This is a genomic window from Ferrimonas aestuarii (assembly GCF_005116665.1).
Lineage (GTDB): Bacteria > Pseudomonadota > Gammaproteobacteria > Enterobacterales > Shewanellaceae > Ferrimonas > Ferrimonas aestuarii.
This window is the reverse complement of record NZ_SWCJ01000023.1, coordinates 1-57,671: the sequence shown is the minus strand read 5'-3', so window position 1 is coordinate 57,671 and position 57,671 is coordinate 1. Positions and strand designations below refer to the sequence as shown.

Annotated in this window: 44 protein-coding genes and 1 tRNA gene (1 of these 45 running past the window's edge); 25 read left to right on the top strand and 20 right to left on the bottom strand. The window is 51.3% G+C overall.

The window, feature by feature from the left end; translation table 11 throughout:
* Positions 1-688, top strand: the 3' portion of a protein-coding gene (locus FCL42_RS19745; protein ID WP_136865153.1) for a LysR substrate-binding domain-containing protein. Its footprint begins 212 nt before the window's first position; the window shows 688 of its 900 coding nt (coding positions 213-900); its start codon lies beyond the left edge, outside the window; the stop codon is at positions 686-688.
* Here the strand turns inward: FCL42_RS19745 and FCL42_RS19740 are convergent.
* Complete coding sequence (locus tag FCL42_RS19740) at positions 685-1,962, bottom strand: Xaa-Pro dipeptidase (protein WP_205729305.1); 1,278 nt, start codon at positions 1,960-1,962, stop codon at positions 685-687. The two genes, FCL42_RS19745 and FCL42_RS19740, sit on opposite strands and share 4 nt — an antisense overlap.
* A 168-nt stretch (positions 1,963-2,130) precedes the next feature.
* Here FCL42_RS19740 and FCL42_RS19735 point away from each other — a divergent pair, with 168 nt between their 5' ends.
* A complete protein-coding gene (locus FCL42_RS19735; RefSeq protein ID WP_136865152.1) occupies positions 2,131-2,463 on the top strand; it encodes a PBPRA1643 family SWIM/SEC-C metal-binding motif protein in 333 nt (110 codons plus the stop codon).
* Between the two features lie 41 nt (positions 2,464-2,504).
* Here the strand turns inward: FCL42_RS19735 and FCL42_RS19730 are convergent, their stop codons facing one another.
* Positions 2,505-3,911 carry an MFS transporter gene (locus FCL42_RS19730; RefSeq protein ID WP_136865151.1) on the bottom strand — a complete coding sequence of 469 codons (1,407 nt, stop codon included), beginning with the start codon at positions 3,909-3,911 and terminating at the stop codon, positions 2,505-2,507.
* A 167-nt stretch (positions 3,912-4,078) separates the two neighbouring features.
* A complete protein-coding gene (locus FCL42_RS19725; protein ID WP_136865150.1) occupies positions 4,079-4,951 on the bottom strand; it encodes a LysR family transcriptional regulator in 873 nt (290 codons plus the stop codon).
* Positions 4,952-5,074: 123 nt separating this feature from the next.
* Here FCL42_RS19725 and FCL42_RS19720 point away from each other — a divergent pair, with 123 nt between their 5' ends.
* Together FCL42_RS19720 and FCL42_RS19715 are read left to right on the top strand one after the other, a co-directional pair.
* Positions 5,075-5,440 carry a YybH family protein gene (locus FCL42_RS19720; RefSeq protein ID WP_136865149.1) on the top strand — a complete coding sequence of 122 codons (366 nt, stop codon included), beginning with the start codon at positions 5,075-5,077 and terminating at the stop codon, positions 5,438-5,440.
* A 355-nt stretch (positions 5,441-5,795) separates the two neighbouring features.
* Entirely contained in the window at positions 5,796-7,268 is a 1,473-nt protein-coding gene (locus FCL42_RS19715; RefSeq protein ID WP_136865148.1) for a peptide MFS transporter, read from the top strand.
* A gap of 241 nt (positions 7,269-7,509) precedes the next feature.
* Here FCL42_RS19715 and FCL42_RS19710 read toward each other — a convergent pair whose 3' ends face one another.
* Positions 7,510-8,013, bottom strand: coding sequence for a GNAT family N-acetyltransferase (locus tag FCL42_RS19710; RefSeq protein WP_136865147.1), 504 nt, complete (start codon positions 8,011-8,013; stop codon positions 7,510-7,512).
* Entirely contained in the window at positions 8,013-9,212 is a 1,200-nt protein-coding gene (locus tag FCL42_RS19705) for a MerR family transcriptional regulator (protein WP_136865146.1), read from the bottom strand. Before FCL42_RS19705 ends, FCL42_RS19710 begins: the two co-directional genes overlap by 1 nt.
* A gap of 275 nt (positions 9,213-9,487) precedes the next feature.
* Here FCL42_RS19705 and FCL42_RS19700 point away from each other — a divergent pair, with 275 nt between their 5' ends.
* Positions 9,488-11,095: an EAL domain-containing protein gene (locus tag FCL42_RS19700; protein ID WP_136865145.1), complete on the top strand. Its 1,608-nt coding sequence runs from the start codon at positions 9,488-9,490 to the stop codon at positions 11,093-11,095.
* A gap of 75 nt (positions 11,096-11,170) precedes the next feature.
* On the opposite strand, the gene FCL42_RS19695 is transcribed toward FCL42_RS19700, so the two are convergent.
* Complete coding sequence (locus FCL42_RS19695) at positions 11,171-13,312, bottom strand: TonB-dependent siderophore receptor (protein WP_136865144.1); 2,142 nt, start codon at positions 13,310-13,312, stop codon at positions 11,171-11,173.
* A 98-nt stretch (positions 13,313-13,410) separates the two neighbouring features.
* On the opposite strand from FCL42_RS19695, the gene FCL42_RS19690 reads away from it, so the two are divergent.
* The 8 genes from FCL42_RS19690 to fhuF are packed head-to-tail and all read left to right on the top strand — an operon-like array spanning position 13,411 to position 24,184.
* Positions 13,411-14,943, top strand: a complete 1,533-nt coding sequence (locus FCL42_RS19690) for a pyridoxal phosphate-dependent decarboxylase family protein (RefSeq protein ID WP_136865143.1) — start codon at positions 13,411-13,413, stop codon at positions 14,941-14,943.
* Between the two features lie 8 nt (positions 14,944-14,951).
* Entirely contained in the window at positions 14,952-16,238 is a 1,287-nt protein-coding gene (locus FCL42_RS19685; protein WP_136865142.1) for a lysine N(6)-hydroxylase/L-ornithine N(5)-oxygenase family protein, read from the top strand.
* Positions 16,235-17,434 carry an MFS transporter gene (locus FCL42_RS19680; protein ID WP_169308467.1) on the top strand — a complete coding sequence of 400 codons (1,200 nt, stop codon included), beginning with the start codon at positions 16,235-16,237 and terminating at the stop codon, positions 17,432-17,434. Before FCL42_RS19685 ends, FCL42_RS19680 begins: the two co-directional genes overlap by 4 nt.
* Positions 17,421-19,835 (top strand): GNAT family N-acetyltransferase, encoded by a 2,415-nt coding sequence (locus tag FCL42_RS19675; RefSeq protein WP_136865140.1) that lies wholly within the window; start codon positions 17,421-17,423, stop codon positions 19,833-19,835. The genes FCL42_RS19680 and FCL42_RS19675 overlap by 14 nt, the downstream gene beginning before the upstream one ends.
* Positions 19,835-20,668 (top strand): ABC transporter ATP-binding protein, encoded by an 834-nt coding sequence (locus FCL42_RS19670; protein ID WP_136865139.1) that lies wholly within the window; start codon positions 19,835-19,837, stop codon positions 20,666-20,668. Before FCL42_RS19675 ends, FCL42_RS19670 begins: the two co-directional genes overlap by 1 nt.
* On the top strand, positions 20,665-21,528 hold the full coding sequence (locus tag FCL42_RS19665; RefSeq protein WP_136865138.1) for an ABC transporter substrate-binding protein: 864 nt from the start codon (positions 20,665-20,667) through the stop codon (positions 21,526-21,528). Before FCL42_RS19670 ends, FCL42_RS19665 begins: the two co-directional genes overlap by 4 nt.
* Positions 21,525-23,477 carry a Fe(3+)-hydroxamate ABC transporter permease FhuB gene (fhuB, locus tag FCL42_RS19660; protein WP_136865137.1) on the top strand — a complete coding sequence of 651 codons (1,953 nt, stop codon included), beginning with the start codon at positions 21,525-21,527 and terminating at the stop codon, positions 23,475-23,477. Before FCL42_RS19665 ends, fhuB begins: the two co-directional genes overlap by 4 nt.
* Positions 23,453-24,184 (top strand): siderophore-iron reductase FhuF, encoded by a 732-nt coding sequence (fhuF, locus tag FCL42_RS19655; protein WP_169308466.1) that lies wholly within the window; start codon positions 23,453-23,455, stop codon positions 24,182-24,184. The genes fhuB and fhuF overlap by 25 nt, the downstream gene beginning before the upstream one ends.
* Before the next feature lie 57 nt (positions 24,185-24,241).
* On the opposite strand, the gene FCL42_RS19650 is transcribed toward fhuF, so the two are convergent.
* Positions 24,242-25,411 carry an iron-containing alcohol dehydrogenase gene (locus tag FCL42_RS19650; protein ID WP_136865135.1) on the bottom strand — a complete coding sequence of 390 codons (1,170 nt, stop codon included), beginning with the start codon at positions 25,409-25,411 and terminating at the stop codon, positions 24,242-24,244.
* A 123-nt stretch (positions 25,412-25,534) separates the two neighbouring features.
* Between FCL42_RS19650 and FCL42_RS19645 the strand changes: the two genes are divergently transcribed.
* The 4 genes from FCL42_RS19645 (at position 25,535) to FCL42_RS19630 (ending at position 29,895) form a co-directional block, all read left to right on the top strand.
* A complete protein-coding gene (locus FCL42_RS19645; RefSeq protein WP_169308465.1) occupies positions 25,535-26,446 on the top strand; it encodes a LysR family transcriptional regulator in 912 nt (303 codons plus the stop codon).
* 86 nt (positions 26,447-26,532) lie between these two features.
* Positions 26,533-27,687: a GGDEF domain-containing protein gene (locus FCL42_RS19640; protein ID WP_136865133.1), complete on the top strand. Its 1,155-nt coding sequence runs from the start codon at positions 26,533-26,535 to the stop codon at positions 27,685-27,687.
* Between the two features lie 182 nt (positions 27,688-27,869).
* The gene (locus tag FCL42_RS19635; RefSeq protein ID WP_136865132.1) at positions 27,870-28,388 is read left to right on the top strand and encodes a PH domain-containing protein; all 519 of its coding nucleotides are present in this window, start codon (positions 27,870-27,872) and stop codon (positions 28,386-28,388) included.
* Complete coding sequence (locus FCL42_RS19630; RefSeq protein ID WP_136865131.1) at positions 28,381-29,895, top strand: PH domain-containing protein; 1,515 nt, start codon at positions 28,381-28,383, stop codon at positions 29,893-29,895. The genes FCL42_RS19635 and FCL42_RS19630 overlap by 8 nt, the downstream gene beginning before the upstream one ends.
* A gap of 9 nt (positions 29,896-29,904) precedes the next feature.
* On the opposite strand, the gene FCL42_RS19625 is transcribed toward FCL42_RS19630, so the two are convergent.
* Positions 29,905-30,276 (bottom strand): hypothetical protein, encoded by a 372-nt coding sequence (locus FCL42_RS19625; protein WP_136865130.1) that lies wholly within the window; start codon positions 30,274-30,276, stop codon positions 29,905-29,907.
* A gap of 314 nt (positions 30,277-30,590) precedes the next feature.
* On the opposite strand from FCL42_RS19625, the gene FCL42_RS19620 reads away from it, so the two are divergent.
* On the top strand, positions 30,591-30,815 hold the full coding sequence (locus tag FCL42_RS19620) for a hypothetical protein (protein WP_136865129.1): 225 nt from the start codon (positions 30,591-30,593) through the stop codon (positions 30,813-30,815).
* Here the strand turns inward: FCL42_RS19620 and FCL42_RS19615 are convergent.
* Together FCL42_RS19615 and FCL42_RS19610 are read right to left on the bottom strand one after the other, a co-directional pair.
* A complete protein-coding gene (locus FCL42_RS19615) occupies positions 30,812-31,483 on the bottom strand; it encodes an SDR family NAD(P)-dependent oxidoreductase (RefSeq protein WP_136865128.1) in 672 nt (223 codons plus the stop codon). The two genes, FCL42_RS19620 and FCL42_RS19615, sit on opposite strands and share 4 nt — an antisense overlap.
* Before the next feature lie 72 nt (positions 31,484-31,555).
* Positions 31,556-32,185 carry a YchE family NAAT transporter gene (locus tag FCL42_RS19610; protein ID WP_136865127.1) on the bottom strand — a complete coding sequence of 210 codons (630 nt, stop codon included), beginning with the start codon at positions 32,183-32,185 and terminating at the stop codon, positions 31,556-31,558.
* Positions 32,186-32,485: 300 nt separating this feature from the next.
* On the opposite strand from FCL42_RS19610, the gene adhE reads away from it, so the two are divergent.
* Complete coding sequence (gene adhE / locus FCL42_RS19605; RefSeq protein ID WP_136865126.1) at positions 32,486-35,092, top strand: bifunctional acetaldehyde-CoA/alcohol dehydrogenase; 2,607 nt, start codon at positions 32,486-32,488, stop codon at positions 35,090-35,092.
* A gap of 147 nt (positions 35,093-35,239) precedes the next feature.
* Positions 35,240-36,154, top strand: a complete 915-nt coding sequence (locus FCL42_RS19600) for a DMT family transporter (RefSeq protein ID WP_136865125.1) — start codon at positions 35,240-35,242, stop codon at positions 36,152-36,154.
* Positions 36,155-36,167: 13 nt separating this feature from the next.
* On the opposite strand, the gene FCL42_RS19595 is transcribed toward FCL42_RS19600, so the two are convergent.
* The 4 genes from FCL42_RS19595 to FCL42_RS19580 all read right to left on the bottom strand — a co-directional run bounded on the left by FCL42_RS19595 (position 36,168) and on the right by FCL42_RS19580 (position 39,417).
* Complete coding sequence (locus tag FCL42_RS19595) at positions 36,168-36,860, bottom strand: SDR family NAD(P)-dependent oxidoreductase (RefSeq protein WP_136865124.1); 693 nt, start codon at positions 36,858-36,860, stop codon at positions 36,168-36,170.
* Between the two features lie 39 nt (positions 36,861-36,899).
* Entirely contained in the window at positions 36,900-37,796 is an 897-nt protein-coding gene (locus FCL42_RS19590) for a hypothetical protein (RefSeq protein ID WP_136865123.1), read from the bottom strand.
* 63 nt (positions 37,797-37,859) lie between these two features.
* Positions 37,860-38,447, bottom strand: coding sequence for a nuclear transport factor 2 family protein (locus FCL42_RS19585; protein ID WP_229359917.1), 588 nt, complete (start codon positions 38,445-38,447; stop codon positions 37,860-37,862).
* Between the two features lie 106 nt (positions 38,448-38,553).
* The gene (locus FCL42_RS19580) at positions 38,554-39,417 is read right to left on the bottom strand and encodes an alpha/beta hydrolase (RefSeq protein ID WP_229359916.1); all 864 of its coding nucleotides are present in this window, start codon (positions 39,415-39,417) and stop codon (positions 38,554-38,556) included.
* A gap of 183 nt (positions 39,418-39,600) precedes the next feature.
* On the opposite strand from FCL42_RS19580, the gene FCL42_RS19575 reads away from it, so the two are divergent.
* Positions 39,601-40,512, top strand: coding sequence for a helix-turn-helix domain-containing protein (locus FCL42_RS19575; protein ID WP_136865122.1), 912 nt, complete (start codon positions 39,601-39,603; stop codon positions 40,510-40,512).
* 114 nt (positions 40,513-40,626) lie between these two features.
* On the opposite strand, the gene deoC is transcribed toward FCL42_RS19575, so the two are convergent.
* The gene (deoC, locus tag FCL42_RS19570) at positions 40,627-41,403 is read right to left on the bottom strand and encodes a deoxyribose-phosphate aldolase (RefSeq protein ID WP_136865121.1); all 777 of its coding nucleotides are present in this window, start codon (positions 41,401-41,403) and stop codon (positions 40,627-40,629) included.
* Positions 41,404-41,847: 444 nt separating this feature from the next.
* On the opposite strand from deoC, the gene FCL42_RS19565 reads away from it, so the two are divergent.
* From FCL42_RS19565 to creD, 4 genes are all read left to right on the top strand, one after another.
* Entirely contained in the window at positions 41,848-44,997 is a 3,150-nt protein-coding gene (locus FCL42_RS19565; protein ID WP_205729304.1) for an HD domain-containing phosphohydrolase, read from the top strand.
* A gap of 165 nt (positions 44,998-45,162) precedes the next feature.
* Entirely contained in the window at positions 45,163-45,855 is a 693-nt protein-coding gene (locus tag FCL42_RS19560; protein ID WP_136865120.1) for a response regulator, read from the top strand.
* A complete protein-coding gene (gene creC, locus FCL42_RS19555; protein WP_136865119.1) occupies positions 45,852-47,297 on the top strand; it encodes a two-component system sensor histidine kinase CreC in 1,446 nt (481 codons plus the stop codon). Before FCL42_RS19560 ends, creC begins: the two co-directional genes overlap by 4 nt.
* Positions 47,298-47,371: 74 nt before the next feature.
* Positions 47,372-48,727, top strand: coding sequence for a cell envelope integrity protein CreD (gene creD / locus FCL42_RS19550; protein ID WP_136865118.1), 1,356 nt, complete (start codon positions 47,372-47,374; stop codon positions 48,725-48,727).
* Positions 48,728-48,764: 37 nt separating this feature from the next.
* On the opposite strand, the gene FCL42_RS19545 is transcribed toward creD, so the two are convergent.
* The 5 genes from FCL42_RS19545 to fusA form a co-directional block, all read right to left on the bottom strand.
* A complete protein-coding gene (locus FCL42_RS19545) occupies positions 48,765-51,239 on the bottom strand; it encodes a sensor domain-containing protein (protein WP_136865117.1) in 2,475 nt (824 codons plus the stop codon).
* Between the two features lie 787 nt (positions 51,240-52,026).
* Positions 52,027-52,117: transfer RNA gene (locus FCL42_RS19540), tRNA-Ser, on the bottom strand.
* A gap of 78 nt (positions 52,118-52,195) precedes the next feature.
* Positions 52,196-53,854, bottom strand: coding sequence for an acyl-CoA dehydrogenase family protein (locus FCL42_RS19535; protein WP_205729303.1), 1,659 nt, complete (start codon positions 53,852-53,854; stop codon positions 52,196-52,198).
* A 78-nt stretch (positions 53,855-53,932) separates the two neighbouring features.
* Positions 53,933-54,610 (bottom strand): nitroreductase family protein, encoded by a 678-nt coding sequence (locus tag FCL42_RS19530; RefSeq protein WP_136865116.1) that lies wholly within the window; start codon positions 54,608-54,610, stop codon positions 53,933-53,935.
* A 308-nt stretch (positions 54,611-54,918) separates the two neighbouring features.
* A complete protein-coding gene (fusA, locus tag FCL42_RS19525) occupies positions 54,919-57,006 on the bottom strand; it encodes an elongation factor G (RefSeq protein WP_136865115.1) in 2,088 nt (695 codons plus the stop codon).
* Between the last annotated feature and the right edge of the window lie 665 nt (positions 57,007-57,671).

Genomic DNA, 57,671 nt, shown 5'->3' with positions numbered 1-57,671 from the left:
GATTCTGCCGCGAATCATCGAGGCAGAGCAGGCACTGACTCAACTGCAATCCCCTCAAGGTGGACGGTTACACCTGACCATCGATTGCCACTCCTGTTACCAGTGGCTGCTGCCCCGCTTGGCACAGTATCAGCAGCAGTGGCCTTTGGTTGATGTGGATCTGGTGTCACCATCTGGCTTTGATGCCATTCAATCTTTGGTTCGGGGCGATCTTGATCTGGTGCTCACCTCAGAGGTGCAAGCTCGGGGCGATGTGCAGTACCTTAGGTTGTTTGAGTTTGAGGTCAAAATGGCCTTGCCTCCCCAAAGTGAATTTGCCAGTCAGTCACAGATAAGCGCGTCACAACTGCAGAACCAGACGCTACTGCACTATCCGGTACCAAAATCACGCTTGGATCTGATCAGCCACTGGCCCAAGGCCGCTCCGCAGCGCTGGAAACCGGTCAATAGCACCTCAGAGATGCTGCAGATGATCGCCGCCGGCATTGGCATTGCCGCTCTGCCCGAATGGGTACTCGGTGGGTATGAACAACAAAGGCTGCTGTTTAGCCGTTCTCTGGCGCCAAAGCTAAAACGGCAGCTGTACGCTGCCGTTCGCCCGGACTCCGTCAGGCTCAATTACATTCAGGCGCTATGTGAACAGATCACGCAACAAGCCACCCAAAGGTTAACGCCACCATCGCCTTAATCGGGCGCCTTATGGATCTGGCCATCCTTGATCACGACACTCACCCGTTCCATTAGGCTAATGTCCTCCAAAGGGTTGCCCTTAACGGCGATGATGTCAGCCAACTTTCCCACCTCAATGGAACCTAACTGCTGTTGCTGTTTCAAAACGGTCGCCGCCTTAATGGTCGCGGCCTGAAGTGCCTGCATCTCACTCATGCCAAATTTCACCATGCGGGAAAATTGACGACCATTTTGTCCATGAGGATAGATGGCGGCATCGGAGCCAAACACAACATTGACACCAGCTTCCACGGCGCGGCGAAAACTCTCCCGCTGGCGACCACCCACACTGCGCTCTTTGGCGAGATTCTCCTCCAACATCCCCGCTTTTTTGCCTTCTGATAGGATGTGCTCGGTGTTATAGATGTCCATGGACAGTGTCGTGCCATACTCTTTGGCTAACGCGATGGCTTCATCGTCCAAAAAGCTGGCATGCTCAATGGTGTCTACGCCTGCGCGAATGGCAGCTTTGATGCCGTCGGTGCCATGAGCATGAGCCGCAACGGTGACGCCCGCCAATTTGGCTTCTGCCACAATGGCGTTCATCTCCTCTTGAGCAAACTGCTGAGCCCCCACTTTGGTGCCTTTTGACATCACGCCACCGGTGGCACAGAACTTAATCAGATCCGCACCATACTTTAGGTTGCGCCGTACCTTCTCCCTTAGCTTCCAAGGGCCATCCGCCACCCCTTCCGATTTCACCTGATACTCATAGGGTAAAAAGTTATTGTCACAATGGCCGCCGGTGATCCCAAGGGCGGGTCCAGACACAAATAGCCGAGGCCCGGGCACCTCTCCCGCGTTGATCGCCTCCTTCAAGGCAACATCGGCAAATCCCGGTGCCCCTAGATTTCGAATCGAGGTAAAGCCTGCATCCAAGGTCTTTTTGGCATTTGCAACGCCGGTGATGGCCGCACCAGGTACGGTGACAGTTAGACGGCGGTAGCCAAATTTGTTGGAGTCGCCGGTGATGTGCACGTGCATATCAAACAGCCCAGGTAACAGGGTGTGTCCCTCAAGATTAAGCTCCTTGGCTCCAGGCGGTACCTTAATGTCACGACCAACCGCGATGATCTGATTCCCCTCTAGCAAAACCTGAGGCGATTCCACCAACCGCCCCTGCTCAACGTCAACCAAGGCATCGGCTTTAATCAGTAGCGTCTGCGCCCATACCGTTGGCATGGCCACCATGCCAAGGAGTGCAGTCGCCAGTATTGTTTTTGCCCTTCTCATTATTATCCCTATATACAAAAAACGGTCCTTGGTCGAAGGTAAATCAGTCAATGACAAAAATCACGGCAGTGAGCAAAAACGCAGTAATTCACTGGCTTGGTTGCACCTGTTCGAAGGAGTCGCTACTCTAGCGCCCCTTTAGCCAGTAACTCCCCTAAAAGGTGCCCCATGTCGAAGTTTTATTACAAAGGCCGAATCGAGAAAAAACCAAAATATGAGAGCTTTGGTTACAACACCAAACGGGAAGTGAAACTTGGCTCTGAAGAGAAGCCATTGACGCTGCGCGTTGCCAGCGAAGCCCGCCAAGTCGAAATTGAAGCGCTACTGAAACAGCATCAGCTGTTTGCCAACATTGAGGTGGATGCCAGCCAACCTGAAGCGATCGATGAACTTGATGCCATGCTCAATAAGCCGCAAACCACCACCTTTGACAAAACGCCAGGACGAAACGATCCCTGCTCCTGTGGCAGCGGCAAGAAATACAAGAAATGCTGCGGCTAATTCGCAGATAAAAAAGCGCCGCAATTGCGGCGCTTTTTGATTTAGGCGTTGTCTGTCGCCAGTTGCGGCTGACGCGCATCCAAACGCTTAATCACTTTACCGTAGATGATCAGCGATACCGCTGACACCGATGCAATACCGGCAAAGAAGTACCAGATGTAGTGGGCGTTGCTGGCGGCAGCAGCCCAAGCTTCATGGGTTTCGAACAAACGCGGATCTGGACAGTAGGCACTGAGCAGATAACCGGAGAGACCAAAGCCCAGCAGCGAACTGATAAAGGAGTGTAAGTGGGAGAAGCCTAGATAAAGCCCCTCTTCGCCCTTGGGGGCTTGCAGGCTAAAGTACTCAAGAAAACGAGGTGAAATAAAGCTTTCCGCCAACCCTTGGAACACAATACCCACAATCATCATAAAGGCGATGGGGTGCATCTGCATAAAGCCAAGGTCAACGGTGCCCTCAAGTAGGTTACCGCCCGCCATCATCAATGCCGATACCGGCATAATAAACATGCCCACGGTCATGGAGGTGAGCGCGCTACGATGACGCATCAAAGCGGTCACGGCACCAACGGTCAGCACCACGACAAATGGGTTAACGTTGGCATACCAAGAAGGTGAAGCACTCTCGCCGGCCATGCGCAGTACGTACTTAGGCATGGTGGCGTACAACTGATGCTGCACCATCCAGAAGCCGGTAATGATCAAGGTCAAGGTGATCAATCGGCCATTGGCGAGTACCCGAGTCAGGCCTTCCCACACCTGGGCGAAGGTGCGCTGCTCGTCGCTGCGATCCGAGGTTTTAAAGAAGAAGAAAATGGCGATAAACGCCAGGCCAGTCATGGTCGCGGCGAAGTAATTCAGGTTAATCAGCCCCAGATCACCCATGGATTCACGTAGGGGTTTCACCACAGTTTTACCGGAGAAAGCGCCGATGTTCACCATCATATAGAAGATGGAAAATCCCTTAGCCCGGGTTTCGGCACTGGTGGATTTGGCCACCGTAGCGGTGATCACCGCTTTGATGAACGAGCCACCAATCATGATGATGACCATCACCGGTACGATGGCCCAGCGAATGTCCGCCTCCATCAGTCCAGTGAACACCACTTCGCGGCCGTAGCTCACCAGCCCTTGCGCTTCCAGCGCCAGTGGCAGAAACGCCAAGCTGGCATAACCAATGGTAAGCAAGCCAAACGCCAGCATCAGGGAGTGCCTGAAACCTATCTTATCGGCGATGGCACCGCTAAAGGTTGGCAGCAGATACAAACCTGCGGAAAACGAACCGGAGATCCACGCCGCTTCGACGTCAGAAAAGCCAAGAATTCGAGAAAGATAAAGAGTAATTACAATAAATACGCCGTAATACGCGGCACGTTCAAGCAGTTCAACGCCGTTGGCAATCCAAAAGTTCTTTGGAAAACTCACCTTAGGCTGAGCGGTGGTGGTCATGATGGGGTCGTCCAATGTTGTGTTAGAGCGATGCCGCTACGTTGGCGGCGATGTGACACCTTACCTCATGTTGTTACCAACTCCGCCCTTCTCCTTAATATTGGCTTCACAAATTTTGACCTTTGTCCCACTGAGTCGCAGCGCTTCGATTTGGCATCACGGATTTATCAGCAACCTACGGGCGCCGCAACCGGAGTCTTCAGAGCTTGCTCGATGGCTTCAATGGCCATGGAAACCGATTTGGGCACCGCACTGTGATAGGGATGCAGCGCATACACACTAAGCGAGTTGCCAATGGCGGGACTTACTGGCTCAACCCCTTGATGTGACGCCATCAGCAGATCCGGAATTAGGCCAATTCCCAAACCAAGCTCTATCAGACTTAAGGTTTGATGCACGGTGTTGGTTCGATGAGCGGCGGTAAAATGCTGCGTCTGACACTTTCCTCCATCGTCCCTGTACTCATGCTCAATGTGCGCCCCTTGCCAGTGATTGGCGATGTAAGGAGCGCTGGCCAGTTCGATGTCTGCCCCACTTGGCTGGCACAGCCACTCACGAAATCCACCGATGCGTTTTTGTCGGTAGTTGCTGTCCGGCGACTGCCCGACCCGAATGGCCACATCGATGCCGCTGGCCATCAGATCCAACTGAGTGTCTTCACAGACTAGATTCAGAGACAACTGTGGAAAGTCAGCAAACGCCTTTACCAGCGCTGGCGTAACAACGGCGTTCATCAGGGCATGGGGCGCCGTCAACGTCAGTTTACCCGATGGAATGCGCTGATCTGCGCGCACTTCATCCCACGCCTGCTCCGCCACTTGATTCATCTTGCGGCAGTGCTGATAGAAACGCTCACCCGCCACCGTCAACGATTGTCTGCGAGTCGTACGCTTAAGCAAGGTAACCTCAAGTTGGCGCTCAAGCTGCTTTAAATGGTGACTGAGAACCGATTTTGACAGTTCTGCGCGGTCGGCAGCCTTGGTGATGGATCCCGCCTCCACGATGGTCATGAACAGCTGCATCTGTCTGAGTTTATTCATCCCCGCCTCAATTGTTCGATCTTGTGAAACAGTAAGTTTTTATTATCCCGTTTTTCTAAGTAAAAATCAGCCCTACACTTACCGCCATTGACATTGAGCAACACCAAACTAGGAAATGCCATTATGACCACACTCGACGCATGCAAAGCGGGAATCACCGCCTGGCAACAGGCCTTCAATAATCAAGACGCTGCAGGCTGCGCTGCCCAATACGCTGAGGGCACAACCATGATCGCCCGCCCGATGGGCAGCTTTACCGGCCGTGAACAGATTCAGGCATTTTGGCAGCAGATCATCGATCAGGGTTTTAAAGATGTGGATTACCAAAATGTACAATGGACTCCAGAAGGCGACGATGGTTACCTACTGACCTCCTCCTGGACCATGAACAACGCCTTCGGCGTCGTGCACAAAGAGCATTGGAAACTGCAGGCGGATGGCAGCGCCAAGCTCGTATTTGACGAGTTTGAAATTCAAGGCGAACGCTAATCGTCTCACTCACGGCTGCGGCACAGCGAATACCGCGCTGCTTGAAATATATCGACATTTCAAGCAGCGCGACCTTGATTCAAAACAACGGAGAGCTTCTGAACTGCACAAAACCGTCGCGCAATTGCGATAAGTCAAGCTTCCACTGGCGTAACTAATTCTGCCGTTCTTTACCAACCTGTAACGTCTTGTTGCCATTTTTACTGGGCTCAAGTTCGCAGCCTAGGTCATTTTTGCGATCTCAAGCTTAGAGCATCCTCTCTAGGCAGTGATACCATTCGCGCGCCCAAAGAGCCGTACCCCATAAAACGGCCAGCGCAATGGAATTGAACAATAAAAATTTAGAGACGTGACTATGTGGAACAGACTCAATAAGTCGATGATGTTTTGCCAAATGATGTTTGGCCTCTCCTTCTACGGAGTGATGATCATCCTGACCCGCTTTTTTCTTGAAACACTGCAATACTCGGAAGCCGACACCCTGATGGTGGTTGGCGCATTCTCCGCCGTAGGCCCACTATTTGGCATCGCCGGTGGCTTTATTATTGACCGTTTTCTGGGTGCCTATCGCTCCCTAACGCTCTCCTTTATCAGCTTTGGCACTGGTTACGCTTTACTGGTATTGGGCGCATCGATGCACAACGTGCCCATGTCTTTGGCGGGTATTGCAGTCGCCAGTTACGCCCGAGGCTTAATGTTCCCAGCGTACCAGCCTCTGTTCAAGCGTACCTTTGAAAGCCAAGAATCCTTCGAAAACGGCTATCCGGTAAACTACTCCATCAACAACATGGGCGCTTTTGTTAGCCAATATCTGTTCCCACCTCTGGTGGCGTACATCGGCTTTAATGGCGGCTTTTTGATCTCCTGCGTCATGGCAACGTTGGCCTTTGTACTGCTATTGATCACCCGAAAAGGCCTGTTGGGTGTGAGCCCAAAACTGGACAACGAGCCGGTTTCGAAAAAGAACTGGATTCAGTTCATCGCAGTTTCCATCGCCATGATTGCGCTGGTGTTCTACATGTTCTCTGACATGGAGATGGGCAAAAACATCGTATACGCCATCGGCATCGCCGCATTAGGCTATTTTGCCTACCTGATGACCAAGGCCGAAGCACAAGAGGCCAAGAACATGGGCGCCATCCTGATTATGGTGGCCCTGACCATCGCCTTCTTCGTGTACTACGGCCAGATGATGACCTCCATGAACTTGGTGGCCATCAACACCATGAAGGGTGATCTGTTTGGCTTTATTCCAATGATGCCGGAAGCGGCCATGGCGATGAATCCACTGTGGTGTATGGTTGGCGGGCCACTGATCACCTTGGTGTTTACCTCTCTGGAGAAAAAAGACATCCACTTCTCCACCGCAACCAAGGTGGGGTTTGCGTTCATCATGACCGCCATCGCCTTCGGCATTTTGACCGCCGCGGTGATGTTTATCGGTGACGATGTGGTGGTTCGCCCAGAGGTGTTCCTCGCCATCCACTTCTTCCAAGCGTTGGCGGAAGTGATTGTAGGCAGCTTAGTGGTGGCCTTTATTTTGTCTGCGGCGCCCAAGCACATTGAAGCGTTCTCAGTGAGCCTGTTCTCCGTGGCCACCGCCCTTGCTGGCGTTGTGGGTGCGGTATTCTCAACCGGCATCGCGCTAGAGCCAGGCCAACAGTTGACCCAATCGTTGGCCCAAAGCCTGTACGGTAACTATTTCGGCGCCTTCACCATTGCCGCCATCGCATTGGTGGCGGTGGCCTTTGCGGCATCAAAGCTCATCACTAAGATGATGAGTGGCCAAGTAGAAGCCACTGGCGAGCTGCAACAAGCAGAAAGCTAACGGCTATCCCTAGAATAAAAAATCGGCTCCAAGTGAACTTGGAGCCGATTTTTTATGCCTTAACAGTCATCGCGAGTACCAATTCAATTAAGAAGGTGAACAACTTAGTGCGCCGAGTAAATTGTCGCAATCTAAACGCTCAATGCCATTGCTCGTGGTTCTAACAACACATTGAGCATCGAAAAGTGAGGCAATTTAAACAATCGAAAATGGCTGGTTCTTTAGTTAAGCGGGTATAAAACTAGCCAAAGGCTTTTGAATACACCACTTCACCCCTCGCCTCGCTGGCTGTGAACGACTTGGCCAGCAAGAACTGCTTCGGTAGCTCCAGATAGCTCAGATGATGCTGATCATTGAACCCAAAACGGTTGTAATAGGCTGGGTCGCCAATCAAGACAACCCCAGCGATGCCTTGCTGCTCAAGCTGCTCCAACGCTTGATTCATCAACGCTTTGCCTATGCCAAGCCCCTGATGTTGCGGCAACACCGAAATGGGGCCTAATCCCACCCAGTTGCCCTGACTTTGCGCAATGCTAATGGGTGAGATGGCAACGTGGCCCACAATCTCTCCCTCAAGCTCCATCACCAATGACAACATCAGATCGCCACCGCTACGCAGTCGCTCTACAATATGATGCTCAGTCGGCAGTGCTCCTGGTTCATGGTGAGGGTGGTTTAAAAATGCCTGATAGGTAAGCTCGGCAATCGCTTGCTCGTCACCTTGGCGTTCATGTCGAATCTGCATCAGATTTTTCCTTGCTTTGGCGCCTTTTTCAGCACCATGATCATATAAGTAAATTGACCGTCGAAACGGTCTAGGACAGTCAGTTCGTGTCGCTGATCTACCAGCGCCTGTGAACCGTCGAGCTCGACAGCCAACGCCTCAACACGCTGAGCCACCGGCTGGGTAAACGCCTGCCAGGCGGCCTTGCCCAACAGCCGATGGCCAATGAGCTCATACCCATGCTGGTGACACTGAGCCAGTCGAGCCGATTTTGACTGCATATCCGGATAGCCTTGCTGCCAAAAGTCTCGAATGTCGGGCTCAACCTCATCTCTGGATTTCAGCCACACCAGATCGCTTATCACCAAATACCCCTGCGGTTTTAGTAGGGATTGCCACTGCTGCAGTGCCTGTTCAAACCCCATGATGTAAGCGCTATTTTCACACCAGATAAGGTCAAAACTGCCCGCATCAAAGGGCAACTTGGTCATGCTGGCGTTGACGACGCTCACTTGCGCCTGCAGTCCCTCGGTTTCAATTCGTTTTCTGAAGCTGGCAATGCTGGACTCAAAGGTATCAACGCCTATCACTTGAGCTTGGGTCTGTTTTGCCAGCAGCAGCGCCGACGCCCCAGGGCCACAGCCGATATCCAGAATAGATTGAGGCGCAATGCCAACTTGATTCAGCGCCCACAGGCTGTCGGCATCGGTGCCGGGGCCATGGCGCTCCAAGCCAATGAAAATTCGTTCAAAATCGTTCATATATTGTTGATGTGTCGCCACGTCTTTTGATAACCACTTAAGCCTTAAGGACTCCGCCTCATCAAACCCCTCCACCTCGAGCCAACGGCTGTGGGCCATTGGAGCCAACTGTTCGGCCCGCTGGTGGAAAGCTCGAATGCCTTCGGTGGACTGACCCAATAACCCTTTAAGGAGCTGACACGCATTGCGTTTGCGAGTGATCTCCTGCTCAAGAGCCGTTAGCCGCTGATGCAGTAGGGTTCGGTCAACGCCTTGGGTCAACATCTGCTGACACTCTTTTAGGCTCAGCCCTGCTTCATGAAGCTCTTGCAGCAGCAACAGTTGCTGCAGATCGTTATCATCGTAATACCGATAACCGTTTTCACGACGACGCCCCTCTAGCAAGCCCTGCTTTTCGTAATACAGCAAGGTGGAGCGCGCTAAACCACACCGTTTCGCTAACTCAGAAATTCGATACATACACCAGACTCTTCTAACTCAATAGAGGCAAGCTTAAAGTGTAAAGCTATAGACAGGTCAACGCATCATTGTGAAAAATTGACAGCGGTTCGCTTATAAATCAAACAAAGCAAGAACGAGTAATAAGGCTTTAAAGGGGCAAGGTTGGAATTACTGATGTTTTTACGAATTAATTCCGAAAATCACATTCAGCAACATTGACGCTACACAGGCAATCCTTATTATTCCTTTATAACGCTCGAACGTAAAAACAACCCGGATTTTAAGGGGAATTTATGGCTAAGCTGTATGTATCGCAAAAGCAATTTGGCGTTGGCGCTGCGATCGCATCCTTATTCATAATTGTGCCACTGTTGGCGCTGCTATTGACTCAATCTGCCCATCGGTTTCAAGACGCACTGCTGGATCGCAACGATACAGTAGGCACTGGCATCGCGAGGGATTTTCATCAATTCCTCAAACCGTTAAGTGAATCCCTCTCCCAGCCAGCATGCAATCCAGATAATTTACGTAAACTTCGGCAAACGGATTTCAGATCCAAATACTTAAGCTACTATGCTGAGGTTCGAGACGGTCATATTCTCTGTACTTCCTACGAGGGAAAACTGGCGAACCCAGTGGCACTGCCAGCTGAATACGTTCAATTTGATGCGGAAACGGCGATCCTGAATGACCTAAATACTGAGGTTATTCAAACCCAAGGCACTGCGGCAATTCGTGCCGGCAATTTAATTGCCGTTTTTGACTACCCAGAATTAAGCAACACCATTTCAAAATCTTGGCTTGATTATGCCAGTTATAGCCTAATTAATAACCAATTCACTAGCGTCAAACCCTTTTACACGCACCCGTTAAATGACATCAACATTAGCGGTAACAGCGAGCGCTGGTTTGAAGGCGGTTATTACATCGCTTCCCGCTGCTCTATTCAAAATAGCTGCGACTTAGTGAGCATCGATATTCTTAGCTACGTAAAATCGCAGCAGCTCACCTTAACGGTTCTGCTGATGCTAACGGCGATGGTGATGTGGGCGTTTTATCGTGCTGGCTGTAACCTTCACAGCAGCATCTTCAGTTTGCCCAACCAGCTTCGTGCCGGCCTCAAAAACAACGAGCTTACCCTACACTATCAGCCAATCGTCTCTACCACCTCCAGTGAAGTGATAGGCTGTGAAGTACTGTGCCGCTGGCATGCCGCAGACGGCCACTCCGTATCACCAGATACCTTTATTCCCATGGTGGAAGACAATGGTTTATGCGAAGCACTAACGGAATCGGTGACCCGAACCGCGATTAAAGAGCTTAAACTTCATGGCCTACTGGGTAAGGTTCGTGTCGCCATCAATACCTTCCCCGAAGACATTGAAAGCGGGTTCATGAAGCGAAACCTTAATCGACATGTTCCTGAGCGTTACTTGCCTTGGTTTACCGTGGAGATCACCGAAAAAAGTGTGGGCAACTTAGATAACTTGGCTAAAAATGTCGACCAACTTCGCGCTCTTGGGGTGCAAGTCTCAGTGGATGACTTTGGCACCGGCTTTTCCAATCTGGAAACGCTACAGGCGATCAAAGTGGATCAGATCAAAATTGACCGAAGCTTTATTATTGGCGTCGAGAAACCCTCTCTAAAACGCAGCATCGTGGATAACATCTGCCAACTGGCGAAATCTCTAAACGTGCGACTAGTGGCAGAAGGCATTGAAACCGCACAGCAACTCGAGTTCGTAAAAACGAGAAACATCGCTCTAACCCAGGGTTATTTCCATTCTAAACCATTAGCTATTCCCGACTTTGCTCAGTTTGTTGCCCAGCAAAACCGCAACAACGCCGACGCGACATCGCCTCAATCAAAACGCATTCTTCAACAGGCGTCTCAAGCTTAATCTCCATACCACGATGCCATAAACAAACAGCCTGGCTACATGGCCAGGCTGCGGATACCTTAGTACGAAGCAATGTTAGAAGTGATAAGAGATCGAAGCTTCAACATTACGTTCCGCTCCCATCCAACAATTGTTGCTGTCAAAGCAGGCTCCCACATAACGCTTATCAAACAAATTGCTCGCCGACACGTTTACCGTCCACTGTTCGCTTATGTCATACGATGCCGCCATGTCCCAAAGAGTGTAAGAGGGAACCCTATCAGTATTCATCGCATCTAACTGAGTTTCACCAACGTAACGAACACCGGTACTCAATTGCACTTCAGGCATTGGGTAGTAATCCAGCCAAGCCGATGCCGTTTGATCTGCAACCCAAATAGGAGTCTTACCTTCCAATGCGGTATTGAGTGGATTGTCGGTCACTTCAGCATCCAGATAGCTGTAGTTAAAGGTGAAATCCAGATTCTCTAACACCTGCTGATCCCAAGCCAATTCAATGCCTCGGGACTGCACTTCGCCATTTTGAGTGTATTTGCCAAAGTCCGGTGTATTAACCACTACGTTCTTTTTGGTTATATCGAATGCAGCCAAGGTCAAGGTGGTCGCCGCTGAGTTGCTTTGGTATTTAAGGCCAACTTCCCACTGGCTTGCGGTTGTTGGTTCGAAGGCATTACCAGTATTGCTGTCGACACCAGAAACTGGCTCGAAGGATTCTGAATAACTCACATAGGGCGCAACACCATTATTAAAGGTATAGATGGCTGCCACTCGAGCACTGAGTTCATCCTGATCGATCTCTGTGACACTGCCATACTCAGTACCCGCATAGTTATTTTGTGCAGTATCCGTACTCTCGTACTTGTCCCAGCGAGCACCAGCAACAATCGTCAGCGACTCGAAGCGAATCTCATCCTGCAAGTAGATGCCTAACTGGGTCTGCTCAATATCATTTTTCTGTTGGTAAAAATCCACCGGCAAACTGGCAGCATCAATTAATCGGTAGTTGGGGCTGGCAAGATCTAACCCAGGAGTTGCTTGCCCCAGTGTATCGCCATACGTCACTTTGGAATCAAGGCTGCTGTATTCAACCCCAAACAGCAGTTTATGCTCGCTTTGACCAACGCTAACCAGCCACGAGATTTGGTTATCAATCACATAGCCATCAATGGCTTCATCGGTAAAGTAAGCACTGCGGATCAAAGTTTGTTGATCCGCTGCCAAACCATAGTTATACATATTTCGCTGATAAGCGTCCCCGTCGGTGTAACGGAAGTTTTGCAAAAATTCGACGCTATCACTGAACTGGTGATTTAACTTGGAGCCCAGCATCAACACCTGTCGGTCAAATTGATTCCAGTTCGCATCTCCGGCATAAGCATCACTGTCTAACTTGCCATAGGGTGCGCTGTAAACCGTACCCACCGAAGTCAGGGGCGTCGAGGGTACCATCGACGGATCGTCCTGATAGTAAGCACTTAATTCAAGATTGGTCTGCGAACCTAACTCCCAAGTAATGGATGGGGCAATAAAACGACGCTCCTCTTTAGTCGTTTGCTGCTGACCATCGCGATCCCGATACAAGGCGATCACTCGACCATTTACCGAATCACTCAGGGCACCGGTTGAGTCCAATGCCACCTCATACAAGCTGTTGCTGCCAGCTCTGCCACGCACTTCGGTCATCGCATCAGACTGAGGCTTTTTCGCCACCTGATTCACCATGCCTCCCGGAGGCGCTGCGCCGTAAAGTACAGACGTGGGGCCCTTTAGAATCTCGATGCTCTCGGTCGCATACGCATCCACTTGAGGCGCTAAATTCCATAACCCGTTGTATTGCAAAGGTAGGCCATCATAAAAATTACGATAGGTCTCAAATCCACGTACGGTATATTGGTCAAAAATATTAACGCTGCTGCGGTTTTCAGCTGTCACTCCAGGTACGTAGCGCAAAGCTTCATTAACCGTGTCCACCTGCCTACGATCCAATAATTCGCGATCATAAACCTCAAAACTCATCGGAGCTTCTAGCGGTCGTAAAGACGATTTGGTGCCTGTGGTTCGATAGGCAGCTCCGTGAACCTCGATAACTTCGATGTTGCTGTCATCACCACGGCCATCCTCCTGAGCATGCGCAGATGTCGGCACTGCAATCTGGTAGATCGCTGGCAACATGGCCATCCAAAGTCTTGACTGTTGACGCGACTGATATCCATTCATTCTCTATCCCTCATCCATTGATTTCTTTAGTGAATTTTATTTAACATAAGTGCGAATGATAACGGAACTCATTCGCAGTCTCAATGAAGAGGTAACAAATGGACAAATTAAGTGCTGCGATCTCTAGCACGAATGAAACGGACTTCTCTCCTACTCTCAAAGAGTCGCTATTTACGGCCAATAGCCAACATCAATACCAAGCGTTAATGGCGCAAGCCGTTGAACAAATTAGCCAACACATTCGAAGTACCGACCGCGCCTTTACCGGCATCTCGGTGGAAGCCCTAAGCCAGCAATTTCTTCAAATCGATCTCGACACCCCGCTAGGCCAGTGGCGGCCAGCCTTAGATGAACTCAACCGCCTCTATCTCAATGACGCCGTTCACTTTCATCACTCCGATTATCTGGCTCATCTCAATTGCCCAGTCACCTTACCCAGCCTTGTTGGTGAGGCCATCGCCTCGGCCCTCAATACCGCGGTAGAGACTTGGGATCAAAGTGCGGGCGCCACCCTAATTGAGCAAGCCCTAATCGACTGGACTTGCAACAAAATCGGTTGGAAAACACTCGCCGATGGAGTGTTCACCTCAGGAGGAAGTCAATCCAATTTAATGGCAATGCTTCTTGCTCGCCACCGAATCTGCCAGCAACAGTGGCAATGGGACCCTCATCAACAGGGGCTGCCGCCAGAAGCCAATAAACTGAGAATCTACACCTCCGAACTCAGCCACTTTAGTGTGCAAAAAGCCGCGTCAATGCTGGGGTTAGGGTTTGATGCGGTGGTGACGGTGAAAGCCGATCGATTTCAAAAAATGGATCTGCACGATCTGACCTTCAAACTGGAGCAAGCAAGCCAGCAGGGACTGATCCCCATGGCCATTGTGGCCACGGCTGGCACAACTGACTTTGGTAGCATCGATCCTCTGCATGGTATTGCCGCCCTTTGCGAAAGCCTCAATATCTGGATGCATGTTGATGCAGCCTACGGTGGAGGGTTACTGGTATCAGAGAAGTTCTCTCATAAACTCAATGGCATCGACCGTGCAGATTCGGTCACCGTGGATTATCACAAATCGTTCTTTCAACCAGTGGCCTGCAGCGGCTTCATGGTTAAAGACGCCAGCCAACTCGGTTGCCTGACCTATCACGCCGAGTATCTAAATCCATTACGACAGCAACAAGCAGGCATCCCAGATCTTATCAATAAGAGTCTGCAAACCACCCGCCGATTCGATGCGTTGAAACTGTGGCTAACCTTAAGAGTGCTCGGTGCAAAAGCCATCGGCCAAGGATTTGATCAGTTACTTCACCTAACTCGACAAGTCTATTGGTTGTTGCTGTCTCATCCCGAGCTGGAAGTAGTACATCAGCCTCAAATCAGCACCTTAGTGTTTCGCTTCCTACCCAATGTCGGCAATACGGCCGACGAGATTGATGCCCTAAACCTAGCCATACAGGCACAACTGTCTAAACAGGGGGAGGCGGTCATCGCCGCCACACGCTATCAGGGTCGGCAATATTTAAAATTCACTCTGCTAAACCCTGCCAGCGACATCAAAGCCATCCATAACGTGGTTCACAAGATTTGCCACTACGGCCACACATTGCAGCGCCAGCCACAAACCCTGTAGGAAGCACCATGAAAGTTTATGATTTTATTGCCATTGGTCTAGGACCGTTCAATTTAAGCCTTGCGGCAATGACCCAACCGCTGGAGAACGCCGACGCGCTATTTTTAGAACAGCGAAGCGAATTTAACTGGCACCCAGGAATGATGCTGGAAGGAACCCACCTTCAGACGCCCTTTATGTCGGATCTGGTGACCTTGGCGGACCCAACCTCACCCTATAGTTTTTTGAACTACCTCAAACAGCAGGGCAAATTATATCGCTTCTACATTCGCGAGAATTTTTTCATTCTTCGCCGCGAATACAACCTCTATTGCCAGTGGGTGTGCCGTCAGCTAAGCAACCTAAAGTTTGATACCCGCGTCATCCAAGTAGAATTTGACAATAAACAGCAACACTATTGCATCGACACGATTAACCCGGTTAATGGAGAAACCGATCAGTTCTTAGCTAAAAAGCTGGTACTGGGCACAGGGCCTATCCCGCATATACCCGAGGGTTGCGATGCTCTAGGCGACCATGCAATCCATTCCAGTGACTACCTGAATTGGAAATCACAGCTGTTAACCCAACCCAGAATCAGCGTTATTGGCGGCGGTCAAAGTGCCGCAGAGATCGTTTACGACCTACTCGAAGAGCAACGCCAGGGAGACTTTCATCTGGATTGGATCAGCCGCTCTCCCCGCTATTTCCCTCTCGAATATAGTAAGTTAACTCTGGAGATGACCTCTCCTGAGTACGTGGATTATTTCCACCAACTGCCTGAACAAACTCGAGAGCATTTGCTCGCTCAGCAGCAAAATCTCTATAAAGGCATCAATGCCGATCTCATCAATGACATCTTCGATCGTCTGTACGAGATGGATCTGCATCAAGCGCCCAAAGTAACACTGATGACCAGCACGTCGGTGGATAAGATTGAACGCCAAGATAACGGCTACCAACTGCAACTGCGACATCAAGAGCAGCAAAGTCACGGAAGTCTTTCCACCCGAGCTTTAATCTTTGCGACTGGCTATCGCGGCGCCCTACCGGGATTTTTGAGCGGCATCGCCGATCAAATCAACTGGGATGGGCAAGAGCGCCTTGCCGTTAGTCGCCACTATGCCATCGATGACCAACAACGATTGTTTGTGCAAAATGCTGAGCTTCATACCCACGGGTTTGTCACGCCAGATCTGGGGATGGCCTGTTATCGAAACAGCGTACTTCTGCAGCAACTGTTGGGATGGCAGCCCTACCCCATAGAACGAAAAATCGCTTTTCAACAGTTTGGACTAAATGGAGTCAATTCGTGACTCCAAACCAAACAGCCAAATGGGCTCTGATAACGGTGACCGCATTTGCGGTCATCAGTGACACCATGCTGTTGCCGTTTTACCCCCATTACTTTGAGACGGTATTTGGCGTCAGTGATCCTCGAGTGACGAGCCGTTATCTTGCGGTCAGCTGCCTGATTGTGATTCTCACTCTGCCGCTATGGGCACGAATTGCTCGGCAGTTTGGTACCTTGCCAGTGCTAATGATCTCGCAACTGGCAGCACTGTTCGCCAGCCTGACCTGCGCCAGTGCAGAGACGTTGAATACGCTGTTGCTACTCGGGTGGCTGATGGTGCTGTTTAAAGCCAGTTATCTGCTGGTGTACCCCTACTTATTGACTTTAGAGAGCAGCTCAAAACAAGCTCACACTGTGGGTTTACTGTCTGTGGTGGTGCACCTAGGTGCCATTGTCGGCGCCCTATTCGGCGGCAGCATATTGCAGTTATCGGACCCCACCCATGCCTTTGTGTGGATGGCCGTTGGTGATGGCTTGCAAACACTGGTATGTGGCTGGTTGATCTGGCGTGTTCGTCCCACCCCGGAGCCAACACCGGCAACCTCGGTCTCAGCGAATCCAGTATGGTCGTTAGCCAAAGGGCAATTGGCACTGGTCATGTGGCTATTTTATTTCAGTGCCTATCTGATTCGCCCATTCTTCGTTGAGTATTGGCATCAGCTGTCTCCAGATTCCAGTGAGGTGGGAGCGGCGGCCATTTTCGCCATCCCTGCCGCCATCGCCATTGCCGCGTTACTGCTTGAGCGGTCACCACAACAGCCTCCTTGGCTTGTGGCTCTGGGAAGGATCCCAGCGGCCCTGTTGATCGGAGCACTGGGGTTTATGCTGCAAGCACAACCTGAGGGCCATTGGGTAATCGCAGGCCGTTTGCTTTATGGCTGGGCCCTGTTCCATGCCACCGTAAAACTGGACTTGAAGATTTTCGCCCTCAGCCGCGCGGAAGACTATGGTCGAGACTTTAGCCTATTGCACCTGTTCCAAAGCCTTGGTGTTCTTGTGGGTGCCTATGCCGCTGGCGAACTGCTGTTATCACTGGGTCATCAAGCAACCTTTCTCATTGCCGGCGCCGGCTTCCTGCTCACCATGCTCCTATTCAAACGCTGGTTTATTACCCCACTCCCTACCAACTTAAAGGAGTCTCACTGTGACCACCGCTAAGCTCCGCACCAAAGCAACGGCTGCACCGAGCCTCAATCCCGATAAATTCTCATTAACCTTATCCAGTGGCCAGCAGCTTAGCCTTCGTCATTTCTCCATTGTCGATGACAGCCCATGGCTAACCAGCTGGGTCAATCAAGACTACGCACACTTTTGGGGGATGCAAGGATGTGACCAGCAACAAGTGATCGAAGAATATACTCAACTCTCTGGACACAGCCAATTATTGGTCGCTGAAATTGACAGCACCCCAAAAGCCCTTTTTGAACTCTATAACCCTAATAGGGACGCCGTTGGGCAACACTATCCTGTGCAACCGGGCGACATCGGCATGCACATTCTGTTAGGCCCGCCGCAGCCCGCAATATCCGGTTTTGGAAAGCAGGTCTTCCATGGTCTGATCCAGTTTATTTTTTGCCATTCCCACATCGAGCGCATTGTTGTTGAGCCTGACGCCAACAACAGCGCCATTCACCGACTCAACGCTCAAGCTGGCTTCCGTTACCAACGCGTACTGAAGCTAGCGCACAAACACGCCTATCTGGCGTTTTTAACCCGCCAAAGACATCAATCATTGGCTTTAAAACACACTCCAAGGACTCGGAACTCAATGAATCACTCCACCGATTTTCTTACCACCGCCAATTGGCAGCACGCCAACCGCCACCTGATCGCCAAAGCCATCAGTGAGGGCTGCCACGAGCGCCTATTCCAACCAACAACTCTTGGCGATGACCGCTACCAGATAGATTTTGATGCCGGCCATTATCGCTTTAGCGCAGAGCGATTGGCCTTGGAACATTGGTTGATTGAACCAGACAGCATCGAAAAACGAAGCCAAGATGGCACTCAAGCTTTAGATGCCATCGCCTTTATCGGCGAGTTTCAACACGTTTTAGGTATCAATGACCGTCAACTGCCGCTCTATTTGGAAGAGATCGCCAGCACCTTAAGAGCGAGCGCCTATAAGCTCTCCCATGGTGAACGCGAGGTCGACACCCTGATAAATGCCGATTTTCAAGCACTGGAAGCGGCCATGAGTGAAGGCCACCCCGCCTTCATCGCCAATAACGGTCGTATCGGTTTTGGTCAACAAGACTTCAACGATTTTGCTCCAGAAGCAGGTAGCCAGTTTCAGGTAATTTGGCTGGCCGCCCGGCGGGAACATTGCGTTATTAGCACCAGCAAAACCCTGTCAGAAGCCCAACTGCTGCAACAAGAGTTGGGGCAAACACAGCTTGGGCTATTCGAGCAGATGCTCGCCGAACGCCAGCTCAACGCCAGCGACTATTGTTTTATTCCGGTACACCCATGGCAATGGCACAACAAAATAGCCATGGGCTTCGCCGCCGATCTAGCCAGCAACGATCTGGTGTACTTAGGGATTGGTGAAGACCATTATCAACCTCAACAATCGATCCGAACGCTGTTTAACCGTAACCATCCTAACCGTCACTACGTGAAAACAGCACTCTCGATCCTGAACATGGGCTTTATTCGTGGCCTGTCTGCCGATTACATGGACGCGACGCCTGCCATCAATGACTGGATTGCTGCCCTAATTGAGCACGACCCAGTATTGCATGCCAACGGCTTTAGCGTCCTCAAAGAGATCGCCGCCGTAGGCTATCGACGTCCACAGCTTCAAAAATGGCTTCCTAAGGGAGACGCTCAGCACAAAATGCTATCGGCGCTGTGGCGAGAAAGTCCCATCCCTAAACTCGAAGACACAGAGCGTCTGATGACCATGGCCGGCCTGCTGCATTGTGGCAACGATGGCCGCTCCTTGGTAGTCGCGATGATTCAGGCATCTGGATTACCTCCTAAACAGTGGTTAGAGCGTTACCTTCACGCCTATCTCACGCCACTGCTGCACTGCTTCTACGCCCACGATTTGGTGTTCATGCCCCATGGTGAAAACCTGATTTTGGTGCTAGAAAACCACACTCCTAAATACTGCTTTATGAAAGACATTGCCGAGGAGTGCGCGGTACTAAACAAAGACGCCGTACTCGCGCCAAGCATTGCCCGCATTGCCGTTGATGTGCCTGATGAGCTCAAGGCGCTGTCGATTCAAACCGACATCTTCGACGGCTTTTTCCGTTACCTATCGGCGCTTCTTCATCGCCAACTGGACTTCCACGAAACTGAGTTCTGGAGTAGCGTTGCCGATTGCATCCTGAGCTACCAAGCCAGTCAGCCTCAATTGAGTGAGCAGTTTCGTCGTTACGATCTCTTCAGCGATCATTTTGAACACTCCTGCCTTAACCGCTTGCAGCTGGCCAACAACCAACAGATGGTCGACCTAGCCGATCCCGCGGGCAGCCTCCAGTTTCAAGGCCAACTGGTCAATCCCATCGCCGCCTTTGGCCCCAAGGGCGAAGGCAATGAGGCTAATTGATGGCTAAGCGTCACCTTTTCACTGTGGTCAGCCCTGTGGCTGACCCCGCTAAAGCTCCGGTTAACACTCTGTTTGAGCTCAATGACATGGGAGTTAGCATCGATCGCAGATCCCTGGTGCATCCGCTAACACTGTCTCTACTGCCCGGTAAGGTCTACGGCCTTATTGGCCATAATGGCTCTGGTAAATCAACACTCATGAAGGTGTTGGGGCGCCAGATGGAAGCAACGACGGGACAATGCCTTTTTGATGGCCGCCCTCTTGAACAGTGGCAAACCCGCGCATTTGCCCGCCGCGTTGCTCTGTTGCCTCAGCACCTTCCTAGTGTTGAAGGCATGCTAGGTCACGAACTGCTGGCGATGAGTCGATATGCCTGGCAAGGGCTACTTGGACGACAAAGTCACAACGATCAGGATGCCATAGAGCAGGCAATAACAATGACCAATACTCAAACGCTGATGCATGCCGATATGGCGTCCCTCTCCGGAGGTGAGCGACAGCGATTGTGGCTGGCGATGCTGGTCGCTCAGCAAACCGAAGTGATGCTGCTCGATGAACCCACATCAGCACTGGATCCGGGCCACCAGCTTGAGGTTTTGGCCCTGATACGGCGACTTGCAGAACAACAGCGCAAATGCATCGTTATCATTATCCACGACATCAATATGGCGGCTCGATTTTGTCACCACTTATTGGCCCTAAAAGGCGGAAAGCTGGTGGCTGAAGGAACGCCAGAACAACTGATGCAGCCAGAGATCTTACAGCAGATCTATGACGTGCCGATGGAGGTAATTAAGCGCCAAGGGCAGCCGCCTGTAGGAATACTGCGATGAAATCACGATTACTGCCCTTAATACTATTGTGGTTCTGCGCTGCCAGTTGGGGATCTCCCACCCTGCCAAAACGAGTCGTATCTCTGGATTACGCCACCACCACTACGCTCATCGCTATGGGGCTCCCCCCTATCGCCATCGCCGACATCGATGGTTATCGGCGCTGGGTTGAACACCCCCGACTTCCAGAACACATGGTCGATCTTGGCGGTGCCAACGAGCCTAATCTGGAGTTACTGGCCGAACTGAAACCGGATCTCATCTTGATTACCCCCTACCAGGGGCATCTCACTGAGCTTCTTAGCCAGATTGCACCAGTGCACAGTCTCTCCATCTATCAATCAACCGGTGATGCCATCACCAAGGCGGAGCGGATGACGCGTGAGCTAGGGCAAATATTGGGGCTTAATCGCGAAGCTGAAGCCCTGATAGCGGATACCCTCAGCCACTTTGAACAACAACGAAAGCGACTTGAAACCACGATTTCGCCGCCACTGTATATGGTGCGTTTGCACGATGACCGTCACCTGTGGATCTATGGTGACAACAGCCTCGGCGAGGCCACTCTTCAACGCCTGGGAATCATCAATGCGTGGCAACAGCCTACCAACACTTGGGGCTTTAGCGCCCAGAGCATTGATGCCCTAAATGCCAATACCAGCGCCAGCGTATTATTTCTCGAACCGCTGCCCGACGGTGGCATCAACAACGTTAGCCTGACGCCTTTGTGGCAACACCAAACCTGGTATCAGCAAAAACGCTTCCACAAGGTACCCGTCGTGCTGATGTTTGGGGCCTTACCATCCGCACAACGTATGGCCACGCTAGTCGTAAATGCGTTGACCGAGGAGGCCAAATGAACCATGCCTCTCGACTCATGACCGCGCTATTATTGGCCATCGCCCTGATGACAGCCGCGTCAATACAGCACAACCTAGCAGGGCTTTCTCTAGACTCCCTGTGGGAGGTCAGCCCCACAAACTGGCAGACACTACTGCTGCAATACAGCTGGGCGCCTCGGCAGGCGGTGGCGCTGATTGCGGGAGCGCTACTCGGGCTCAGCGGATGCCTCATGCAGCAGTGCCTTCGCAATCCGCTGGCTTCGCCATCCACCCTTGGTGTCTCCGCCGGAGCCCAGCTGAGTCTGACTCTAGCCACTCTATACGCACCAAGCCTATTGGTAATTGGCCGCAACAGCATCGCCATCATAGGCGCATTGGCTGCAGCGGCGCTGGCTCTGGCACTCGCCTCGAGACGGCAGTTTTCACCATTAGCAGTGGTGCTCGCAGGATTGTTGCTTAGCCTTTACTGTGGCGCAGCCAGCTCTGCGCTGCTGTTAATGCGGCACGATCAACTCGCCAGTGTCTTCATCTGGGGGGGAGGCTCTTTGGTTCAAAATGGCTGGCAATCCGCCCAAACGCTAGCCCTGACTCTAGCCGCAGCGACCCTAGGAGCAACCGTACTAATTCGCCCATTGTCCCTGCTCAGTCTTGGTGAGCAAGCCGCCAGCGCGCTTGGGGTAAGGTTGGGAACCCTACGCATCGCCACCTTAACATTAGCCGCAATCCTCAGCGCGATTGTGGTCGCCGAGGTTGGTGTTATCGGCTTTATCGGACTTGCAGCCCCCGCACTAGCAAGGCTTTGCGGCTGCAATCGATTCGGGCATCAGTTACTGTGGTCACCACTACTAGGCGCGCTGACGCTTTGGGGCGTCGATCTCTGCCTGCAGCTTGTTGGGCCTATTTCTGGAAGCCAAATCCCAACGGGTGCGGTTACTGGCCTATTTGGTGCGCCACTGTTGATGCTGCTATTAGCTCGATTGCCCAAGCTATCCCCACAACTGGAAACCAACCACCATCAAAGTTGGCACCACCCTCATCCGCAAGCGTTAGTCTTCGGGGCGATGGCCTTTACGATCTTGGCAACCCTTGCCGCACTCTACTCAGGCTTTGGACTGCAAGGCTGGTCACTGGACAATGGAGAATTATTGCCTTGGCGCTGGCCTAGGGTGACTGCAGCAGGCTGCGCAGGTCTATTATTAGCCGCATCCGGCGTCATCATGCAAAGACTGTTGGCAAATCCAATGGCCAGCCCAGAGCTGCTCGGTGTGAGCTCGGGGGCGGCGATTGGCATCGCCGTAGTGATGATCGGATTGGGCACCGCCAGCCTCGCCGCTCAGCTTATGGGAGCCACGTTCGGTGCCTTAATCGCTTTGGGAATGATCATTGCCTTGAGCCATCGAGTTCAGTATCAAGCCAGCCACCTTATCTTAGCCGGCATCGCCCTAACCGCATTGATGGAAGGCCTGGCGGTCTTAATGACCGCCAGTGGGGATCCTAGAGCGGTGGCCCTGATGAGTTGGTTAAGCGGCTCAACCTATCGCGTCTCTCCCTCTCTGGCACTGAGTTGCGCCCTAGCCGCAGCCCTATTGCTGATGTTGGTTTTGATCGCACGTCGCCCTCTACAAGCCATTGCACTGGGAGACAGCATCAGTCGAAACAGTGGTTTTGCCCCTAATCGCTCTCGCTTAGCCCTGTTGATTCTGGTGGCAGCCTGCAGCGCAGCTGCGACTTTGGCGGTGGGGCCAATGAGTTTTGTCAGCCTGATGGCACCCCACATCGCCCGTCAACTTGGTGCGGCCAGTTTGCAGCATCAATTGATTTTGGCAATGCCGATTGGCATGGCCCTGCTCATCAGCGCCGACTGGGTTGGCCGATACCTCATTTACCCATGGCAACTGCCGGCAGGATTGGTCACAACCTTACTTGGAGGTCCATACCTGTTATGGCTGATGCTAAAGCGAAATTAGGCACACCGCTATCCAAAACACAGATTCCAGTGTCGGTTCATCGGTTATTGAGTCGCTACGCCGAGCACTGTGAATCGGTGTGGCAAGCAGATCAACACCACAACTGGCTCCCCTTTACCAGTAAGTTAACGATTAAAAAGGCCGTCCATCACTTTAATCAAGATAGAAACGAACAAAATCAACACCAACTGATGCAGTCCGCGGCATCCCTATGGTCACAATGGTATTTTGGGCTAATGCTTCCGCCTGCGGCGCTCGCTGCCGTGGTGCCAATCAACCACCGATTCCAGATGAAACCAAAGAGTTTGCAAGCCCAATTTGAATCGGGTCAACCAGTGGCATTTCAAGCCCAATGGCAACGCAGTCTACTGACGCCACACGAGATAATGACCGACGTGATGGAAACTTGGGTTGAACCGGTTATCCACTGTTTAGCGAGCCTGTCCGGGCTAACTCCGCGCATCTTTTATGGCAACGTGGCGGCAATTCTAGACTGGCTCTGGCAACAACAAGGGAGCGAGCAAGCCCAACAGTTAAGACAATCGATGCTCTATACGCGCGATTTAAGAAACTCGGAGCCAATGCAAGGGTTGCTGTTGCCGCCACCACGCCAAGGACAACGCCGAGGCTGCTGCCTTCGATTTCGACTGGAGGACGTGCCCTACTGCAGTGGTTGCCCTATGACTCGGCGCACACCCTGTCCCTAACAGAAAAAGCCCGAGCCCAATGTGGGCTCGGACTTTTCGGTTTCTCTAGGGCCTGAATTAAACCGCGGCTTCAACGATGGCGCGGCTCTTGGCGATGTCGATATCACCGCGCTCGCCCAATTTGGTCATGCCATGACGCTCTAACTGGTCGATGATCTTATCCACTGACTCAGCGCCAAACCCGTAGTCACTGATGCGAGTTTTCACCTGCATGGTTTCGAAGAATTCACGGGTCTTAGCAATGGTGGCATCGATGCGAGTGCTCTCATCGCCTTCGGTGATGTTCCATACACGCTCACCAAACTGCAGCAGTTTTTCGCGCTTCCCTTCGCGCTGCTCATTCATCAAGCTTGGCAGGATGATCGCCAGGGTTTGCGCGTGATCCAGCCCCAGTGTGGCGGTCAGTTCATGACCAATCATATGAGTCGCCCAGTCCTGAGGCACGCCTTTGCCAATCAAGGTGTTTAGCGCCAGTGTCGCCGCCCACATGACGTTGGCTCGAACGTCGTAGTTCTGTTCCTCTGCAGGCTTACCCACATCGGCCATGGCTTTAGGCCCCTCTTCAATCAGGGTCAGCAGAAGAGATTCGGCAAAGCGATCCTGGATTGGGGAGTTTACAGGGTAAGTTAGGTACTGCTCGATGGTGTGAACAAAGGCATCCACAACGCCATTGGCAACCTGACGCGCAGGCAGGGTGTAGGTGGTGGTTGGATCCAGCACCGAGAATGCCGGATAAACCAGAGGCGAGTTAAACGACAGCTTATCGGTGCCGCGGGTCACCACTGAGTTACCGTTGGCTTCAGAGCCGGTCGCTGGCAGCGTCAAAATGGTGCCAAGAGGCAGCGCATCGGTCACTGGAGCGCGCTTAGCCAAGATATCCCAAGGATCATCACCTTCAAACTTGGCTGCTGCGGCAATGAACTTGGTGCCATCGGCGACAGAGCCTCCCCCTACCGCCAACAAGAAATCGATATTTTCACGCTTGATCAGCTCAACGGCTGGCATCAGCTCATCGTATTTCGGGTTCGGAGAGATTCCACTTAGTTCCAACCATTCAAATCCAGCAAGGGCGTCAACCACCTGCTGATACACGCCGTTGGCTTTGATGCTGCCACCGCCATAAAGCACCAGCACTTTCGCCCCCTGAGGGATGGCGTTTTTGATGTTTGCGATCTCGCCTTCACCAAAAAGAATGCGAGTCGGATTTTGATAATCGAAGTTGTTCACAGGCCTACTCCAAGTCGGTTGCCTAATTTCCATGTTTGGCATTGTACTCCGTGACCATTGTCTGTAAATGCCAAGTTTTGCTATAACACTGTAAAGAAAATCTTAACAATGGAGCAATTCCCGATGCGCTCAACCACAGACGCCATGACGCTGTTTGCTACCGTTGTGCAGCAAGGCAGCTTTACCGCCGCCGCGCGGCGACTCAATTTGTCTAAAGCCGCAGTCAGCCAACAGGTAAAACAACTTGAAAGTCGGTTAGACGTCCAGCTACTCAATCGTTCAACCCGCACCTTGAGCCTCACCGAAGCGGGTCGGGACTATTTTCAAAGCTGCGTTCGCATTCAGGCGGAAGTGCTCTCAGCGGAGGAGCGACTGCGGGAACTCAAGCAGGAAGTTTCCGGCACGCTGAAGGTCACTTGCACCGCTAACTTTGGGGTTCGTCACATCGTGCCAGCCATCATCGCCTTTAAAAAGCGCTACCCCAAGCTGCACATTGAGATGCTAATGACCGATCAGGTACAAGAGCTGGTCGCAGAAAACATCGATTTGGCGTTTCGTTTTGGCCCCCTGATGGAAAGTAACCTGTTTGCCAAGCAGGTTCTTAAATGCCCATATCATCTATGTGCGTCACCGGAATATCTAGAGCGCTATGGCACCCCCGAGCGCATCTCCGATCTCAGCAGCCATAACTGGATCATTCACCGGATGTCTCGCAACCCAAATCGGCTTAACGTAGGTCATCAAGGGGAACTGATTGAAGTGCCGATTAAGGGCGACATCATCACCGACAACTCCCAAGCGCGGCGAGATTTCATTCTGGCGGGACTGGGCATTGCCCGAATAGCGGCAGTAGACGTGCAGCAAGAGCTGGCCAATGGCACCCTTATCGACCTAATGCCAAATTACGACTTTGGCACCATGTCCCTTCACGGTGTCTACTCTCATAAAGAACGGATGACCCGAAAGCTGAGACTATTTCTCGACTTTATCGAATCTTGGTTAATGAATAACCAATCTCAAAAATTAGATCTGTGAAAAATTAAAAATCTCCGCCAACAATCACAAAAGAGGGTATATTATCGACAACGGGCAGAATATCATTCAGGGGAACGTTAACCAACATGACCAAGAATAAACAAGCTGTTAACAACATCATTGATCCGGCGATTTCAAAAATACGCCATCAAATGATCTGTTATGGATACCTATGGGTATCAGCAACGGCATTTATTCTCTACATAACTGTAGGTTATTACTTTCTCGTTGATTCTACCTACCACTCTTTTAAGGGCAGCATCACCCTGATGGTCACCGCCGTCATTGCCCTATTAGGCCATGCTGGTTTTATCCATCTGAGGGCGCGAGACGGCACCACCCTATCATGGTGCTTAACGGCATTGGCTCTGACTGCCAGTCTCGTCCTGCTGGCGCATTTTGTCAGTATTACGTGGAGCGATACTGACAGCGCTCAGAAAGTACTGCTGATCGCATTTTTAGTGATGTTAATGGGGTGGAACGTAAACCGAGCGGTTTTAGCCTGCGGTTTACTTCCAACCTCAAGCTTTTATATCTATCTGACTTCCCTTGAGCCCAATATAGGCGCACTCGATATTGCAGTCAGCGCCCTGAAGTTCCCTTTTCTTGTGATTGTGTTTTATACAACCATTCAAAAATTCATCACCAATATTGAAAGTCAATTCATTGAAAAAATAAGAACGATTGAAGACCTCGAGTTAACCTCTCAATTGGATGAATTAACCAAAATTCAAAATCGCCGTGGTTTTAATTTCGAGTTAACCGCCGCCATCTCTCATGCCAAACACACCGGAACGCCTCTCTCAATTGGCATCATCGATATCGACTTTTTCAAGCAATATAACGACTCCATGGGCCACCCAGCAGGGGATCAATGCTTGAGAGCCATCGCCAATATTCTCGAAAAAAGATGTGATCCAGAGAAAGATACCGTGGCTCGAATTGGCGGCGAAGAGTTCGCCATCATCATGCCTGCCAACACGTTAAATCGCGCGTTGATGATCGCCAAAGACATCAACAGCGCCATCGCCAATGCCGCGATTCCTCACCCAGACTCATCCATATCAGGTTACATCACCGCCAGCATTGGCATTACGGATTTTAAGGATACCGACAGCTTAACCTCCATATACGAACGGGCCGACGCCGCCATGTATCAAGCGAAAGCCTCCGGCCGTAACAAAATCGTGGCTTCGTCATCAATGCATAGCCCTGCACAGCATCAGGCGGCGGAGGCGTAGAGTCCGTAGCCTTCGCACTTCGCGCAGGCGGTACGCAAACTAACTGTCCAGCGCCATCAAAAAAGCCCCCCTTACTCGTAGAAAAATCGCGCGGCTAACGAGTTAAATCCAGTAACTATCAGAGGATCTCCTACTTAGGATGTGCTAACTTGAGCTTTATCGGATCAAAGGAAGATAACTCATTGAATCAACTGAACTCTCCTCTTGAAGAGGATCAATGGATCCCGCTGCAGCAGGTTCAATATCAAGGCGTTAGTAACCGCTACATCAAGATCATGAGCTGGCAAAATGGACTTTTCAGCGCTTTGCCTCTGTTGGGGGTTATTGGGTTTATGCTGTTTCACCGCAGCGCCGAAGCCACCACCCTGCTCTACATCGGCCTTCCCCTCTGGTTACTGATTCCCATCGTGGTGATGTACGGCCGAGCCTACTGCCGCTCATTGGGTTTTGCTTTGCGGCCGCAAGACATCGTAGTCAAAGAGGGCGTTTGGTGGCGCAGCCACACCTGTTTGCCCCTAAGCCGCCTCCAGCACGTAACCTTATCTCAAGGGCCAATTGCAAAGTACTTTGATTACTGCACCCTAAAGGGATTCAGTGCGGGCTCTCCTATGGCTGAAATCACCATCTACGGGCTAACCAAAGGGGAAGGTGAAAGGCTAAGGCAACACCTGATGCAGCAGATAGGCGATCAAAATGGATAACAGCCTTAACTGGCAACGGCTGCATCCTTGGGCCATGGTCTCCTTTGGCGCTCGCAGCATTATCGATCTGCTGAGAAATGCCATCTATTTGATCCCGCTACTTTTAAGCGACATTACCGATCGCATTGAACCCCAATGGCTCTATTATGGTGTATACGCACTGGCGGGGCTCATTGCCCTTAGCGCCGTATTAAAGTGGCTGCGTTTTCGCTTTGTTCTCGACCGCAGTAACCAGATTTTCCGCCTTCACAGTGGCGTATTGTTCCGCACCACCCAAGCCATCCCATTGGACAAGATACAAAACGTCAAAGTGGCACAGCCACTGTTGATGCGTCCTACGGGTCTGGTGAACCTGGGTATTGAAACCGCAGGCAGTCAAGGCAAAGAGGCGATGTTGTATGCCTTAACGCCCTTCAAAGCGCAGCGCTTAAAGCGGCGACTGGTTCCCAAAGTGTCGCCAACGACCCAATCCAAGAATGCCGCAGAAACCGAGCAACAAAGTCCTGCCACGCCTCAGGAGTCAACGACGGTTACCCGCTCTGAAGCCCAGCTGTTCGCCCATGGCTTTTTCTTCAACCATCTGTTGTGGTTGATGCTGGTGTTTGGCTGGTTGTTTAGTCAAACGGATCAACTCAATCTGGTGGAGTACGTCGAGCAACGGGGCTGGTTCAACTATTGGTTTGATGCTTCAGCGGATCTCTCTCCAATCACACTCAGCATACAACTCGCCATCGCCGCAGCGCTGGGATACGTGGTGTTGAGCGTGTTGTCCGGCATTACGGTGATTCTTAAGTACTTCCCCTACCGGCTTCAGGTCGAAGCAGATAGATTACAGCGCACCGGTGGCGTCATCGCTCGTCAGCAAGATATCTTGCGCCGCCATAAGGTACAGAGCCTGGAGCTGTCTCAGTCGGTGCTCTCCAGGTGGTTTGGTGTCTGGCAGGGAAAATTACTGCAAGTTAAGGGCCACAGCCCCGAAGGTCAGGAGCACGGCAGCATACTGCTTCCGTTTATCACCAAAAAAAGCCGTCACGGCGACATTCAACTGCTGATGGCGGGCGAGACGCCGCCAGAAAAATGGCAGCCAATAGCCGGATTTTGGCTACAGCGACGGGCGATTTTTATCACGGTAGCTGCGGCAATCTTGGCAGGAATTGCGGCTTATCAGCAGTGGGACGAACTGCTTTGGGGGCTGCCTGTCATCTATATCGTGGCACTGCTGGCTCTCTGGGGCAGTTGGAAGCACTATGGCTATGAGTTTAACGGTCACAGGCTTTGGGTTAAAAAAGGGTTGCTGTCCAGATCCTGGCGCTGCATGCCGGTGAAAAAGTGGCAATCGGTAAAGCTATCTCAATCTCCCGCGATGCGAAGCCACAACTTGTGCAACCTCAAAGTCTCTACCGCGAGCGGCTCGGTTACCATTCCGGCAATTCCCCTTGATAACGCGCAATCCATCGCGCAATCGGCCATTGAGCAGGTACGGCGAGACCATCACAATTGGCTCTAAGACGCCAAGTTATGCGTAACGCTTAGGGAAAGGCACTACATTATTCATGCGCTGCTGCAAGGCTCGAGCGCGATTATTTACCAGCACCATATTAGACAGCGCCATCTCGATGCCGTGGTGATCGGCATCGGATAGGCCGCTGTATCGGTCCAGATCGTCCAGGCTCAATAAACTGGTTTCGATGGCTTGTTGCAATCCTTCTAACGTCTGTGCGTCTTTTTGAAGTACGAGGGATTCGGCTTTGATTTGAGAAAGCTGAATGTTCTTTTTTAATGAAGACTGAGCCACAACAGAGGGCTTGCTCAGGGTTGAAAGTACGGCAAGCGCTTGAGTTAGCAACTGGCCACTAAAAAGGCCAAATCGAGCGAGTTCGGTGTTCATGGATTACCTCAATATGTAAGCGACCTACCTCCTTGTTAGGCGACAATTCAAAACTGGCATGAAACTTAGTCGAGAAATTCGAACCGTGATTTGAAATCGATCACATTTCGCTCATTTTCCAACCAAATTCTTCCCAATAATTGACCTCAATCCAACCGACTATTGAGTCCTAGGGCACACTGGGTTAAAACAAAACAGGGGCAAGTCGACGGCAGTGAACGCACCAATCTATAAAATATGTTTTATTTCAATATCTTGGTTAAGCCGTCAACCTAACTCCACGTAAAACAACAACACCAAACAGGGAGGCGCTGATGGAATGGCGATTATTTGTGGTGTTTTTTGTGCTTATCGCAGGTAACTGCTATTGGGGCTATCGCTACTATTTTGCCCAGCACAATAAAAATATTGATGGTCGAGAGCGGATGGAGCAGTTGGACGATATCCAAGATCACTGGCTGCAGTTCTCAGGCATCGCCCTAATGCTAATCATGCTGCTCACCCCACTCGCACGGCAAGCGTTAGAAGGGGCGAGTTAGCCCCGGTTGATCGTAAGATCTGACACATAGCCAACTTGGCTATGCTCAAGGCCGCTGGCAATCATGCGAGCCACCTCCTGTGCAGTCATAAAGCCTGCGGCATCGACGTGGCCACGACAGTCGCTTTGCTGCCAAAACTGAGTGTTCATTCCCCCCGGATAGATGCCGGTAATTCGCATCGGATCGGCTTTTATTTCGGCTCTGGCCGCTTCAACCATTCCCCGAACCGCCCATTTTGCGCCGCAATAGAACACCTCGTTGGCTTTACCCACCTGAGCCGCCGTCGAGACCACCATCGCCAACTGCAATGGCATGGTGCGATACCGAGCTATGGTGTGTTTCAACATCAGGCCGGCAGAGACGACGTTGTTGTCCAGCAACTGTTTTAGTTGGGCTTCACTGTGATCAACCACAGGGCCAAACAGCCCAGAGCCTGCACAGTGAATGATCATGCTGGGCACTTCACCAAACTGATTAAACAGCGACTCCACCTGCTCCTCTAGGGTGAGGTCCAGTGCAAGCCAATGAACTTGAGACGGGAGAGAGGCGGCCAACTTGGCCAAACGGCCAGAGCTGCGTCCAGTAAGAAACAGGCGTCTGCCCTGCTCTGCATAATGCTGGGCCAACGCCGCGCCCAGACCACTGCTGGCTCCGGTGATTACAATCATGAACTCTCCTTTCACTAACAATCAGCCTGAAGCCGAGTGAGCATCAGACTGATTCGGGGGCTGCGAAGGTATTTAGGCCAGTGAAGGGAATAGGGTTTTCAGTCCTGCCGCAATCACTTCGATACCGATAGACATCATCAACAGACCCATAATACGGGTAATGACGTTAATGCCGGTCTTTCCAAGTACTCTGAAAATCACCGGGGCCGTCTTGAAGATCATCCAGCTTAAAACGCCGAACGCCAAAATGCACACGCCCATGCCAATCATCGATTGTAGATCACGATGCTGAGAGGCAAACACAATCACGGAGCTAATGGCACCAGGACCCGCCATCAAAGGCAACGCCAGTGGCACCACCGCCACCGAATCTTTGGCCGCCGCTTCTCGATCTTCCTCTTTGTTGTGCTTTACCTCACCCAACTTACCTTGCAGCATCGACATCGCGATAAAGATGATCAACACCCCGCCAGCAATACGAAACGCCGGAATCGAGATGCTAAACAGATTCAAAATCAGCTGACCTGCCACCAGAGTGACCAGCAAAATGATGACCACCGACAGGTTTGCAACCTTAGCGGTTTGTTGTCGCTCAGTCTCGGTTTGGTGACTGGTCAAAGACACAAATACCGGTAACAACCCAATGGGGTTAATAATGGCCACCAAGCCTAGGAAGAATTGAAGTAATAGGTAGAAGTCCAACTCTGTGATCTCTAAAGTAAAAGTGAAGTCATATTAGGCGCATACTCTAAGGAAATCGGCGCCAAACAAACAATGAAATTTTCAAGCGATTTTACCCCTCTATCATTAGATTTGCTAATGTTTGAAATGTGTCAGAAATCACAATTTTACAACACAATGTTGTGAGCATGATCACGGCGATGCCGACTATTTTGTAATTTAATTACAAACACATTGAGAACACTTTTCCTGAGTCCGTTATTGATGCCTATACTGAGCCGTATTCAGAGGAAAGTGTTTTTAAATTTGAGGATAGTTTAGATGGCAGACAAAGAGATTGCCCGGCTGGATGCCCTAGTGGCTCGCGTTAAGCGAGCACAACAAGAGTTCGCCAGCTTCAGTCAGGAGCAGGTAGACACCATCTTCCGTGCGGCAGCGCTGGCCGCCGCCAATGCCCGAATTCCCCTAGCCCGTCAAGCTGTGGAAGAGACCGGCATGGGCGTGTTGGAAGATAAGGTGATCAAAAACCACTTCGCTTCTGAATACATCTACAACAAGTATAAAGATGAGCAGACCTGCGGCATCCTTGAAGAGGATGAAACCGGAGGCACCATCACCATTGCCGAGCCCGTCGGCATCATCTGCGGCATTGTGCCCACCACCAACCCAACCTCCACCGCCATCTTTAAAGCGCTAATCAGCTTAAAGACCCGTAATGGCATCATCTTCTCACCACACCCGCGGGCCAAGTTGGCCACCAACGCGGCTGCGAAGCTGGTGTTAGATGCTGCGGTGGCAGCAGGCGCGCCCAAAGACATCATCGGCTGGATTGATGCGCCTTCTGTAGCCTTATCGAACCACCTGATGAGTCACGATGACATCAACCTGATTCTGGCCACCGGTGGACCAGGCATGGTTAAGGCCGCTTACAGCTCAGGTAAACCAGCCATTGGCGTTGGTGCCGGTAACACCCCAATCGTGGTGGATGAAACCGCCGACATCAAACGTGCGGTCAGCTCTATCCTGATGTCTAAAACCTTCGATAACGGTGTAGTGTGTGCTTCTGAGCAATCAGTCATCATCGTGGATAGCGCCTATGACGAGATGCGCGAGCGTTTTGCTAAGAGCGGCGGTTACCTGCTTAACAAAACCGAGCTGAGCAAGGTTCGCAAAGTACTGCTAACCAACGGCAACCTAAACGCCGACATCGTTGGTCAGCCTGCAGCCAAAATTGCCGAGATGGCAGGCGTTAAGGTACCGGCTCGCACTAAAGTGCTGATTGGCGAAGTGACTAAGGTCACCATCGATGAGCCCTTTGCCCACGAAAAACTGTCGCCGACGCTGGCGATGTACCGCGCCAAAGATTACGAAGAAGCCGCCACCATGGCAGAAGCCCTTGTGGCACTCGGCGGCATCGGCCACACCTCAGGCCTCTATACAGATCAAGATCTGCAAGCTGAGCGCATTCGCGATTTCGGTCACCGCATGAAGACCGCCCGTATTCTGATCAATACCCCGGCTTCTCAAGGCGGCATCGGTGATCTGTACAACTTCAAGCTGGCGCCATCGCTGACCTTGGGCTGCGGCTCTTGGGGCGGCAACTCCATCTCTGAAAACGTAGGTCCACAGCACCTTATCAATAAGAAAACCGTTGCTAAGCGAGCCGAGAATATGTTGTGGCACAAACTGCCTAAGTCTATCTACTTCCGCCGCGGTGCCCTGTCGGTCGCCCTTGAAGAGCTCTCCGATCGCAAGCGCGCTTGCATCGTCACCGACCGTTTCCTATTCAACAACGGTTATTGTGACGAGACCATCCGCATCTTGAAGTCTCAAGGCCTAGAAGTGGAAGTGTTCTACGAAGTGGAAGCGGATCCTACTCTGGCGGTGGTCGAGAAAGGCGCGCAGATGCTGCACAGCTTCAAGCCTGACGTCATTATTGCCCTTGGCGGCGGCTCCCCTATGGATGCAGCTAAGATCATGTGGGTAATGTACGAACATCCTGACGTGCACTTTGCCGACTTGGCACTGCGCTTCATGGACATCCGTAAGCGTATCTACCGCTTCCCTAAGATGGGCACCAAAGCGGAGCTGATTGCCATCCCGACCACCTCAGGAACTGGCTCAGAAGTCACTCCATTTGCGGTAGTGACCGATGAAGAAACTGGCACCAAGTATCCTATTGCCGATTACGAGCTCACGCCAAACATGGCCATCGTTGACGCTAACTTGGTGATGAACATGCCGAAATCGCTGACCGCTTTTGGTGGTATCGATGCGGTAACCCACGCTCTGGAAGCTTACGTTTCGGTCATGGCCAACGAATACTCCGACGGCCAAGCCCTGCAAGCGCTGGATCTGCTGTTCAAGCACCTGCCTGACAGCTACCAAGGAGGCGCTGATGCTCCGGTTGCTAAAGAGCGTGTGCACAATGCGGCTACCATCGCAGGCATTGCCTTTGCGAACGCCTTCTTGGGTATTTGCCACTCCATGGCCCACAAGATTGGCGCTGAGTTCCACCTGCCTCACGGCTTGGCGAACGCCCTGCTGATCACCAACGTGATGCGCTTTAACGGTACTGACTTGCCAACCAAGCAGACCGCCTTTAGCCAATACGATCGCCCTCAAGCACTGTGCCGCTACGCCGCCATTGCCGATCACCTGCGTTTGGGTGGTAACAGCGACGAAGAGAAGCTAGAGAAGCTGATTGCCCACGTGGAAGAGCTTAAGCGTACTTTGGATATCCCTGAGTCCATCCAAGCTGCTGGCGTTAACGAAGCGGACTTCTTGGCGAAACTGGATGAAGTGGCTGAAGAGGCCTTTGATGATCAGTGCACCGGTGCGAACCCTCGTTACCCGCTGATCAGCGAGCTAAAACAGTTGCTGCTAGACAGCTACTATGGTCGCCCATACCAAGATAACGATCAGTAATCGTTAACGTAAAGCGACAACCGCTTAAAGACGACAAAGCCCGAAGCTCTGCTTCGGGTTTTTTATTGCGCCGTATGACCATAAGGGGCTTGACCCGACTATTGGTGTCACCTTGATACTGCCGCTTTTACAGCCTCAGGTATCATCATGAATGCGTCAATACATACCCTACAACAAACCCTAACATTGGCTTTAACTAGATTGGCTCCTACCCGCAAAGGCGTACTACTGGCCCTGTTGTCGACGCTATTGTTTACTCTAGTGGCAACCATAGTGAAGCGCTTAAGCCAAAGCATAGACCCAATTCAGATCCTGCTGTTTCGGCAATTGGTCTTCATTGCCCTACTGCTGCCGGGCATAATAAAAGCACAATCAAGTTTATTTAAGCCCAAATACAAAGCCCTACACAGCGCTAGAATCGCTGGGGCATTTACCGCCCTCTACTGTGGTTTTCTCACCTTTGCCGAACTGCCATTAGCCAATGCCACCGCTATCGGGTTCACTCAAGTACTTTTTGTCGCCGCCCTCTCTAGTCTTTGGTTAAAAGAGGGCGTTTCGAACTCCCGTTGGTTAGTACTTTTGACTGGGTTTATGGGAGTTTGTTTGGTCATTCAACCGAACTTTTCTACGCAGGAGATCGACTACGTCGCGGTTGGCTTACTGGGTGCCTTAGGTGCGGCCATCGCCGTGCTATGTGTAAGAAAACTCAGCGGCTGCGAAAGTAAACTGGCGATACTAAGCTACCAAGCAATTGCGGTCGGAGTTATGGCGCTGATCCCCTCCATAGCTATTTGGCAGTGGCCAACGCCTGAGCAGTGGTGTTGGCTTGTCGCTGTAGGCGTGCTCTCATCGCTAGCGCAGTGGGTTGGCGTCAGTGCCTACCATTATGCAGCTGCGAATGTGGTTGCTAATGTGGAATATATGAAGATTCTCTATGCCCTTGTGCTTGGCCTAGTGATGTTCTCCGAGATACCAAACTCACTGGCACTGCTGGGTGCCGCTATGATTCTGCTTAGTCCGTTGCTACAACAAAGGCGACAACTCAAAGGCAGCAACTCTTAATTGTGGCTTTGACTCACCAAGCGATGGGTTTTCCATCTCGGAAGAAGCCTCCGCTTGGGCCGCTGTCTGGTAAGGTTGCCGCCCACACAATGCCACTGGCGCCATCTTCTATTGGACGCCCGCCAGCGCCGCCCATATCGGTGGCGACCCAGCCGGGGCACACCGCATTAACTAAGATGCCGTCCTCGTTAAGTTCTGCCGCCAGCATCTGAGTTAAGCCATTTAGTGCCAGCTTCGACAGACTGTAAGCAGGGGTCGAACCACTCATGTTCGATAGCGCTCCAGCACCGCTACTGACGTTAACGATACGCCCCGCCCTGCTCAGTCTTAGTAGCGGCAGAAAGCTTTGTACCATCTGCCATGGACCGTACAAGTTGGTCTCGGCGGCTTCCCTCACTTGAGGGAGATCGGCATTCACCGCATGCTGCCAGGTGTCGTAATGGATGGCTGCATTATTAATAAGCAGATCCAATACGCCAAAGTTCTGAGAGATCTGAAACACCAAGTTGGTGATGCTCTGCACACCAGTCACATCCAGCTTGGCCGCCACAGCAAGCGGACTATCAAGCTGGTCAACGGTTTGCTGAGCCGCTTGTAACGAACGAGCACTAACAATAACTCGATAGCCTTTTGCTAACAGTTGACGACAGGTTTCTCGACCTAAGCCCCGATTAGCTCCGGTCACCAATGCCACTTTAGGATTCATTACTGCTCCCCAACGTTCATTTTTTATCGCGTAAGTTGCTTATTCGGCATTGACCACGTGAGCCCGAAGCTTTGCGATCTTTAATTGCCCTTGCTGATTAACGACATTCACTCTTTGATTGACCACCACGTCATAATGCTCACCATTAGCGGCACGAGCCTGCCAGCGCACATTAAAGCTTACGAACCAACGTGTGGTTGAAACCGGCTCAATCTCAAGCTCGGTAAGCTCGTGAGAGTTAAACACGATGTTGTCGGTCACCTCTTTATACCAAGCTAAAAAGTCAGCTTGAGAGCGAAGCGGCGCATCGGGATAGTGCATATCGACCGGAGATGCGATTCGCTCTAGGAAATAGCCCACTTCCCGTTGATGATCGAATCCGGCAAACCACTGGTAGATAAAACTGGCCACGTCGTTAGGGCTGAAATTCGCTCGCGCGCTTTGGTCGTAATTGTGACTGAGCAGATTCATCACCACCTCTAGGGTGGCAATCCGACCTTGGTCATCGAAGGTGAAATACTCGGTCCAGCGATGCTGCTGTGGCGACAGAGTCCGAACCTTGTCGCCGTACGTTTGAGTCAGCGTGCCATCCAAAGCGACTTTGACTCGGCCATCCGCCAGCACACCAATCACTCGATACTGAAAATCGGTTCCAGTTTGAAACTGCTTGGCCCAATCGGAAATTGAGTCAATGTGGCCTTTGATACCCTGATAACGCTCAATGCCATCTACCACCACTAAGGTCTGGATTTGCTCACTGAGGAGGGTCGAACGTGCTTTGGCAAAGGCCTCAAAGCCCTTAGCTTCAATTAATTGATACTGCTCGAAGAAGCGGTCAATGCTGTGCTGCTGAGCTGAAGTTGGCGGCAACGGCCTTGACAGGGCCGTCAGCGGCATCAATACCGTGGCCAAGAAGATGAAAAGTAGTGCTCTCATGTGGTGATTCTCTTTCAAATGGAGACAATCGCTCCGGCCAAAGCCGAAGCGATAACGGTAAAGCTAGTGAAACTCCACTCGCTTTGCCCCTCGTTGCTGCAAATTATGCTCAGCGTGTCGTGGGGCCAGTTCAAGCACACCCCGATTGCCCCTCTCTCCTTGTCGCTTCAGCGTTACTGAGTTAATCACCCAGTTATCTTCGAAGCGATTAAGGCCAAACTCATACTCACCAAATACAGACCAAAAGCCGGTTTCGCCATCGACCCCTTGCTTATGATTAAGGTAATGCCTGGCGGTAAAGCTCACCGTGGCCAGCGCATTGTCACCCTCAATGACCACACGCAAATCCGTCAACTGATGAAAGGTGGCATCAAAACCCGGTAGAAATGCCGCCCACTGTTTCATCAGTGCGGCATTAGTCACTGTAGCCGCTTGCCCACCAAACAGAGAGGAGTAGTCCACCACCAACTCTGGCGCCAACAAGCGGCCAAGGTATTCGAACGCCCCTTGGTCGGCGAGAGTGGCAAACCCCTGAATGTTGCTGCGGATCTGCGCTTCGTCTAATGACATTGTGGTGGAATCTTTCGATTGTGCGCTTAGGGCACATACCGATAACGCCACTGCTAATACGCCTTTAATCATCCGGTTCATAGGTCGCTCCTTATAGGGCCTCGCCAAAGAAACGAGTTACGATTTCAACGGAATCAGATACTGCTTTTGGCTGGTCATAGAAATCAAACTGAGACACGCCATCAAGTCACACTGCCTGTATGTTGTCGCCAGATTGTTCCAGATAAGCATGAGCACCGCCCGGCAGAGCCATCGCTTCAGATGCCACCATCATCACCGGCTTCTCTAGGTTTTGCGCACTTGCCAATGCATCGTAGTTTAACCAGCCGGTCCATGATGCCACGTTATAGAGATTGTCGTACTCAGGGATCAGGCCTCGGTCAGTTTCGGTATAATAAGGCGCCTGATACATCAATGATTCGGCATTGGTCGTACTGGCTGCCTCGATAAATACCGGTTGTTCGCTGTTTGCGGCGGCCTTGGCGCTTGCCAGCAAGGCGGCTGCATTCTCTTCACCACCATAGATCGCTGTAGCCATCTCAGGGTTATGAAGCCAAGGTGCAACCAAGGCTACGGCTTTAAGCTGGGCATTAGCGGTGGCAGCATCCAGCATGTAACCGGAGGATGCGCAGATCCCAAGCCCTGCTATTTTGTCAGCGTTAATGCCATCAAGTTGAGATACCGCATCGATAACCGCATTGATGTCCTCTGCTTTACGGCTCGGATCTTCTAAATATTGAATCGCATCTTTGGACTCACCCCAACCACGAAAATCAAAAGTCACCGCAGCATAGCCCTGCTTAACCAAGGCCTCGGCGTAGGTGGCTGGCATCTGCTCTTTGACCGTTGTCCACGCCCCTGTAACCACCACCACGGCAGGGTTATCTACCCCTTCAGGCAAGTAAAGGTTTGCCGCCAACTCCCCAACAGAGGTATGCAGTTCAATGGCCTGTTTTTGTCCGTTTTCAATCTGAGTCATGCTGGTTACCTCGTCTGCAAAGGCGAATGAAGAAGCGAATGCTAGGGTGGATAGTAGAACTGTTTTTCTCATGGTGTGTGCTGCCGCTCTGTGTTGTGTCGATGAAGGTAGATTAGTGAACGGCGACGCCAACAGATTGAACAAAGCTGCTCAGAGTTTTGTAGATTTTTGCTCGGGTTTACTCAAGTTGAGATACCGAACTTTATGCAAACGAGGTAGGCTTAACCCATAACAGACCGCCTCAGATAGACGCCGATGAGATCCAAACTTCAGTTTATTCACTATGACAATCACAGCCCGTCCGACTGCGGTGAGGTACTAGAAATTGAGTTCTCTAGCCACAAACTGGATTGGCAAGGAGTCATTTTAGAGAAGGGCCGTTCGCCTCACTTTTACCCAACCAACGTCTACACCCCCTACTTTTATTTTGCGGTAGCATTGGATAAAGAGCTGAACTGGAACGTTGGCACAGGCGATGATGCCGAGGCGATTAAGGCGGTGACTGATGACATCTGGATCAACCCGCCCACTACGCCTTTTACCCACGAGATATCCGAGCCATGCCACTTCATTATTTTGGCCATTGAAGAGAAGCTGTTTTTAGACAACTGCCCGCTGCCCATAGGCAACCTGCCGCTGCAGTTTTTGAATAACTACAACGTCAGCGATCCAAGCATTCGTGGCATCATTGAGCTGTTCGTCCTGGAGATAATCGCCAAAGGCCGCAACGGCAACACCTACTTAAGCGGGCTAGTGTCGCTGCTCTCTGGCCACTACATTCAAAACTACTCCAATTTTATCGACCTGCAACAGGCCAAGCAGAGCGCCTCAAAGTTTGATCAAACCCAGGTGGATAAGGTCGATGCGTTCATCATGGAGAATATCGGCAAACCGATTTCGGTGGATGATTTTGCAGAGCTGCTGCGCTGCAGCAAGTTCTATTTTCTGCGGGAGTTTAAAAAGTGTGTCGGGGTGACCCCATACCAATACTTGCTGAGTAAACGCATGGAATTAGCAATGCAGAAGCTGAGTCTCGACTCACCCAACATCGCCGCCATTAGCCATGAGCTGGGGTTTAACGACCAGTCTCACTTTACTCGGGCCTTTAAAGACCATACCGGCATGACCCCAGGGCAATACATCAAAGCCAAGCACAGTCAGAGCTAAACATCTGAGCCTAGGCGATGGCGGGCAGTATACCTGTGCCCGCTCATCCGCCTATCGCAATTGACTTCAGCTTCCCCTCTATTAACCTTGCGCCATCAAGGAGACAGTCTTGAGTTAATAACCACTGCTGCTTTGTTGCTCCCCCTCACCGAGGGTATAAAGCAGGTTTGATAGCAAGCTGGATGCGCCGAAACGATAGTACATTTTGCTGCTGGCCCAATCGCGCCCAAACATCTCATCAGCCATATCCAAATAGAGCTTTGCCACCTCAGCAGACTGAACGCCACCCGAGGCCTTAAAGCCAACATAGTCTTGCACTTTCATCTCTTTGATGACCGACAGCATAATCTTGGCAGCCTCAGGAGTGGCGTTAACCGGCACCTTTCCCGTAGAGGTTTTGATCATATCCGCCCCCGCTCTGATTGAGATTTCCGATGCCTTTCTGATTAGCTCCGGCGTTTTGAGTTCGCCGGTTTCCAGAATCACTTTAAGCGGGGTATCACCACAGGCTGCTTTACACTGTTTCACCATCTCAAATCCCACCTTGTCATCACCCGCCATCAAGGCACGATATGGAAAGGTCACGTCCACTTCATCGGCGCCGTACATCAGCGCCGCTCGAGTCTCTGCCACGGCAATATCAACGTCGTCATTACCGTGGGGAAAATTGGTTACCGTCACCACGCGAATGTCTTGGGTGCCTTGGAGACGAAGCTGTTTTTTGGCAATGGGGACAAAGCGAGGATAGATACACACCGACGTGGTGTTTCCGACAGGGGTTTTGGCGCGTTTGCACAGTTCGATGATGTCCTGCTCAGTATCATGGTCATTCAACGTGGTCAGATCCATTAAGGACAACGCACGAGTTGCAGCAGATTTAATTGGGCTCATAGGTGTCTCCGACAGAGTTTCTTAGATTTGACTCAATAGATGAAACCTCGCTCATGGCCTTAGCTGTTACCACAACGTCCCGTTAATCGCTCATCCTTTACGTCCACTACGAACGGTCACTATCAAGCATCAAACTGATTCTGCTGCGAATTATAAGGTGCGCCCCTGACCTATAATAGATACAGAAAATGAGTTTTAACCTATAACAGTTTAACGCTGCCCGTTAATCGATGACCGAAACCACTGGGGACAGCGCCCAGAGACAAAATGTGCAGCGTATGACGAGCCGATTCGCACTCAACTGGAATCGCCACAGCCCACTATGAAACTTAATCATGATGGGGTTAACATTATTTAGTGCTTACCTTCTGAATTTGATGGCTTTCGGCGGCAACTTAATCAATACTCCCGCGCCTTAATTGGGAGCTCACTCTGACGTTGCTGATGTTTTCATTTTCCACTCATTATCGCCGTATCTCGATTCGCACCGCATTAGGGCTGATGCTGGTTGCTTGCACCCTCATCACCGCCACTGTTGCCATCTCACTGCAGTACTACTTCGCCCGAAAGTCAGAGCTTCAGAACACGCTGACACAGTATCAAGGGATTGCACATAACGTCTCTGGCCACTTAAGCCGTATGCAAACCGTGGCAGAAAATGCCGCCAAAAGCGGCGCGCAGTTGGTCTCGTTGATTGGCGTCACCGAACCAAAACCGGAAATTTTACTGCCGTTATCCAAACTATTGGCCCACGACTCAGGACTGCATAGCGTTGCTGTGGCGCTTTCGAATAATAACTTTTTCCAGCTGATAAGTTTGCACAGTGAGCACGTTCGAGAGCGGGTAAAAGCCAATGAGGGCGATGCTTGGTTGGTCGTGAGCCACACCGGCGATAAACGCGCGCGCCACCGTACCAAGATATTTTTCGACAGGCAGTTCCAAGTACGTCGAGCCATTGAGGAGCAAAGTAACTTTCTGCCAACCAAACGCAGTTGGTTTGAAAACGCCATCGAAAACCAAGTCTACAAGAGCCGCCCATACCTGTTTCACACCATGAAAGAGTCCGGTGAGAGCTACTCTATCAAGGTTGCAGGCACGGATATCGTGGTTGTGGTGGATGTACTGCTGCATTCTCTCGAAGCCCAATTGCGACACCGCTTCGTGAACAACAACCAGCCTCCCGAAGCCCAAGCGTACATCTATCAATCCAGTGGCCAACTCATTGGCAGCAACCGTGACAACAAAGCGCAACTGGATACCCCGCCTCAGGTTTCTCCCATGCTGTTGACCTTTCAACAGCAGGAGCTAGTGGCAAAAACGCCGGTATTAAATCTCTCTAATCAATCAGATTGGGCTCCCTTTGACTACAGCATCGGTGGACGCCCCAGCGGCTACGCCGTCGACCTGTTAAAAATGGTATCGACGATGACCGGGCTTAGGTTTGATTTTGTTAACGGCAGCTCTTGGGATGAACTGAGTCAAGACTACAACGACGGCCACATTGATCTATTGCATTCGATCAACTTCGACGCACGCTTAAGTGGCACGCACACCGTGGGAGCCAAGCTTTTTGCCAATCAGTATGCGCTGTTGGTAAGCGACGACAATCAGCAGATTCAAAATCTAGAAACCATCAAACATGCCAGAGTTGGACTGTCAAAAGGCTGGAACATCATTGGTAAATTTAAGGCTCAATACCCTGATGCCCGTTTAGTCTATTTCGACTCTGTCAATGACGCCATCAACGCCCTAGAACAATCAGACGTGGACGCAGTGCTGGATGTAAAGCAAGTGCTGGAGGTCAATGTGCAGGAGCAATTTCGTCAGGGCTTGTCTTTACACCCAGTCACCACCGAACTGCTCTCAGAGAGCTTTCATTACCTAATTCGAGATGAACTGGCAGAAGTGGGCGAACTGATCGACCTTGCTCTGGCACGGATCACCCCATCCCAACATCAGCAGCTTGAACAGAAATGGTTTGGAGCCACCGTTGCCCAGTCCAGACACACTTTTGTGCCCTACAAAGAGCTGCTCACCTTTGCCGGCGATACCCGCTACCTAAATGCGGTGAATCTAGTCAGGCTAAATGGAAAAAAGCGCTATCTATTTATTGCTCCCCTCAACCGAGCCAACTCAGAGTTCTTGGCCATCATTGTGCCCAAAACCTACGTTATGGCGGGGCTGACAGAGGGCGTACTGTTATCGACCTTGGCTTCCGTGTTCGTGTTAGCGCTATTATTGCCGCTAGCGTGGATGATGGCCATCCCCATTTCAAAGCCCATCAATGCGCTAAAACAACAAGTTGAACTTATAAACCAACGCCAGTTCGATGGCGTATCGCGAGTGCACTCACAAATTGAAGAGAGCCACCAACTGGGGCTCGCTATCCACGGCGCCGCCCAGTCATTCAAACAATATGAACGTCAGCAAAATGAACTGTTTGACTCTATGATTGAGCTGATCGCCAAGGCCATCGACGAAAAATCCCCCTATACTGCCAGCCACTGCAGACGAGTGCCTGAGCTGGCGCTGATGCTAGCTGGAGCCGCCGAAGCCAAAACCGAGGGCTCGCTTGCCAATTTTAGCTTTGCCAACGACGACGAGCGCCGTGAGTTTCGCATCGCCTGCTGGCTGCACGACTGTGGCAAAATTGCCACTCCGGAACACGTGGTCGACAAAGGCACCAAGCTGGAAACCAATTACAACCGCATCCACGAAGTGCGCACACGATTCGAAGTGTTGTGGCGTGACCTACAGATAGCGCACCTTTTAAACGAGTTGCAAATAGAGGCCCACGAATTCTGCCCTGAAGTCCTGCTCAACGAGGATTATCAGCGGCTGCAAACCCAATTTGCCCTCATCGCTAACAGCAATATGGGGTCGGAGTTGATGACAGATGCAGACATTGAGCAGCTTCGCACAATAGGGGAGCAGCCTTGGACCCGTTACTTCGATGCCAGTTTAGGATTGTCCTTAGCTGAGCAGTCACGGCAGCAATACGTAGCGACTCCAGCACCAGAGACACTGCTAAGGGACAAACACGAGCACATCATTGAGCGTCAGACTAGCCAGACTCCACCGCCCTCTTTAGGAGTCACCATGGCAACGCCAACGCACCTATACAACCAAGGCGAGCTCTACAACCTCAGCGTGCGCCGAGGCACCTTAACACCAGAAGAGCGCTATAAAATTAACGAGCACATGATCACCGGCATCAAGCTGCTCGAGGGGATTCCCTTTCCTCCAGAGTTAAAGCGGGTTCCGCGCTGGGCTACCACCCATCACGAAACCCTTATTGGCGACGGCTACCCTCGAGGCCTCAATGAAGCGACGTTATCGATTCCAGAGCGGATTCTGGCCATTGCCGACATCTTTGAAGCATTAACGGCATCCGATCGCCCCTACAAAAGCGCAAAGACCTTGCCGGAAACCGTGGCGATCTTGCATAAGATGGCTCACAGCGGGCACATTGATGTCGACCTGTTCGAGTTGCTGCTCACCAGTGGCGTTTATCTGGACTACGCCAAAGCCTTTTTACCCGAATCAGAGCAGCAAGGAATTAACATCGCCCCGTATTTAGCCGCCCCTCTCTGATGGTGATTCCCCTCAGAGCATTGGGTTTACCATGTGTGCTTAAAGCGCATCAGCAATCTTTGGCTCAACCATTGGAGACTCGGTTTCCACAGTGATAAATTAACCTGCATAATTCATTAATTTCACTGCCGTTATTTGGCAGTTGCCCCAAACAGAGTGATCCTTTTGAGTAATCCGTTACCCGTTGTCATCATCGAAGATGAACCCGCCATTGCTGAAAACCTTATCCATGTTTTAGAGATGGACGGGTATCCAGTGCAGTGGTTTAGCACTGGCAGCGAAGGCCTTGACTATTTAACGCAGCACCACGCCGCACTGCTGGTTTTGGACGTCGGGTTACCGGACGGCAGCGGCTTTGAGCTGTGCAAAACCATCCGCGGCTTTTCCGATCTGCCGATCATCTTTCTTACCGCCAGAAGCGATGAGATCGACCGAGTGGTTGGACTTGAGATTGGCGCGGACGATTACGTCACCAAGCCTTTTAGCCCCAGAGAGCTATTAGCGCGAATCAAACTGCGCATCAAAGCCAAGACAAAAGTGGAATCTGCTGCTCAGCCAACCATCGCCACCAACCTCGAATTGGTGGCAAACAATTTCGATTACCAGGTTGGCGAACAGGCGCTCGGACTGACCGCTGCCGAATTTAAGATCTTGCAAAAGCTTATTGCCAGCTCACCCAATGTGCTTAGCCGAGAACAGTTGATGATCGCCGCCGACATGCCACCAGAGAGCCTGTATGAGCGCAACATCGACAGTCACATCAAAGCCATTCGCAATAAGCTCAAACCCGTTGGGCTGGCTCAACACTTGAGCACCAAACGGGGCTTTGGTTACTTTTACAGCCCCAAGGGAGAATGACATTGCGCTGGCCTAAAATTCCCCTAGGACTGAGGCTGTTTTCGCTCTATTTTGTGCTGATCGCCCTAACCGCCTACCTGATTAGCCAAACGGTGATTCAAGAGCTTAAGCCCACCGTGCGCCAAACCACCGAAGAGACGCTGGTCGACATGGCTAATCTGCTGGCAGTGCTTGCAGAAGACGCAGTAGCCAACGACCAGATCTCGGAAAGTCACTTCTCGAAACTGCTCACCGCCTATGGGCAGCGCGATCCCAAAGCGCGCATCTGGGAAGTCGGCAAAAAGGCGATAAACCACCGCATCTACATCACCAATAAGCAGGGCATCGTTATTGCCGACTCTTGGCAACAAGATGTGGGAAAAGACTACTCTCAATGGAACGACGTTTACCTGACCCTTAGGGGTAAATACGGTGCTCGCAGCACCATCGAAGATCCCGACGACCCGCTCTCTACCGTCATGCATGTGGCGGCTCCGATCTACCATAACAACGACATCATCGGCAGCGTCACCGTAGCCAAATCCAATCGCTCGGTGCAGCCCTTTCTGGATCAGTCCAAACGCAACGTGTGGTTCTGGATGGTGTGGATGAGCGCTCTGGTATTGATTGTGGCGGGGCTATTCGCCTGGCGTACCCACTCTGCACTGAGAAAACTGGAAGATTACGCCCACCAAATGGGTAAAGGGCAAAAAGCGGAGAAACCTGCATTTCGCGTGTTTTATGAGTACGACACCCTCAGTAATGCCCTCGAGGAGATGCGTAATCAGCTTGATGGCAAGCAGTATGTTGAAGAGTATGTGCAAACCTTAACTCACGAATTGAAAAGCCCGCTTTCCGCCATCAAAGGGGCCAGTGAAATTCTGCAGATGCCACTCCCCCAAGCCAAAACACAGCGCTTCGCAGCCAACATCGAACGGGAAAGCGATCGTATGCAGGCACTGATCGATAAATTACTGGAGCTAGCACGGTTGGAAAAACGCCTAGCGCTGGAGTCGGTAAGCGTAGTGCCAATTCAGCAAACCCTCAGCGAAATTACTGCCGCTGCTGACGCTCGCCTGGTTGCGAAATCCATCGATTGCACAGTAGACGCCACACCACAGCAGTCCGTTAAAGGGGATCCATTTTTGCTCAAACAAGCGCTATTTAACCTAATGGACAACGCTCTAGATTTCGTTTCTCCTAAAGGGCAGATTCGCTGGACAGTGAGATCCGATGCCACAGGCATCGCCTTATCGGTGTTTAATCAAGGGCCTCATATTCCCGATTATGCGCTACCTCGAGTGACCGAGCGCTTCTACTCCCTAGCGCGGGGTAATGGACAAAAAAGCACTGGTTTGGGGCTTAACTTCGTTGAGCAGGTGGCGAAGCTCCACGGCGGCGAGGTGATGATCGACAACGTGCCTAACGGGGTGGCGGTAACCATAAAACTGCCAACTCCATAAAAACTCCACATTAGCTCCATTCGTTCTCCAAATGGCGAATTTACACTGTGTCTATTCGCAATGGAGACTCGATAATGAAAAAAATTCTTGATAACCCTCTGGGCGTAAAGTTCGCCCTGGTTCTCGGCCTGTTCATCCTGCTGCAGATCCCCATTTCAATGATCAGCGGGCTGATCTCTGAACGCTCCTATCGCCAAGATGAAGTGAGAAACGACATCGCCCGCAGTAACGCCGGCGAGCAGCGCATCATCGGCCCCTTTATTGTGGTGGATTACACTCAAACCCGACACATCGATGGCAAAGCCTACCCTACCGAGCGCAGTGCATTTGTCTTACCGGATGCCTTCGAATTAGCGGCAGATTTAGACACCTTTGACAAATATCGCGGCATCTATCAAGCCCACATGTACCGAGCACAAACCAACATTAAAGGGCAATTTGACCTTCGCCAATTGGAGCCGCTCAAACAGTTTGATATCGATGCCGTTACCCTAGTGGTGGGCATCAAAGACAGCCGCGGACTAGTGCGGCTAGATGAGATGAAGTTGGCAGATACGCCAATCTCGCTTACCCCTGGAACACGGCTAAATGCAATCCCGCAGGGGTTTCACAGCCAACTTGATATCAACGAATTAGATACCGATAAACCGCTGAGCTTTGACTTAAATTTCCTCTTAATGGGAATGGGAAAGTTGCAGATAACGCCCATTGGCAACACCACCACGGTAGAACTCGCCTCCTCTTGGCCGCACCCAAGCTTTGTGGGCGACTATCTGCCGGTTTCCTCAACCATCTCGGAACATGGCTTTGACGCTCAGTGGTCCAGTAATAACTTCTCCACCAACATCGCTCAGCTGTTTCAGAACTGCCTCTCCAATAACGACAACTGCGACAAACTGGAGCAGAGGCAGATGGGAGTGAGCTTGATTGATCCTGTCGATCACTACCTGAAGTCTCACCGAGCCGTGAATTACTCAATTTTGGTCATCACACTGGTGTTTGCCAGCTTCTTTCTGCTAGAGCTGTTTCAAGCGCGGCCCATCCATCCCATTCAATATGGGTTTGTGGGGTTGGCGCTGGCGCTGTTTTACTCTTTGCTTATCTCGTTAAGCGAACACATCGGCTTTAACTGGGCTTACGGCGTGTCAGTGATGGTGTCCACCGTTTTGCTCAGTCTGTACGTCGGTGGAGTGCTAAGTAATCGCAACCACGGTACGCTGTTCGGCGCGGGGCTGTTGACCCTTTATGGGATGCTATTCGGACTGCTGCAGGCAGAAAACTATGCGCTGCTGATGGGTACCCTACTCTGCTTGGCCATTTTGGGTTTTGTGATGATGATTACCCGTCATGTGGACTGGTACAGCCACACTGCCAAAGCCACCACCAAAGAGGCTCAAACGATTCAGGAAACTGGCGCTGCTAATAGATAGACAGCAGTTACCGACGAAGCTCGCCATTTGGCGAGCTTCATGAGAACACGGGGGCAGATAACAGCATTTCCATCTTGTCGGCAGACAAGGGTTTACTGAACAGAAAGCCCTGTGCCAATAAGCAGCCACTCTGCTGGAGGAATTCCGCCTGTTCGTGATTCTCGACGCCCTCAGCAATGACCGTCAATGACAGGGAGTGCCCCATGGAGATGATGGCTTGTGCAATGGCTCGGCTGTCTTGATCCGCGGGGATGCCACTGATGAAACTCTGATCAATTTTTAGCGTATTCAGAGGCAGTTTCTTCAGGTAGCTCAACGAGGAGTAACCAGTACCAAAATCATCGATGGAGATCTGAATGCCCATCTGCCGCAGTTGGCACAGTTGCTCAATCGACTCTTCTGGATTTTGAATCATAAAACTCTCGGTGAGCTCCAGCTCCAACGCCGATGCCGGGTAGCCACTGTGATCAATGGCTTTGCGAACCGTGTCGACAAAATTGCCACTAAGCAGTTGTGGGCCAGCAACATTCACCGCAATACGACCAAATTCCAGCCCCTGCTTGAGCCACTCTAACCCCTGCTTACAGGCTTGGTTCAATACCCAAAACCCAATTTCATCCACTAGGCCTATGCGCTCTGCTGCTGGAATAAAATCAGCGGGTGACACCTCACCCAACTCGTTAGAGTGCCAACGCACCAGAGCCTCTATGCCCACGATCTTGCGGCTCAGCAGATCAAATTGCGGTTGATACACCAAAGACAGCTCATCATTCGGCAGCGCAGAATGAAGGGCGCTTTGCATCTTAAGATGGGCTTTGGACTGCTCGGTTAACGCATGGGTATAGAACGCGTAGTTGTTGCGACCTTGCTGCTTAGCCCGGTACATTGCCGCATCCGCATTACGGATCAGTTTGTCTCGATTATCACCGTCCTGAGGATAAAGTGCGATCCCCATACTGCCAGTGAGGTTCAAGTTCTCTTCTGAGCTCAGTACCACGGGCTTTTGGAACAACGTCATCAGGCTATTGGCAATGTTTGCCGCCGCATGGGCTCCATTGATATTAGGCAGAATCAGTACAAATTCATCGCCGCCAATTCGTGCGACGGTATCGGACTTTCGAACTCGGCTTTTAAGACGAGACGCCAACTCACACAGCACCTCATCGCCAACCAGATGGCCTCGGCTGTCATTAATAAGCTTGAAGTGGTCAACATCAATAAAGATCACCGCCAGTTCACTGTTATCGCGACTGGCTCGATAGATCTCGTCATCCAACCGAGTATGCATCTGAGCGCGATTAGGCAATCCCGTTAAAGGATCGTGGTAGGCCATGTGCTCTAGGCGCTCTTCCGTCTGCTTTTGCTGAGAAATGTCGGAAAAGATCCCCACAAAATAGCGCGCTCGGCCATCGTCGCCATAAACCGCAGAATGAGTTGACGTCTGCGGGTACAAGGTACCATCCTTTCGACGGTTCCAGATTTCGCCCTTCCACTGACCCGTTTCCAGCATCTCCTGCCACATACGCTGGTAAAACTCGGGCTGGTGACAGCCTGAATTCAAAATTCTGGGGTTCTTCGACAGCGCCTCTTCTCGGCTGAATCCGGTAATACTACAAAAGGCCTCGTTAACCTCGATGATGGTGCCACGATGATCGGTGATTAATACCCCTTCCGCCGAGTTAGCAAACACGGTAGCCGCGAGATTCAGCTGCTCTTGAAACACTTTGCGCTGGGTGATGTTACGGGTCATGCCGATGACCCCGAGCAAGGTACCTTGCTCATTAAAGATTGGGCTTTTAAAGGTCTCCAACCAGGTTTTTTGGTCTGGATCGTAGGGGTCTGCACACTCCTCTACCACCATCTGTCGGCAAAGGCGGATCACTTGATTGTCGGCAGTTTCGAACAAGGCGGCGCGCTCTGGGCCAAAGAGTTCGGTATCGCTCATGCCCACAGGGTCACGCTGCCAGAGATCCTTTACACTTTGGTTTGCAGCCACATAATGACCTTGGGTGTCCTTGACCCAGATCTGATCTTCAAAGCTATTGATGAAATGGTTCAGGCTTATCTGAGAATCGGCATTAAGTTTCTCAGGAAGGTCGGTTCGTGCCTGCTTCATCGCCTTGGCCAGATCGTTTTCCATCCTGCCCACGGTGTTGTCTATCAGGCGCAGTACATCTTCATTGAGCCCAACCAGCCCATATAGGCACAAAAACCCAAACTGCACGCCGTTCGGGTAGTAAAGCTCTCGCGCATGCAGCGGTTTGGGTCTGAGCTTAGGAGCGGTGTAGTTTAACGATGCGGTAAGCTCATCACTGAGCTGCGCCAATATGGCGTCAATGTCACTATCTTTGCCGGACTGGCATAGCACCGATGGTGAAGAGTCGGACTCAATCTGAATGACCGCCACAGTTGTCATTGCAAAGCGAGCCAGCATGTCAGCGCAAGCGCACCATTCGATGGTTAACTCGGTCACACAGGACTCATCCAACCATGAGCGATTAAGCTCTGTCACCCACAACCCCCTGGAGAAATTCTGTGCCTAAGCCTCAGGATTTCTTATTAAAAATCAGTATATTCGACTAGCAAACAAGCTAATTCACCTTAGCATCGTTCATTTTGACTGCAAGGTGCGCATTGTAAATGCTGGGGCAACATTTTAACGCCTTTTATGGAGAAAAACTGTAACAAACGCGTACCGCACTGAACCGACCAGTCCTTTTATTACTCAAATTGCGATATAAACCCACAAATACAATGCGTTGTAATGTTAGGCCAACCTAAAATCAGTCAACTATTCGGAGTGATGGCGCTATTGTGACGGGAGTTTCAAGACAGATTAAGTGCAAAATTGCGATTGGCGCTGCAGGTGTGTGTCCTACCGGAGCTGAAAGCTACAGTCTCAATGGCACTTGCTTGCGCCGACGCACTAAGTGATGTTCAACAAAACCCGTCTGTTAGTCGGTTTTTTGTTGTTTGACGGAGCAAATATGAATGAGCGGATTGATTCCCTCGCAAGCTCGGCCGCCGCAAGCGGCGTTACTCGCTACGCTCGTTGGAACCCTAACTAGGGTGCTGCACCCTATCTCACTTTTTCCAAACCTAAAAACGACAAAACCCGCCAGTTAGGCGGGTTTTTAAATATGGCGGAGAGATAGGGATTGATTCCCTCGCAAGCTCGGCCGCCGCAAGCGGCATTACTCGCTGCGCTCGTTGGAACCCATACTAGGGTGCTGCACCCTATCTCACCTTTTCCAAACCTAAAAACGACAAAACCCGCCAGTTAGGCGGGTTTTTAAATATGGCGGAGAGATAGGGATTTGAACCCTAGAAGGGCTATTAACCCTTGCCGGTTTTCAAGACCGGTGCTTTCAACCACTCAGCCATCTCTCCAACGCGGCGAATAATATGAAACCCTCAGGTAGATGTAAACCCCTAAGCGTGCGAGTGGCGCTTTTCGCGCCAACTCGGTCACAGCTGCGGCATTGCTCGGTCGATAATCGCACGGCAATCGATGCCTAAAGGCAGATTCCCATAATTTAACCCTCGCAGCTCTCCTAGGCGACTTTGGCAAAACGCCTCTGCAATCACGGGATTATCGGCACGGATAAGCTGCGCCGCCTGCATCGACTTCGCCAAACGTTCTACCATAAACCGAGCTTCATATTGGGGATCTTGCAGTTTGGCATAGTGCTGCTTGGTGTCGTTTAGGTAGGCATCGAACAGCGCTATCTGGCCCTGGTATCTTTCCAGCTCTTCAAAGAAACACTCAATGGACTCCGGGGTTTTAGCAACCGCGCGCAGCACATCCAAGCATTGCACGTTTCCGCTGCCCTCCCAGATGGAATTGACTGGCGCTTCCCGATAGAGACGAGGCAGGATACTTTCCTCCACATAACCAATGCCTCCAATGCACTCTTGAGCCTCACCGATGTGGCTGGTGGCTCGTTTACAGATCCAATATTTGCCTACGGCAGTAGTCAGTCGCACTAGGTTCTGCTCAAAACCATCATCAGATCTATCCAATGCATAGGCCACTCGCCCTGTCATGGCTAAAGCGGCCTCCACCTCAAGGCAGAGATCGGCCACCACGTTCTGCATCAAAGGTTGGTCAATCAGCGTTTTACCCATAACGCTACGATGCTGAATATGATGAACCACCTGAGACAGCGCCTGACGCATGAGGCCGGTTGAACCAATCATGCAGTCATAGCGAGTTAATGCCACCATCTCGATAATGGTGGCGACACCTCGGCCTTCATCCCCAAGGCGCCAGCCAAGGGCGCAACGAAACTCTACTTCCGACGAGGCATTGGCCTTGTTACCCATCTTATTCTTAAGACGCTGAACGTAGAATTGGTTCTTATCGCCATTAGGACGCCATCTTGGCAATAGGAAACAGGTTAGGCCGCCAGGCGCTTGGGCCAGAGTCAGAAAACCATCGCACATCGGCGCCGAGCAGAACCATTTATGACCAACAATCTCGTAATCATTACCGGAAAGTGGCTTAGCTGTGGTGGTATTGGCACGCACGTCGGTGCCGCCCTGCTTTTCGGTCATCGCCATGCCGATGGTGACCCCGGCTTTCTCAGACACAGGACGATTAGCCGGATCGTAGCGACCGTGCAGCAGCTTTTGCAGCCATTCTCCCGCTACTTGTGAATTTTTAGCCAAAGGCGGGACGGCAGCGAAAGTCATGGTCAACGGGCAAGCGCTGCCCGCCTCATTTTGGTTGTAAAGATAGCCCAGCGCCATGCGCACCACATGGGCGCCCTGCTTAGGCTCTGTCCACGGCAGAGTTGGAATCTTGTGCTCAATCGCCAATGCCATTAGCTCATGGTACGCCGGATGAAACTCAACCTCGTCGATTCGATGGCCAAAGCGATCATGGCAATGAAACTGAGGCAAGCCGTTATTGGCTTGAAAGCCTTTTTGCTGCCACTCTCTCTGCCCTAGCAGGGTTCCAAGGGCATCAATCCGGGATTCCCCCCACAGCCCTCCCTCTCGCTTAACGAGATCCACCAAAGGCTGATCAGTGCGATATAGGTTATGCCCCTCTAATGGCGGCGCCTGATTAAACACCTCATGGGTTTCGGCCAAACCGGCCGTTGAATGATTGAACTGAGACACCGCTAAATCCTTTTATTGATTACTCTTCAATCAATTTAAACTAGCGTTTAATTGGCCTCAGGTAAACCCAGTTGTGCTCTATAAGAACGACGCGATCTCCTCGAGGCTCTTTTTGTGCTGAGCATGCGCAGGAATGGTCGCATCATCACCAGGATAGCCGGCGATAATCAGCATATAGGGGCGCTCGTTATCACCACGCCCACAGATTTTAGACAGGAAGCTCATTGGCTTAGGCGTATGCGTCAACGTTGCAAGACCAGCATTGTGTAGGGCCGTCAACAGAAAACCGGTGGCGATACCAACGCTTTCATGCACGTAATAGTTCTGCGTTTCGCCATCGTCACTCATGCCGCCACGCTTTTTTGAAAATACCGCAATCAACCACGGTGCGATCTCTAAATACGGCTTTTGCGCATCGGTGCCCAAAGGCTTTAACGCATCCAACCACTCTTGACCTGCCCGCTTATCGTCATAAAACCCCCGCTCATGCAGCTCAGCTTGCTCACGAATCTGCGATTTGACCTCCGCAGAGCCAATTGCCGCAAAATGCCAGGGCTGATGATTGGCCCCACTGGGGGCGCTTCCAGCAGCCAAAATGCAGTTTTCTATCACCTCTTGGGCAACCGGTTTATCGGAAAAACTGCGTATAGAGTGACGCCGGCGTAGCTGTTCTAAATAGGCCTGCGAACGGGAGAGCATCTCCTGTGGGGGATATTCGACAAAATCCGCAAGTGGGGTATGAGAGTGAGGTTGCATGAGAGCTCCTTGTGCCTGTTTTCCATTCACTTCATGCTATCCCATCCCCTATTCCGCTAAAAGCCCTTTAATAGAGGGGAGGATTGGTCTTCTTAGGTAACAACCAAAGCGGCTTGATTGGCATTACCTTAAAACGGCTTCTCTGACGAACGTCAACGCTCTGCATCTTAAAACATTAAGTTAAGAGGGCTCAGCGGACAATCAATACCGCCATAACCAAGCAAAGCGATAATAGGAAAATTTCGTTGGCTCTAAAACGCAAAAAGCCCCGGCATTTGCCAGGGCTTTATACAGTCAGTAATTAAAAATTACTTAGCTGCTTCGCGAGCTTTCACTTCAGCGATAACTTCTTCTGCCACGTTCATTGGGCAAGGCATGTAGTGGGAGAACTCCATAGAGAACTGACCACGGCCAGAAGTCATAGTACGCAGGTGACCGATGTAACCAAACATTTCGGACAGAGGTACGTCAGCCTTGATGCGAACGCCAGTAGCGCCAGCTTCTTGGTCTTTGATCATACCGCGACGACGGTTCAAGTCACCGATTACGTCACCAACGTGATCTTCAGGAGTGAACACGTCAACCTTCATGATAGGTTCGATCAGCTGAGGACCGGCCTTAGGAATGGACTGACGGAACGCACCTTTCGCTGCGATTTCGAAAGCAACAGCAGAGGAGTCAACTGCGTGGAAACCACCGTCGAACAGCTCAACTTCAACGTCCAGTACTGGGAAGCCAGCCAGAACACCCTGCTCCATCATAGAAGCGAAGCCTTTCTCAACTGCAGGCCAGAATTCCTTAGGAACGTTACCACCAACAACAGTAGAGGTGAAGGTGAAGCCAGTACCTGGTTCGCCAGGCTTGATGCGGTAATCGATCTTACCGAACTGACCAGAACCACCAGACTGCTTCTTGTGAGTGTAAGAATCTTCTACCGGAGTAGTGATGGTCTCACGGTAAGCAACCTGAGGCTGACCAACAATCAGGTCAACACCGTAGGTACGCTTCAGGATATCTACTTTAATATCCAAGTGCAGCTCACCCATACCCTTCAGGATGGTTTCGCCGGAATCTTCGTCAGTTTCAACCTGGAAGGATGGATCTTCTGCAACCATCTTACCGATAGCGATACCCATCTTCTCACTGCCGCCCTTATCTTTAGGAGATACAGCGATGGAGATTACTGGCTCAGGGAAGATCATTGGCTCAAGAGTACACTCGTGCTTAACATCACACAGGGTGTGGCCAGTCTGTACGTTCTTCATACCAACAACGGCGATGATGTCACCCGCTTGAGCACGAGAGATCTCGTTACGCTCATCAGCGTGCATCTCAACCATACGGCCAATACGCTCAGTCTTACCGGTAGCAGAGTTCAGGATGGTCATGCCTTTTTCCATAACACCAGAGTAGATGCGGATAAAGGTCAGAGCACCGAAGCGGTCGTCCATGATCTTGAACGCCAGAGCACGCAGTGGCTCATCTGCAGAAACGGTAGCAACTTCACCGGTAGGCTCACCAGTCTCTGAATCAGTCAGAGGCTGTGGGTCCACTTCGGTTGGGCTAGGCAGGTAATCAACAACCGCGTCCAGAACCAGCTGAACACCTTTGTTCTTAAATGCAGAACCACAGTAAGTTGGGAAGAAGGACATGTCGCGGGTACCCTTACGGATACAACGCTTGATGTCTTCCAGAGAAGGCTCTTCGCCGTCCATGTAAGCCATCATCAGGTCTTCGTCCTGCTCAACAGCCATTTCGATCAGCTCTTCGCGGTAAGCGGCAGCGTCTTCAACCATGTCTGCAGGGATGTCTACGATTTCGTAGTTTTCTGGCAGGCCAGTGTCGTCCCATACGTAAGCTTTCTGGCTCAGTACGTCAACAACACCAACGAAGTCATCTTCACGACCGATTGGCAGGGTCATAACCATTGGGTTTGCGCCCAATACGTTCTTAACCTGGTCTACAACGCGGAAGAAGTCTGCACCCATACGGTCCAGCTTGTTCACGAAGATCAGACGAGCTACTTCGGATTCGTTAGCGTAACGCCAGTTGGTTTCGGATTGAGGCTCAACACCACCGGAACCACAGAATACACCTACACCACCATCAAGTACTTTCAGGGAACGGTAAACTTCAACGGTGAAGTCAACGTGTCCTGGAGTATCGATGATGTTCATGCGGTGATCTTTCCAGAAACAGGTAGTCGCAGCTGACTGAATGGTAATACCACGCTCAGCTTCCTGTTCCATGAAGTCAGTGGTAGCAGCACCGTCGTGTACTTCACCGGTTTTGTGAATCTTACCGGTAAGCTTCAGGATACGCTCGGTAGTCGTTGTTTTACCGGCATCAACGTGTGCGAAGATACCAATATTTCTGTATTTAGATAAATCAGTCATTGCTTTTCTCTGAAGAAACAATCGTTGTCACTTTTCGGCGGGGGAGTATACCACTTTTAATGCCAAAAGATACGCACTACCTCAAATGATTTCGATAGTTAGCGTATCTCTGTGGCATCGCGCATGTGTTACTCACGGCCGAAGTCGGAATTTGGTCTGACTTTGCCGTCCGAAATTATAGCCCACTTCTCTACGCCAACGACGATTTTGGGCCAGAATCGTCCGAGCAGTAGAACCCTTAATGTGTAGGCATCAACTGCCCCTTTCAATGGCTTCACGCTCGAATGACGTCAGGTTGTTGGCGATGTTCGCATCTGTATGTGACCGAAGGGTGATTTCAAGCCAATCAAAATACGAAAAAACCCGCGAAAAGCGGGTTGAAATATGGCGGAGAGATAGGGATTGATTCCCTCGCTAGCTCGGCCGCCTTCGGCGTTACTCGCTGCGCTCTTTGCAAACCCTAGCCACTAGCGTTTTGCACCCTATCTTCCTCTCTTAGAGCTGGTCTATACATGACTCGAGCTCAAAGAAATTTTAAATGGCGGAGAGATAGGGATTGATTCCCTCGCTAGCTCGGCCGCCTTCGGCGTTACTCGCTGCGCTCTTTGCAAACCCTAGCCACTAGCGTTTTGCACCCTATCTTCCTCTCTTAGAGCTGGTCTATA

Bases quoted from the DNA above. Each gene is read 5' to 3' on its own strand.
- FCL42_RS19740 (WP_205729305.1), bottom strand. From the start codon at position 1,962: ATGAGAAGGGCAAAAACAATACTGGCGACTGCACTCCTTGGCATGGTG.
- FCL42_RS19735 (WP_136865152.1), top strand. From the start codon at position 2,131: ATGTCGAAGTTTTATTACAAAGGCCGAATCGAGAAAAAACCAAAATAT.
- FCL42_RS19730 (WP_136865151.1), bottom strand. From the start codon at position 3,911: ATGACCACCACCGCTCAGCCTAAGGTGAGTTTTCCAAAGAACTTTTGG.
- FCL42_RS19725 (WP_136865150.1), bottom strand. From the start codon at position 4,951: ATGAATAAACTCAGACAGATGCAGCTGTTCATGACCATCGTGGAGGCG.
- FCL42_RS19720 (WP_136865149.1), top strand. From the start codon at position 5,075: ATGACCACACTCGACGCATGCAAAGCGGGAATCACCGCCTGGCAACAG.
- FCL42_RS19715 (WP_136865148.1), top strand. From the start codon at position 5,796: ATGTGGAACAGACTCAATAAGTCGATGATGTTTTGCCAAATGATGTTT.
- FCL42_RS19710 (WP_136865147.1), bottom strand. From the start codon at position 8,013: ATGCAGATTCGACATGAACGCCAAGGTGACGAGCAAGCGATTGCCGAG.
- FCL42_RS19705 (WP_136865146.1), bottom strand. From the start codon at position 9,212: ATGTATCGAATTTCTGAGTTAGCGAAACGGTGTGGTTTAGCGCGCTCC.
- FCL42_RS19700 (WP_136865145.1), top strand. From the start codon at position 9,488: ATGGCTAAGCTGTATGTATCGCAAAAGCAATTTGGCGTTGGCGCTGCG.
- FCL42_RS19695 (WP_136865144.1), bottom strand. From the start codon at position 13,312: ATGAATGGATATCAGTCGCGTCAACAGTCAAGACTTTGGATGGCCATG.
- FCL42_RS19690 (WP_136865143.1), top strand. From the start codon at position 13,411: ATGGACAAATTAAGTGCTGCGATCTCTAGCACGAATGAAACGGACTTC.
- FCL42_RS19685 (WP_136865142.1), top strand. From the start codon at position 14,952: ATGAAAGTTTATGATTTTATTGCCATTGGTCTAGGACCGTTCAATTTA.
- FCL42_RS19670 (WP_136865139.1), top strand. From the start codon at position 19,835: ATGGCTAAGCGTCACCTTTTCACTGTGGTCAGCCCTGTGGCTGACCCC.
- FCL42_RS19665 (WP_136865138.1), top strand. From the start codon at position 20,665: ATGAAATCACGATTACTGCCCTTAATACTATTGTGGTTCTGCGCTGCC.
- fhuB (WP_136865137.1), top strand. From the start codon at position 21,525: ATGAACCATGCCTCTCGACTCATGACCGCGCTATTATTGGCCATCGCC.
- fhuF (WP_169308466.1), top strand. From the start codon at position 23,453: ATGGCTGATGCTAAAGCGAAATTAGGCACACCGCTATCCAAAACACAG.
- FCL42_RS19645 (WP_169308465.1), top strand. From the start codon at position 25,535: ATGCGCTCAACCACAGACGCCATGACGCTGTTTGCTACCGTTGTGCAG.
- FCL42_RS19640 (WP_136865133.1), top strand. From the start codon at position 26,533: ATGACCAAGAATAAACAAGCTGTTAACAACATCATTGATCCGGCGATT.
- FCL42_RS19630 (WP_136865131.1), top strand. From the start codon at position 28,381: ATGGATAACAGCCTTAACTGGCAACGGCTGCATCCTTGGGCCATGGTC.
- FCL42_RS19625 (WP_136865130.1), bottom strand. From the start codon at position 30,276: ATGAACACCGAACTCGCTCGATTTGGCCTTTTTAGTGGCCAGTTGCTA.
- FCL42_RS19620 (WP_136865129.1), top strand. From the start codon at position 30,591: ATGGAATGGCGATTATTTGTGGTGTTTTTTGTGCTTATCGCAGGTAAC.
- FCL42_RS19615 (WP_136865128.1), bottom strand. From the start codon at position 31,483: ATGATTGTAATCACCGGAGCCAGCAGTGGTCTGGGCGCGGCGTTGGCC.
- adhE (WP_136865126.1), top strand. From the start codon at position 32,486: ATGGCAGACAAAGAGATTGCCCGGCTGGATGCCCTAGTGGCTCGCGTT.
- FCL42_RS19600 (WP_136865125.1), top strand. From the start codon at position 35,240: ATGAATGCGTCAATACATACCCTACAACAAACCCTAACATTGGCTTTA.
- FCL42_RS19595 (WP_136865124.1), bottom strand. From the start codon at position 36,860: ATGAATCCTAAAGTGGCATTGGTGACCGGAGCTAATCGGGGCTTAGGT.
- FCL42_RS19590 (WP_136865123.1), bottom strand. From the start codon at position 37,796: ATGAGAGCACTACTTTTCATCTTCTTGGCCACGGTATTGATGCCGCTG.
- FCL42_RS19585 (WP_229359917.1), bottom strand. From the start codon at position 38,447: ATGAACCGGATGATTAAAGGCGTATTAGCAGTGGCGTTATCGGTATGT.
- FCL42_RS19580 (WP_229359916.1), bottom strand. From the start codon at position 39,417: ATGAGAAAAACAGTTCTACTATCCACCCTAGCATTCGCTTCTTCATTC.
- FCL42_RS19575 (WP_136865122.1), top strand. From the start codon at position 39,601: ATGAGATCCAAACTTCAGTTTATTCACTATGACAATCACAGCCCGTCC.
- deoC (WP_136865121.1), bottom strand. From the start codon at position 41,403: ATGAGCCCAATTAAATCTGCTGCAACTCGTGCGTTGTCCTTAATGGAT.
- FCL42_RS19565 (WP_205729304.1), top strand. From the start codon at position 41,848: ATGTTTTCATTTTCCACTCATTATCGCCGTATCTCGATTCGCACCGCA.
- creC (WP_136865119.1), top strand. From the start codon at position 45,852: ATGACATTGCGCTGGCCTAAAATTCCCCTAGGACTGAGGCTGTTTTCG.
- creD (WP_136865118.1), top strand. From the start codon at position 47,372: ATGAAAAAAATTCTTGATAACCCTCTGGGCGTAAAGTTCGCCCTGGTT.
- FCL42_RS19530 (WP_136865116.1), bottom strand. From the start codon at position 54,610: ATGCAACCTCACTCTCATACCCCACTTGCGGATTTTGTCGAATATCCC.
- fusA (WP_136865115.1), bottom strand. From the start codon at position 57,006: ATGACTGATTTATCTAAATACAGAAATATTGGTATCTTCGCACACGTT.